The 56820-nt window shown below is 65.8% G+C and carries 54 protein-coding genes (2 of these 54 running past the window's edge); 15 read left to right on the top strand and 39 right to left on the bottom strand.

The window, feature by feature from the left end:
- The 4 genes from HWX76_RS07990 to HWX76_RS07975 form a co-directional block, all read left to right on the top strand.
- Nucleotides 1-308, top strand: the end of a protein-coding gene (locus tag HWX76_RS07990) for a hydroxymethylglutaryl-CoA lyase (protein WP_089488444.1). It extends 655 nt beyond the left edge of the window; only the last 308 of its 963 coding nucleotides appear in the window; its start codon lies off the left edge, out of view; its stop codon occupies nt 306-308.
- Nucleotides 309-335: 27 nt separating this feature from the next.
- Nucleotides 336-719: a VOC family protein gene (locus HWX76_RS07985; RefSeq protein ID WP_089488445.1), complete on the top strand. Its 384-nt coding sequence runs from the start codon at nt 336-338 to the stop codon at nt 717-719.
- 210 nt (nt 720-929) lie between these two features.
- Complete coding sequence (locus tag HWX76_RS07980; protein WP_050012660.1) at nt 930-1757, top strand: alpha/beta hydrolase; 828 nt, start codon at nt 930-932, stop codon at nt 1755-1757.
- A gap of 106 nt (nt 1758-1863) precedes the next feature.
- On the top strand, nt 1864-2757 hold the full coding sequence (locus HWX76_RS07975; RefSeq protein WP_089488446.1) for a LysR family transcriptional regulator: 894 nt from the start codon (nt 1864-1866) through the stop codon (nt 2755-2757).
- 82 nt (nt 2758-2839) lie between these two features.
- On the opposite strand, the gene HWX76_RS07970 is transcribed toward HWX76_RS07975, so the two are convergent.
- A complete protein-coding gene (locus HWX76_RS07970) occupies nt 2840-4303 on the bottom strand; it encodes an MFS transporter (protein ID WP_050012662.1) in 1464 nt (487 codons plus the stop codon).
- Nucleotides 4304-4786: 483 nt separating this feature from the next.
- Here HWX76_RS07970 and HWX76_RS07965 point away from each other — a divergent pair, with 483 nt between their 5' ends.
- The 3 genes from HWX76_RS07965 to HWX76_RS07960 all read left to right on the top strand — a co-directional run bounded on the left by HWX76_RS07965 (nt 4787) and on the right by HWX76_RS07960 (nt 5846).
- On the top strand, nt 4787-5158 hold the full coding sequence (locus HWX76_RS07965) for a GFA family protein (RefSeq protein ID WP_050012663.1): 372 nt from the start codon (nt 4787-4789) through the stop codon (nt 5156-5158).
- Nucleotides 5155-5283, top strand: a complete 129-nt coding sequence (locus HWX76_RS36925) for a hypothetical protein (protein ID WP_256122098.1) — start codon at nt 5155-5157, stop codon at nt 5281-5283. The genes HWX76_RS07965 and HWX76_RS36925 overlap by 4 nt, the downstream gene beginning before the upstream one ends.
- A 107-nt stretch (nt 5284-5390) precedes the next feature.
- Nucleotides 5391-5846 (top strand): MarR family transcriptional regulator, encoded by a 456-nt coding sequence (locus tag HWX76_RS07960; protein WP_050012664.1) that lies wholly within the window; start codon nt 5391-5393, stop codon nt 5844-5846.
- Between the two features lie 52 nt (nt 5847-5898).
- On the opposite strand, the gene HWX76_RS07955 is transcribed toward HWX76_RS07960, so the two are convergent.
- The 8 genes from HWX76_RS07955 to HWX76_RS07920 all read right to left on the bottom strand — a co-directional run bounded on the left by HWX76_RS07955 (nt 5899) and on the right by HWX76_RS07920 (nt 10516).
- Nucleotides 5899-6615, bottom strand: coding sequence for a GNAT family N-acetyltransferase (locus HWX76_RS07955; protein WP_050012665.1), 717 nt, complete (start codon nt 6613-6615; stop codon nt 5899-5901).
- A 164-nt stretch (nt 6616-6779) separates the two neighbouring features.
- The gene (locus tag HWX76_RS07950) at nt 6780-7106 is read right to left on the bottom strand and encodes a DUF4148 domain-containing protein (RefSeq protein ID WP_089488449.1); all 327 of its coding nucleotides are present in this window, start codon (nt 7104-7106) and stop codon (nt 6780-6782) included.
- Between the two features lie 72 nt (nt 7107-7178).
- Nucleotides 7179-7505, bottom strand: a complete 327-nt coding sequence (locus HWX76_RS07945) for a DUF4148 domain-containing protein (protein ID WP_089488652.1) — start codon at nt 7503-7505, stop codon at nt 7179-7181.
- 64 nt (nt 7506-7569) lie between these two features.
- The gene (locus HWX76_RS07940; protein ID WP_089488450.1) at nt 7570-7896 is read right to left on the bottom strand and encodes a DUF4148 domain-containing protein; all 327 of its coding nucleotides are present in this window, start codon (nt 7894-7896) and stop codon (nt 7570-7572) included.
- 66 nt (nt 7897-7962) lie between these two features.
- Nucleotides 7963-8382 (bottom strand): organic hydroperoxide resistance protein, encoded by a 420-nt coding sequence (locus HWX76_RS07935; protein ID WP_050012697.1) that lies wholly within the window; start codon nt 8380-8382, stop codon nt 7963-7965.
- 496 nt (nt 8383-8878) lie between these two features.
- Complete coding sequence (locus HWX76_RS07930; protein ID WP_050012670.1) at nt 8879-9430, bottom strand: shikimate kinase; 552 nt, start codon at nt 9428-9430, stop codon at nt 8879-8881.
- Nucleotides 9427-10065, bottom strand: coding sequence for a hypothetical protein (locus HWX76_RS07925; RefSeq protein ID WP_050012671.1), 639 nt, complete (start codon nt 10063-10065; stop codon nt 9427-9429). Before HWX76_RS07925 ends, HWX76_RS07930 begins: the two co-directional genes overlap by 4 nt.
- A gap of 40 nt (nt 10066-10105) precedes the next feature.
- Nucleotides 10106-10516 (bottom strand): acyl-CoA thioesterase, encoded by a 411-nt coding sequence (locus HWX76_RS07920; protein ID WP_050012672.1) that lies wholly within the window; start codon nt 10514-10516, stop codon nt 10106-10108.
- Between the two features lie 383 nt (nt 10517-10899).
- On the opposite strand from HWX76_RS07920, the gene HWX76_RS07915 reads away from it, so the two are divergent.
- Nucleotides 10900-12012, top strand: coding sequence for a 3-deoxy-7-phosphoheptulonate synthase (locus tag HWX76_RS07915; RefSeq protein WP_060733859.1), 1113 nt, complete (start codon nt 10900-10902; stop codon nt 12010-12012).
- A gap of 19 nt (nt 12013-12031) precedes the next feature.
- Here the strand turns inward: HWX76_RS07915 and HWX76_RS07910 are convergent, their stop codons facing one another.
- Together HWX76_RS07910 and HWX76_RS07905 are read right to left on the bottom strand one after the other, a co-directional pair.
- Nucleotides 12032-13399 carry a glutamate--cysteine ligase gene (locus HWX76_RS07910; protein WP_176015663.1) on the bottom strand — a complete coding sequence of 456 codons (1368 nt, stop codon included), beginning with the start codon at nt 13397-13399 and terminating at the stop codon, nt 12032-12034.
- 120 nt (nt 13400-13519) lie between these two features.
- On the bottom strand, nt 13520-14356 hold the full coding sequence (locus HWX76_RS07905) for a helix-turn-helix transcriptional regulator (protein WP_050012673.1): 837 nt from the start codon (nt 14354-14356) through the stop codon (nt 13520-13522).
- A gap of 103 nt (nt 14357-14459) precedes the next feature.
- Between HWX76_RS07905 and HWX76_RS07900 the strand changes: the two genes are divergently transcribed.
- The 5 genes from HWX76_RS07900 to HWX76_RS07880 all read left to right on the top strand — a co-directional run bounded on the left by HWX76_RS07900 (nt 14460) and on the right by HWX76_RS07880 (nt 20179).
- Nucleotides 14460-15959 (top strand): efflux transporter outer membrane subunit, encoded by a 1500-nt coding sequence (locus HWX76_RS07900; protein WP_176015662.1) that lies wholly within the window; start codon nt 14460-14462, stop codon nt 15957-15959.
- A 9-nt stretch (nt 15960-15968) separates the two neighbouring features.
- Nucleotides 15969-17333: an HlyD family efflux transporter periplasmic adaptor subunit gene (locus tag HWX76_RS07895; protein ID WP_124630375.1), complete on the top strand. Its 1365-nt coding sequence runs from the start codon at nt 15969-15971 to the stop codon at nt 17331-17333.
- A complete protein-coding gene (locus HWX76_RS07890) occupies nt 17330-18868 on the top strand; it encodes a DHA2 family efflux MFS transporter permease subunit (RefSeq protein WP_089488453.1) in 1539 nt (512 codons plus the stop codon). The genes HWX76_RS07895 and HWX76_RS07890 overlap by 4 nt, the downstream gene beginning before the upstream one ends.
- A 59-nt stretch (nt 18869-18927) precedes the next feature.
- Nucleotides 18928-19359, top strand: a complete 432-nt coding sequence (locus HWX76_RS07885; RefSeq protein ID WP_050012700.1) for a hypothetical protein — start codon at nt 18928-18930, stop codon at nt 19357-19359.
- An 85-nt stretch (nt 19360-19444) separates the two neighbouring features.
- Nucleotides 19445-20179, top strand: coding sequence for an autoinducer binding domain-containing protein (locus HWX76_RS07880; protein WP_060733858.1), 735 nt, complete (start codon nt 19445-19447; stop codon nt 20177-20179).
- On the opposite strand, the gene HWX76_RS07875 is transcribed toward HWX76_RS07880, so the two are convergent.
- The 6 genes from HWX76_RS07875 to HWX76_RS07850 are packed head-to-tail and all read right to left on the bottom strand — an operon-like array spanning nt 20102 to nt 25528.
- Nucleotides 20102-20884, bottom strand: coding sequence for a glutamine amidotransferase (locus HWX76_RS07875; protein ID WP_063772882.1), 783 nt, complete (start codon nt 20882-20884; stop codon nt 20102-20104). The two genes, HWX76_RS07880 and HWX76_RS07875, sit on opposite strands and share 78 nt — an antisense overlap.
- A gap of 20 nt (nt 20885-20904) precedes the next feature.
- Nucleotides 20905-21549: a glutathione S-transferase gene (locus HWX76_RS07870; RefSeq protein ID WP_050012677.1), complete on the bottom strand. Its 645-nt coding sequence runs from the start codon at nt 21547-21549 to the stop codon at nt 20905-20907.
- Nucleotides 21543-22781 (bottom strand): cystathionine beta-lyase, encoded by a 1239-nt coding sequence (gene metC / locus HWX76_RS07865; protein ID WP_080334194.1) that lies wholly within the window; start codon nt 22779-22781, stop codon nt 21543-21545. The genes HWX76_RS07870 and metC overlap by 7 nt, the downstream gene beginning before the upstream one ends.
- A complete protein-coding gene (locus HWX76_RS07860) occupies nt 22772-23425 on the bottom strand; it encodes a pyridoxal 5'-phosphate synthase (protein WP_050012679.1) in 654 nt (217 codons plus the stop codon). The genes metC and HWX76_RS07860 overlap by 10 nt, the downstream gene beginning before the upstream one ends.
- Before the next feature lie 8 nt (nt 23426-23433).
- On the bottom strand, nt 23434-24336 hold the full coding sequence (locus HWX76_RS07855; RefSeq protein WP_050012680.1) for a CoA ester lyase: 903 nt from the start codon (nt 24334-24336) through the stop codon (nt 23434-23436).
- A 49-nt stretch (nt 24337-24385) separates the two neighbouring features.
- Nucleotides 24386-25528, bottom strand: a complete 1143-nt coding sequence (locus HWX76_RS07850) for an acyl-CoA dehydrogenase family protein (protein WP_176015661.1) — start codon at nt 25526-25528, stop codon at nt 24386-24388.
- Between the two features lie 431 nt (nt 25529-25959).
- On the opposite strand from HWX76_RS07850, the gene HWX76_RS07840 reads away from it, so the two are divergent.
- Nucleotides 25960-26973 (top strand): hypothetical protein, encoded by a 1014-nt coding sequence (locus HWX76_RS07840; RefSeq protein WP_176015660.1) that lies wholly within the window; start codon nt 25960-25962, stop codon nt 26971-26973.
- A gap of 34 nt (nt 26974-27007) precedes the next feature.
- Here HWX76_RS07840 and HWX76_RS07835 read toward each other — a convergent pair whose 3' ends face one another.
- The 9 genes from HWX76_RS07835 to HWX76_RS07790 form a co-directional block, all read right to left on the bottom strand.
- Nucleotides 27008-27586 (bottom strand): YbhB/YbcL family Raf kinase inhibitor-like protein, encoded by a 579-nt coding sequence (locus tag HWX76_RS07835; RefSeq protein ID WP_060733857.1) that lies wholly within the window; start codon nt 27584-27586, stop codon nt 27008-27010.
- A 1227-nt stretch (nt 27587-28813) separates the two neighbouring features.
- On the bottom strand, nt 28814-29659 hold the full coding sequence (locus tag HWX76_RS07825) for a hypothetical protein (RefSeq protein WP_176015719.1): 846 nt from the start codon (nt 29657-29659) through the stop codon (nt 28814-28816).
- 541 nt (nt 29660-30200) lie between these two features.
- On the bottom strand, nt 30201-31538 hold the full coding sequence (locus HWX76_RS07820; RefSeq protein ID WP_176015658.1) for a type II secretory pathway protein: 1338 nt from the start codon (nt 31536-31538) through the stop codon (nt 30201-30203).
- Nucleotides 31535-32443 (bottom strand): zonular occludens toxin domain-containing protein, encoded by a 909-nt coding sequence (locus HWX76_RS07815; protein WP_176015657.1) that lies wholly within the window; start codon nt 32441-32443, stop codon nt 31535-31537. The genes HWX76_RS07820 and HWX76_RS07815 overlap by 4 nt, the downstream gene beginning before the upstream one ends.
- Complete coding sequence (locus tag HWX76_RS07810; protein ID WP_059608835.1) at nt 32440-32718, bottom strand: DUF2523 family protein; 279 nt, start codon at nt 32716-32718, stop codon at nt 32440-32442. The genes HWX76_RS07815 and HWX76_RS07810 overlap by 4 nt, the downstream gene beginning before the upstream one ends.
- On the bottom strand, nt 32715-34211 hold the full coding sequence (locus HWX76_RS07805; RefSeq protein WP_176015656.1) for a virulence factor TspB C-terminal domain-related protein: 1497 nt from the start codon (nt 34209-34211) through the stop codon (nt 32715-32717). Before HWX76_RS07805 ends, HWX76_RS07810 begins: the two co-directional genes overlap by 4 nt.
- 100 nt (nt 34212-34311) lie before the next feature.
- Nucleotides 34312-34650, bottom strand: a complete 339-nt coding sequence (locus tag HWX76_RS07800) for a major capsid protein (RefSeq protein ID WP_176015655.1) — start codon at nt 34648-34650, stop codon at nt 34312-34314.
- 129 nt (nt 34651-34779) lie between these two features.
- Nucleotides 34780-35028: a major capsid protein gene (locus HWX76_RS07795; RefSeq protein ID WP_230955184.1), complete on the bottom strand. Its 249-nt coding sequence runs from the start codon at nt 35026-35028 to the stop codon at nt 34780-34782.
- A gap of 352 nt (nt 35029-35380) precedes the next feature.
- On the bottom strand, nt 35381-35701 hold the full coding sequence (locus HWX76_RS07790) for a cellulose synthase (protein WP_176015654.1): 321 nt from the start codon (nt 35699-35701) through the stop codon (nt 35381-35383).
- Between the two features lie 633 nt (nt 35702-36334).
- Here HWX76_RS07790 and HWX76_RS07785 point away from each other — a divergent pair.
- Nucleotides 36335-36811 carry a helix-turn-helix transcriptional regulator gene (locus HWX76_RS07785; protein WP_176015653.1) on the top strand — a complete coding sequence of 159 codons (477 nt, stop codon included), beginning with the start codon at nt 36335-36337 and terminating at the stop codon, nt 36809-36811.
- 88 nt (nt 36812-36899) lie between these two features.
- Here HWX76_RS07785 and HWX76_RS07780 read toward each other — a convergent pair whose 3' ends face one another.
- From HWX76_RS07780 to HWX76_RS07720, 13 genes are all read right to left on the bottom strand, one after another.
- On the bottom strand, nt 36900-39620 hold the full coding sequence (locus HWX76_RS07780) for a TonB-dependent receptor (RefSeq protein WP_050015431.1): 2721 nt from the start codon (nt 39618-39620) through the stop codon (nt 36900-36902).
- Between the two features lie 718 nt (nt 39621-40338).
- Nucleotides 40339-43512, bottom strand: a complete 3174-nt coding sequence (locus HWX76_RS07775; RefSeq protein WP_050015432.1) for a multidrug efflux RND transporter permease subunit — start codon at nt 43510-43512, stop codon at nt 40339-40341.
- 46 nt (nt 43513-43558) lie between these two features.
- Nucleotides 43559-45202: a dipeptide ABC transporter ATP-binding protein gene (locus HWX76_RS07770; protein WP_050015434.1), complete on the bottom strand. Its 1644-nt coding sequence runs from the start codon at nt 45200-45202 to the stop codon at nt 43559-43561.
- Nucleotides 45199-46314, bottom strand: coding sequence for an ABC transporter permease (locus tag HWX76_RS07765; protein ID WP_050015436.1), 1116 nt, complete (start codon nt 46312-46314; stop codon nt 45199-45201). Before HWX76_RS07765 ends, HWX76_RS07770 begins: the two co-directional genes overlap by 4 nt.
- On the bottom strand, nt 46268-47320 hold the full coding sequence (locus tag HWX76_RS07760; RefSeq protein ID WP_050015437.1) for an ABC transporter permease subunit: 1053 nt from the start codon (nt 47318-47320) through the stop codon (nt 46268-46270). Before HWX76_RS07760 ends, HWX76_RS07765 begins: the two co-directional genes overlap by 47 nt.
- A gap of 13 nt (nt 47321-47333) precedes the next feature.
- A complete protein-coding gene (locus tag HWX76_RS07755; RefSeq protein ID WP_050015439.1) occupies nt 47334-49214 on the bottom strand; it encodes an extracellular solute-binding protein in 1881 nt (626 codons plus the stop codon).
- 240 nt (nt 49215-49454) lie between these two features.
- Nucleotides 49455-52280 carry a TonB-dependent receptor gene (locus HWX76_RS07750; RefSeq protein ID WP_176015652.1) on the bottom strand — a complete coding sequence of 942 codons (2826 nt, stop codon included), beginning with the start codon at nt 52278-52280 and terminating at the stop codon, nt 49455-49457.
- 353 nt (nt 52281-52633) lie between these two features.
- Complete coding sequence (locus tag HWX76_RS07745) at nt 52634-53209, bottom strand: cupin domain-containing protein (RefSeq protein WP_050015443.1); 576 nt, start codon at nt 53207-53209, stop codon at nt 52634-52636.
- 305 nt (nt 53210-53514) lie between these two features.
- Nucleotides 53515-54705, bottom strand: coding sequence for a tetratricopeptide repeat protein (locus tag HWX76_RS07740; RefSeq protein WP_176015651.1), 1191 nt, complete (start codon nt 54703-54705; stop codon nt 53515-53517).
- Nucleotides 54706-54721: 16 nt separating this feature from the next.
- Entirely contained in the window at nt 54722-55153 is a 432-nt protein-coding gene (locus HWX76_RS07735; protein WP_050015447.1) for a biopolymer transporter ExbD, read from the bottom strand.
- Nucleotides 55154-55234: 81 nt separating this feature from the next.
- Entirely contained in the window at nt 55235-55657 is a 423-nt protein-coding gene (locus HWX76_RS07730) for a biopolymer transporter ExbD (protein ID WP_069620776.1), read from the bottom strand.
- A gap of 20 nt (nt 55658-55677) precedes the next feature.
- Nucleotides 55678-56583 (bottom strand): MotA/TolQ/ExbB proton channel family protein, encoded by a 906-nt coding sequence (locus HWX76_RS07725; RefSeq protein ID WP_050015451.1) that lies wholly within the window; start codon nt 56581-56583, stop codon nt 55678-55680.
- Nucleotides 56584-56669: 86 nt separating this feature from the next.
- Nucleotides 56670-56820, bottom strand: partial view of an energy transducer TonB gene (locus HWX76_RS07720; protein ID WP_050015453.1) — the 3' end only. Its footprint extends 551 nt past the window's final position; only the last 151 of its 702 coding nucleotides appear in the window; the start codon falls outside the window, past its right edge — the gene reads right to left on this strand; its stop codon occupies nt 56670-56672.

Genomic DNA, 56820 nt, shown 5'->3' with positions numbered 1-56820 from the left:
ACACGCTCGCGGCGCTCGACGCCGGCATCGACCGCTTCGATGCGTCGCTCGGCGGGCTCGGCGGCTGCCCGTATGCGCCGGGCGCGACCGGCAACGCGTGCACCGAGGAACTCGTGCACATGCTCGAACTCGACGGCTACGATACGGGCATCGACCTCGTGGCCGTGCTCGCCGCGTCGGCGCGGCTGCCCGCGCTGATCGGGCACGACGTGCCGAGCCAGATCTTGAAGGCCGGGCGCCGCTCGGACCTTCATCCGCCCCCGCGCGCCGATACCTGCGACATGCCCGCGCAACGCGCTTTCTCGTGAACGTCAACAGAAACAGGAGCGAATCCCATGGCGCTGATCGACCACCTCGATCATCTCGTGCTGACCTGCGTCGATCCGGAGCGGACGAAGCATTTCTACACCGAGGTGTTGCAGATGCAGCTCGACACCTTCGGCGCGGGCCGGCTCGCGTTCCGTTTCGGTAACCAGAAGATCAACCTGCACGTGCGCGGCGCGGAATTCGAGCCGAAAGCGCACGTACCGGTGCCGGGCGCGCTCGATCTGTGCTTCATCGCGTCGGTCCCGCTCGACGACGTGATCGCGCACCTGCGGCGCGTCGGCTGGCCGATCGTCGAAGGGCCCGTCGAACGCACGGGCGCGACGCAGAAGATCCGCTCGGTCTACGTGCGCGATCCCGACCTGAACCTGATCGAAATCTCCGAACCGATCTGACCGGCCGCGCGAGCACCGGCACGCTGCGCGCACGCCGCCACAATCCTTCGCCGAAAGCGGACACGCAGGCGCCGCGCCCGCCGATTCGGGATAGCCGTGCGCGGCCGCGCTGCGGATAATGGCGCCACGGCGTCGGCGCGGCCGCCGCCTTCGCCGCGCACGGAACCCACCGGCCGCGCGCATCCGCAACCCGATCCAGGCACTTTCCGAATGACGATCCTCTATCGCGGCATGGACCGCACGGCGCTCGACGCCGCGTACCTGAACACGAAGGCCGTTCCCGATTTCCCCGCGTTGCTGGCGTCATGCCAGACGCGCAGCGCGGCGCTGTACGCGGCAACGCCCGGCCGGCGCGACCTGCGTTACGGCGCGCAACCCGCGCAGCGCTTCGACTGGCTGCCGTGCGGACAGCCCGACGCGCCGCTGTTCGTGTTCATTCACGGCGGCTACTGGCAGCACTGCACGAAAGAGGATTTCGCGTATGCGGCGAGCGGGCCGCTCGCGCGTGGCTACGACGTCGTGCTCGCCGAATACACGCTCGCGCCGGTCGCGACGATGACCGATATCGTCGGCGAGATCGGCGCGCTGCTCGACCATCTCGCGGCCGACCGCGACGGCCTCGGCACCGCGGGGCGGCCGATCTACCTGAGCGGCCATTCGGCGGGTGGCCACCTGACGGCCATGCATCGCGCGCATCCGGCCGTCGTGTCGGCACTCGCGATCAGCCCGCTCGTCGATCTCGAACCGATCGCGCTGTGCTGCCTGAACGACAAGCTGCAGCTCACCGCGCGCGAAGTCGACGCATACAGTCCGCTGCATCACATCGGGCCCGGCGCCCCGACCGTCATTGCGGTCGGCGACGCCGAACTGCCCGAACTCATCCGGCAAGCAGACGTCTACGCGACGGCGTGCGAAGCCGCCGGCGAGCGGATCGTCCGCACATGGCTGCGCGGCATGCAGCACTTCGCGGTGCTCGACGATCTCGCGACGCCGGACGGCGCGATGCTCGACGCCTTGCATGCAATCGCGCCGCGCTAGCCGGGCCATATCCCGCCATATCGCACGCGCACGGCCCGGCGTATGATCGGCGTCAGGCCGGCGCGCTGACGGCATACCCCGGCACGGCCTTCCAGGATTCCACGACATGGTGAACCCGCTTCATTTCGATCTGCAGTCGCTGCGCGTGTTCGCGCTCGTCGCCGAGCACGGTAGCCTGACGAAGGCGGCCGAACACGGCCAGCTCACGCTGTCCGCGGTCAGCAAGCGCATCGCCGAACTCGAAAGCGTGACCGGCAGCGCGCTGTTCGTCCGGCATGCGCGCGGCGTCGAGCTGACGCCCGCGGGCCGCGCGCTGCTCGATCATGCGGCGAAGGTGATCGAACAGGTGAACCGGATGGCGCACGAGATGAGCGACTATGTCGCCGGCGTGCGCGGCCATATCCACGTGTGGACCAATACGTCAGCGATCGTCCAGTTCCTGCCCGCCGATCTTGCCGCGTTCCTCACCGACCACCCCGGCATCAAGGTCAGTCTCGAGGAGCGGCTGAGCCACGAGATCGTCGACGCGCTCGCGTCGGGCAAGGCCGATCTCGGCGTATTCGCCGACAACGTGCCGGCGCCCGGCATCGACCGGCGGCTGTACCGGCGCGACGAACTCGTGCTGCTCGTGCCGCGCACGCACCGGTTCGCCGCGCGCGACAGCATCCGCTTCGCGGATACGCTCGACGAGGACTACGTAGGCTTGAGCGACGGCAGCTCGCTGCTCGCGCGGATGACCGACGCCGCGTTCGCGGCCGAGCGCTCGCTGAAGCTGCGGATCCAGGTATCGAATTTCGACGGTGTGAGCCGGATGATCGAGGCCGGCCTCGGCATCGGCGTGCTGCCGCGCGACGCGGTGACCGGCGAGCGCGCGGCGCGGCTCGGTGTCGTGAAGCTCGACGACGCGTGGGCAACGCGCACGCTGTGGGTCGGCGTGAAGGCCGACACGGTGCTGACGACCGACGTCGCGAAGCTGTTTGATTTCATGTCGGCGCGGTGAATGCGATGGTGCGATGGTGCGATGGTGCGATGAAACGGCGACGCACGGGCATGCGCCCGTGCGCTCCGTGCCGACTGCCGCGTCAAACCGGATTGATCTCATCCTGGCTGCGCCGCGTGGTCAGCGGCCCCAGCACGCGCAGCGTGACGGCGACGACGCCGAGCGCGGCCGAGATCACGCCGAACATCGCGCCCGCGCCGTAGTTGACGAGCACCGGCAGCAACACGAACGGCAGCGCGCCGCTGACGATGCGCGACAGCGCATAGGTGCTCCCGATCGCCGTCGAGCGTACGCGTGCCGGGAATATCTCGGCCTGATACACGTGATACGCGTTGCTGAACACGTTCGACGCGCACGTCGTCAGGAATCCGAAGCCGACGATCAGCACGGTATTGCCCGAATACGCGAAGCACAGCCCGAACACCGCGATCGACAGGATCGACACGATCACGAGCGTGCGGCGCTCGATCCAGTTGAGCAGCGGAATCGACAGCAGCGAGCCGATCGGATAGCCGATGAACGATAGCGCGATGAACAGCGTGCTGTCCGTCACGTCGAAACCGCGACTCTTCACGACCGTGCCGGCCAGCGTACCGAATCCGTAATAGCCGAAGCCCTGGAACAGGTGAAAGATCGCCAGCATCAGGTAGCGCGCGCCATACGGTTGGCGGCGCAGCAGCGCGATGCGCTCGCCGAGCCCGAGCGGCCGCTGCGGCTCGGCCGGTTCCGCGAAGTGTTCGGGCGCGCGCACGCCGGCGCTTTCCGCAAAGCGCCGCAGCGCCGCGTGCGCCTCGGCCGTGCGGCCTTGCGCGAGCAGCCAGCGCGGGCTTTCCGGCAGCCGGTGCTGGACGAACAGCACGTACACGGCGCCGAGGCTGCCGATCGCGAGAATGATGCGCCAGCCGGCGACGCCCGCCACATGCAGCGGGTTCAGCCACAGCGCGAGAAAGCCGACGAGCGGCACCGCGACATACGAAGTCGTATAGGCCCACGCGGCGAGCCGGCCGCGCTTGTCCTTCGGCAGGATTTCGGACAGGAAGCTGTCGGCAACCGGATAGATCGCGCCGACGCCGATGCCGGTCAGGAAACGGCAGGCCACGAGCATGTCGGCGTTCACCGAAAACGCGCCGACCAGCGAGAACGCGCTGTACCACCCGAGCGTGAGCAGGAACGCCTTGCGTCGGCCGATACGGTCGGCCAGGCTGCCCAGGCACATCGCGCCGACGAACATGCCGATGAACGCGGACGCCAGCAACAGCTTGAAATCGGCGCTTTGTCGACTCAGCCCGTATTCGTGCTGCAACGCCGAGCCGATCGTACTGACGAGAAAGATCTCGTACATGTCGAAGAACAACCCGATGCCGATCACCCAGACGACGAATCGATGCAACGCACCGACCGGCAGATCGTCCATGAAATCGCCGAGCGTGACGCGGCGGCCGGGGAGGGTCGCCGTGTCGACGCCGGCGCCTGCGGAGGCGGCCGGCGGGCGGGCGGACGCGGGTCCGCCCGCGTGGCCGTCGAGGTCGAGGGATTGGCTGTTCATCGTGTCTCCTGATTATCGATATGCGGTGTTGCGGGCTCTGGCCGTTCGCGACCCGCGTAACACGTCGGCCGCCCGGCGCGACGACAGGCATCGCCGGGCTCGCGCAAGCGTCTGCCATGCGGGTTGCGCCGATCGTCCGATACATGGTGGGCAAATCGGCGGCACGTGATAATTGAGGATGTCTCAAGCCTCCTTTCCTGAGCAGAAAGGGTGGGGCGCGCGCGGTGGCCAGATTCGCGCGGCAGGCCGTTGCAGCCTGCGTGGCGGGCGGGTGCATATCGAAAACGATGCGCACCCGCGCGATCCCTTGGCCCGGGAAAACCATGACGCCGATTCTAGGGATGAAACCGGAAATGCGATACCTGTCGCCGCGCGCGGTAGATTTGCAATGTCCTGTATCCGCGCCGACTACCGATACAGTGCGATACACCGCCCGCGCGCGGGTTCGCTATAAAGCAGGCATGACCTCTTCCGGAGTCCATCATGTCTGCAACCTGGTTCAAGGGGTCCTGCCATTGCGGGGCCGTCAAATTCGAAGTCACGACGGCGATTGCGCCGGCCATTCGCTGCAACTGCAGTCTGTGCCGCCGACGCGGCGCGTTGATGAGCCCGATGTTCGCCGCCGCCAATCTGAGCGTCATCGAAGGCGAGGACGCACTGACGTGCTATCGCTTCAACACGCACACCGCGCGTCACTACTTCTGCAGCGGCTGCGGCGTCTATCCGTTCCACCAGACCCGCAAGGATCCGGCCTGCTGGCGCGTCAATCTCGGTTGCCTCGACGGCGTCGATCCGTATGCGCTCGACGCGGCGGTCGCCGATGGCGCGAGCCTCTCGGTCGTGGAGGACGCATGAAACGCTGGCTGATGATCCTGCTGTTTGCCGCGGGCGGGCTCGCGACCGAAATCGCGCATCCGGTGCAGTGCACGTTGCTGTCGGTGAGCCGTCAGCAAACCGGCAAGCGCCGCAAGCCGGGCTGAGCGCGCGGCCCGTCGGCCGATCGCCCCCGATTATCATGCTTCCGATAAGATCGCATGCGATATATAATGCGATTGTCTGCGACCGTTCGTGTCGCTGGAGGAAGTCCATGAAACCGACCGAAACCCCGTCGCCTGCCGCGCCGAAGCTGTCCGAGTTCCTGTGCTTTGCGATCTACTCGGCGAACCTCGCGTTCGGCAAGGCGTACAAGCCGATCCTCGACGAGCTCGGCCTCACGTATACGCAATACATCACGATCATCGCGCTGTGGGAGCAGGACAACCAGACCGTCGGCCAACTCGGCGAGAAGCTGTTCCTCGAATCCAATACGCTGACGCCGATCCTGAAGAAGCTCGAGGCAATGGGCTATCTGGAGCGGCACCGCGATCCGTCCGACGAGCGCCAGGTGCTCGTCAGCCTGACGAAAAGCGGCCGCCGCGTGCGCGAGAAAGGGCTCGACATGAACCTGGTCGAAGCGACCGGGCTGAAGCCGGACGAGTTCGCGAAGGTGCAGAAGGCGATCGTCACGCTGCGCGGCAACCTGATCCGCTCGACCGACGCATAAAAACACTCAGGCGCGACAAGCGGCCGACGCGGGTATCGCGCCGGCCGCGCGGTCATGCGCGCGCATCGTCCAGCACCCGCAGGTGCATCTCGCGACGGACGACGAAACCGAGCGCGAGATAGCGCTCGATCGCCACCTGGTTCGTCGTGAGGACGTGCAGGAAAGGCGTTTGCGAACGCGCACCGATCGTCGCGATCAGCGACCGGATCAGCCGCGCCGCCAGCCCTTGCCGCCGAAACGCGGCATCCACGCAGACGGCGCTGATCTCGGTATATCCGTCCACCTGCATCCGCTCGCCGGCCATCGCGGCCAGCCGGCCGTCACGGCGCACGCCGATGTAGTGGCCGAGCTCGAACGTGCGCGGGCCGAACGGGCCCGGCTGCGCGGCGGCGGTCAGCGCGAGCATGTCCGGCACGTCGGCTTCGCCGAGCGGAACATGCTCCGATTCGGGGGCCGGCTCGAACGTCCGTTCGCAAGTCATCTGAAGCAACGTCGCGCGCCGGATCACCGACAATCCCGCCGGCGACTCGATTTCGTTCGGCGTAACGAGCGCCGCCGGCCCGTGTGCGGCGATCAGCGCGCGCAGTGCGTCCAACGACGCCGGGCTCGTGTCGTCGATCGCGGCGAACGGCGCGATGGCCGTCGGGAACCGCAGCGCACGGCCGTCGCCGAGCGCAAAACGGCGCTGCCTGCCCGTGAGCGCATTCCAGACGACCCGGTCGAGCACGTGCGCATCGCCTGTCGTGTTTGAGGTCATCGCGTCCGGCATCGGCGGCTCCTGGGTGGAAGATGGGGGCCGCACAGAATAATCCTGGATGGGCCGGGCAGGTAGCTCCGTCAACGCAGATCCGCGCAACATGAAAAAATCGTATGCGATTACATCGCATGCGCTTTATATGGGGGACTTCGGCGACCGAATTCGCCGTACCGCGCTCAATGTCCGAAATAGATCGAGCGCTCGGCGGTGCGCAGCGTGTTTCGGCTGCCGGACTGCGAGGCGCCGCCGGCGTCGTTGCCGTAACCGGCTGTCTTCGTGTCGGCCGCGACGGCGCCGTCGTCCCGAATCCGTTTCAGCGCCGCCTGGATATTGTCCGGGTAGTTCGGATCGTTGGGGCGATTCGGCTGGTAGCCGGCTTGCTGCAACGCGGCCAGTTCCGCACGCACCTGCGCACGGGTGACGGTGCTTTCGCTTGCAAAAACCGGCGCGGCGACGGTGGCCGACACGGCAACGAGAAGGGCGGCAATCAGTGGGGTTTTCATTTTTCACCTCGATAGAAAAGGAATTCGGGAAGCGCACCGCACGCCGGCCATCGGCGTCGTTCGCGTGTTCGTTCAATGGCCGAAGTAGATCGAGCGTTCGGCAATACGCGTCGCCGGCCGGCTGCCCGACTGCGTCGCGGCGGCGGCATCGTTGCCGTAACCGGATGCCGACGTATCGGCCGCCACCGCATCGTTCGCATGAATGCGCGTCAACGCGGCCTGCAGGTCGGCCGGGTAATGCGGATCGTTCGCGCGGCCCGGCCGATAGCCGGCTTGTTCAAGCTGGACGAGCTCGGCGCGTACTTGCGCGCGGGACACGACGCCTGCGTCGGCAAACGCCGGTGCGGCGACGGAAGCGGAAACGGCGACGAGAAGGGCAGCGATCAATGGGGTTTTCATCATTCACCTCGAAAAAATGGCATCAGGAATAAAAGGACTCGCGGTTCACGTACCGGTGGGGTACTCAGTGACCGAAGTACACGGAGCGCTCGGCCACGCTGGCGACATAGCGGCGGCCGGATTGCGTCGCGGTGTCGCCGTTGCTGCCGTAGCCGGCAGCCTGTGCGTTGGCCGCGACGGCATCGTCGGCGTGGATCTGCGTCAGCGCGGCCTGCAGATCGTTCGGGTAGGTGGCGTCGGTCGCGCGGTTCAGCGGATAGCCGACGTGTTGAAGCTGCGCGAGTTCGGCGCGCACCTGCGCACGCGTCACGGCGGACTCATTGGCAAACGCCGGAGCGGCAACGGCAGACGAAACAGCGACGAGCAGCGCAGCGATCAATTGAGTCTTCATTTTTCACCTCGATAGAAAAGGAATCGGGAATTCGAGAAGGCGGCGTTCGGCCGCCCGATGCAACGTTCAGGCGATCCGGATCTCGACGTCGATGTTGCCGCGCGTCGCCTTCGAATACGGGCAGGTCTGGTGTGCGGTGTCGACGATGCGTTGCGCGACGTCGCGTTCGAGCCCCGGCACGCTCACGTTCAACCGGGCCTGCAGGAAGTACGCGTTGCCCGCCGTGCCAAGATCGACTTCGGCGTCGACCGCGAGATCGGCCGGCAGCGTCACCTTCTCGGCACGCGCCGCAAGCTGCATCGCGCCGATGAAGCAGGCCGACCAGCCGGCCGCGAACAGCTGTTCCGGGTTGGTGCCGGTGCCGGCGCTGCCCGGCGACGACAACTGGATGTCGAGGCGGCCGTCGGAGCTGCGCGCCGCGCCGTCGCGGCCGCCGGAAGTCGTATGCGTCTTGCCCGTGTACAGCACTTTGTCGATCTTGCTCATCATTTGCTCCGTCAGTTGAGGTTTGTGTCAGATGCGATTCGATCGCATGCGACGCAGTTTCCGCCTGGCTGCCGCTTGCGTCAAGCGTATTCGATTAAATCGTATGCGATATTTTGTATTTCAATGTATCTGAAACGGCCAGCGCCTTTCCTGGCAAGGCTTTCAGGCGATTTCGCCCCCAATGAACCACGGCCGCCAGGTAGACGATGCGGTTTCGCCGCTCTGGTTCTTGGCCGATAGGGTTCGGACGCTCGGCAAGGTGATCGCCGCGCGCGAATGTCGAAACGTGGCGAGCGCTCGCGAGGGAACCGATTTTCCGGTGGTTTGACGACCTGAACCTTCTGTCGCGGAACATGCAGTTGGATAAAACAATGCATCTATCCGGATAACTTCTCTTATCACAATAGCATTGTCGATAAACCAAACTCGCCGTTTCAAAAACGCGCGGGCCACCGAACGTGCGCTCGATTCGAAGGGCAGGGAACTGAATGCGCCATCACGCCGGCGCGCTCATCCGCGCAAACAGCACCGTCAACACCTCCGCCGTTGCGCGCGAGACGTCGTGTGCGGTCGTGTCCACCAGCGCGTGCGCGCATTCGCGATACAGCGGGTCACGCATCCGGTACAGCGCGGCGAGCGTCTGCCGCGGCTCGCCCGCCTGCAGCAGCGGCCGACACCGCGCGTCGTCGCGCGTACGCCGCCACAGCACATCGGGGTCCGCATGCAGATAGATCACGCTGCCGCGTTCGCTCAGGCGTGCGCGGGTGCGCGGATTCAGAACCGCGCCTCCGCCGGTCGCCACGACCACGTTCGCGCGCTGCGTCAGCTCGTCGACGATCTGCGCTTCGAGCAGCCGAAAGCCGCCTTCGCCCACCCGGTCGAACAGCGCGGCGACCGAGCGCCCCATGCGCCGCTCGATCTCGTCGTCGCTGTCGGCGAACGACCAGCCGAGCGACGCCGCGAGCGCGCGGCCAAGCGTCGACTTGCCCGCGCCCATCATGCCGACCAGAAACGCGCGCCCGCCTGCCGTCGCTACGGCGGTGTTCATAACCGTCGCGCGAGCGGCCAGCGCGCCCGCGTCGCCAGACAGATCCGTCGCGCGCGCACTGCGTCCGACAGCGTGTCGAGCGCCGCGCCGGTCGACGCGTCATCGGCGTCGAGCAGCGCGCCGAGTATCGGCTCGTCCGGATCGCCGGCCGCGATGTGTTCGGCCGCATCCGCCGCAATGGTTCGCGGCGTGCGTTCGGGCCCCGCGTCGCGGTCGGGCCGTCGCCACCTGTCGTGCAGATCGCGCCATCGCACGACCAGCCCGGAGAGCAGCGCACCGCCCGGCACGGCCGCGTCGTCGCGTGCCATCGCCGAGCCGTCGGGCGTCGTCGTACACCGTGTGACCCAGCTCGCGAATTCGAGCAGCGACGCATCGTGCGTGACCGTCGCCGCGTCGAGCGCGACGGCCACGCCGGCGTCCCGCAGCCGGCCGAGCAGCGTCCGCACGCCGTCGTGCGCGCCACCGCACGGCTGCAGCAGCACCTCCAGCTCGTCCTCGTGGCGATACGCGAGCGCACGGTGCCGCTCGAGCGCAGCCGGCCCGAGCAAGGCCTGCGCCGCATGCCGGACGATCACGATCGCGCGATCGTCCCGCCGCTCCACGATCGCGCCGATCCGGCGCCGGGCGCGCGCCACCGCGCAGCTCACGTGTCGCCCCCGAATGGGTGCGCACGCATCACAGCGACCCCTGGAATTCGAGCACGCGCGTCTTGAATTCGTCGGGCACGGGCAGCGTCGTGTTGTTCGCGTAATCGAACATCACGTGCGTCGACACGCCCCGCGCGACGATGGTCTGGTCGTCGCGCTCCATCAGGTGTTCGAGATCGAAGCTCTTGCTGCCGAAGCGCACGATGCTCGAGCGGATGGTCAGGTTGTCGCCGAATTGCGCGGGCGCGAGGTACTCGCACTGCGTCTTCACCATGATGTGCGGCAGTTTCTCGCTGCGGGGCAGGCCGAGCAGGTCGAACATGTAGCAGAGATACGAATGCTGCAGGTAGTCGTAATAGACGGGGCTGCTCACATGCCCCATCGAATCCGTATCGCGATACTTGACGTGAATAGGGGTTTCGTAATGTCGTTTCGACATGGTGACTCTCCGCAATGACTGGGTTGATTTATATTTTCGAGCCCGAATGGCCCTCGGGCATCCGAAAATTAATCGAACGACTATCGGGCCGCCACTATCAGAACGAATAGCGACGCGCGGCGGAAAGTCGCATCAGCCTGCAGTCCCCTCTGCGAAATCACATCCCCATTTTCGAATGAAACCCAATGAATATGCGGTTCCACACGCCGCAAACGTACACGCACCGGGTTCCTCGATTATCGAATCCGACTCTTATTCTTATCATTCATAAAGTTATGAATTAGAAACTGATAAATATGTTAGTTGCGCGTAGAAAGCGCCATTCAATACAGTCGCGCTGTAGTGAAAAAATCCCGTTCATTATCGACAGGAGGGCAGTCCCCATGCATGCAAACGCCTGGACGACAAACCGCGACGCCGTGTCGCGCTTGCCGTCCCCTGCGGATCTGGCCGGCGCACTGCCGCCGGCGTGGCGCGCGTCGCGCACCGTTCACACGACCCGCCGCGCGATCGTCGACGTGCTCGACGGCGCGGACGACCGGCTCGTGGTCATCGCCGGCCCGTGCTCGATACACGATCCCGACGCCGCACGCGACTACGCGGCACGGCTCGCGCTGCAACGCGCGCGCTTCGCGGACGAGCTGGAAATCGTGATGCGCGTGTACTTCGAGAAGCCCCGCACGACGGTCGGCTGGAAGGGGCTGATCAACGATCCGCTGCTCGACGGCAGCGACCGGATCGACGTCGGGCTGCAGACGGCCCGCGCGCTGCTGTGCGACCTCAACGGCGCGGAGATGCCGGCCGCGACCGAGTTTCTCGATCCGCTGTCGCCGCGCTACCTGGCCGATCTGGTCGCCTGGGGCGCGATCGGCGCGCGCACCGTGGAGTCGCAGGTGCATCGCGAGCTGGCGTCGTCGCTGCCGATTCCGATCGGCTTCAAGAACGGCACCGACGGCAATGTCCAGGTCGCCGTCGATGCGATGCGCGCGGCGGCGCACGCGCACCGATTCCTGTCGATCGATGCCGACGGCCGGCTATGCGCGAGCGCGTCGCCCGGCAATCCGCATACGCACGTCGTGCTGCGCGGCGGGCGCGAGCCGAACTTCGACGCGGCCGCCGTGCATGCCGCCTGCGAGCGGATGACGGCCGCGCACGTCGCCCCGCGCGTGATGATCGACGTCAGTCACGGCAACAGCCGACGCCAGTACCGGAACCAGCTCGCCGTCGGCGCGGAAGTCGCCGCGCAGGTGGCGGCCGGCGATACGCGCATCGTCGGCGTGCTGATCGAGTCGCACCTGATCGAAGGGCGGCAGGATCTCGTGCCGGGCGTGCCGCTGCGCTACGGGCAGAGCATCACGGACGCGTGCCTGTCGTTCGCCGATACCGCGCAGCTGTTCGAGACGCTCGCGCACGCCGTGCGTACCCGGCGACGCGGCCATGCGCTGCCGCTCGGCGCCGAGTTCGCGCACGAGCCGCTGCTTGCCTGCTGCGCGTGAGCAGCCCGGCGCGACGCGCTCAGATGGCGGCTTCGTCATGGATCCGCGTCGCGTCGCCGGCCCACGCATCGCGATAGCGGGCCAGCCAGTGTTCGGCCTGGGTCGGCGCGCCGGCGACGATTTCGTCGAGCGGCGCGAGATACATCGATTCGTCGCGTCCGGCCGCATCGTTGCGCGCCCGCGCGCGCAGGCCGCGATGCGCGATCGCGAGCGTATCGGCCGCCACCGCGCGTAACGACCGGCCGTCGGCCGGCGTGTCGAGCCCGGTACGCGGCACGTCGCGACGCAGCGCGAGCAGCGTGCCGCGGTCGATCTCGGCAGCCAGCGTCTCGGCTTCCGACAGCGCGGCCGGATCGTACAGCAGGCCGGTCCAGAACGCGGACAGCGCGACCATCATGTCCGGCGAGCCGGCATCGGCGCCGCGCATCTCGAGATAGCGCTTCAGCCGCACCTCGGTGAACACCGTGGTCAGATGGTCCGCGAAATCGCCCAGCGTCGGCATCTCGCCTTCGAGATGCGGAATGCGCCGCCGCAGAAAATCGCGGAACGTGTGCCCGGTCGCGTCCGCATAGCGATCGCCGCGCCGTACGAAGTACATCGGCACGTTGTCGAGCAGCCAGCTCACGTAGCGCTCGAAGCCGAAGCTGCGCGACAGGAACAGCGCCGGCACGCCGCAGCGATCCGCGTCGGTATCGAGCCACGTGTCGGCGCGCGTCGACAGCAAGCCCGACGGGCGGCCGTCGCGGAACGGCGAATTCGCGAACAGCGCGGTCGCGACCGGCTGCAACGCGAGCGACACGCGCAGCTTGCGCGCCATGTCGCTTTCCGACGCGAAATCGAGGTTGACCTGCACGGTGCACGTGCGCTGCATCATGTCGAGCCCGCGCGTGCCGACGCGCGGCATGTAGCGCCGCATGATCGCGTAGCGCTGCTTCGGCATCCACGGCAGCGCGTCGCGCGACAGGTGAGGGTGAAAACCGAGCGGCACGCAGCGCAGGCCGAGCGGATCGCATGCCGCACGGGCCGCGGCGAGGTGCGCATGCAGTTCGGTGTGCGTATCGTGCAGCGTATCGAGCGGCGCACCCGACAGTTCGAGCTGGCCGGCCGGTTCGAGCGAGATCGCGGCGCCGTCGCGCTGGATCACGCCGACGGTCTGCCCGGCATCGACGATCGGCGTCCCGTCGCCGCGCAGCCGCGCCAGCACCTCGGCGATGCCGGACGGTCCTTCATAACGCGCAGCCGCGTGCGTCGCGTGGGAAACGACGAATTTCTCGTGCTCGGTACCGATCCGGAACTGCGCGGCCGGCTTGCAGCCGGCGGCCAGATGATCGGCGAGCTGCTGCTCGGAGACGATCGGCGTGTTGTCCGATCCGACGGCGTTCGACATCGACATCCTCCACAGGTCACATTGGGCGACCGACCGGCCGGTCGCACGGCGACTATAGCGACGTCGATGCGCGCGCAGTACTGGCAGGGGTGATAGGGGGCCGGGCGATGCCGCACGGCATTACGGCTGCTTGCGCTTCGCGAAGTAATGCGCGGGCGAATCGCCGAACGCGCGGCGGAACATCGCGATGAAATTGCTCGGCGTCGCATAGCCGAGCGCGTCCGCGATGTTGGCGACGCTGTCGCCGTTCGCCAGACGTTCGAGCGCATGCGTGAGCCGCGCCTGCTGCCGCCACTGCGCGAAGCTCGTGCCGGTTTCCGCGACGAACAGCCGGCTCAGCGTGCGGGCGGACAGCCCGGCCCATTCGGCCCACGCGTCGAGCGTCCGGCTGTCGTGCGGCTGCCCGAGGATCGCGTTGGCGATCCGCAGCAACCGCCGGTCGCGCGGCATCGGCAAGTGCAGCGGTTCGTGCGGCGCGCGGCGCATCTCGTCGAGCAGCACGACGCTCATGCGCGCCTGCTCGAGGTCGAGCCGGTCCTGGTCGGCCCACGACACCGCGCGCCGCACGAGCGCGCGCATCAGTTCGCTGATCGCGATCACGCACGGCTGGTCGGGCATCCGGCGGCTCGCGGCCGGTGCGATCACGACGCTCCAGCCGCTCAGCGCACCGCTGATGCTGACCTTGTGCTGCTCGCCCGGCGGAATCCAGCCCGCGCGATGCGGCGGCAGCAGCCACGAACCGTGCGGCGTGCGCACGTGCGCGAACCCGCTTTCGACGCAGAACACCTGACCGCGCAGATGGCTGTGCCAGTCGACCTCGCGCGTGCCGAGCTGGTAGGTGTTGCTGCCGTCGTCCTCGCCCCAGACGGCGATCAGCGATGGGCCGTCCGCGCGTTCGCTCGGATCGGCGTCGGCGCGTTGCGCCGCGCGGGCGGGAGAGGTGTCTCGGATGGGCATGGCCGGATTTCATTATTTTTTGTCTAAACAACATTATCAGCTTTGCCGGGGAGCGTCCAACAATGCGTGTCGTATTCAAACTCAAACGAATCCGAGGAATGCGATGCATGCAGTACTTGCTCCGCCGCCGCGCGATGCCGTCGCGCCGCGCGTCCTGTCGCGAATGGCCGTCGCCGTCGTGCTCGCCATGCTCGGCGCCTGCGCGAGCCGCGACGGGCTCACGCCCGCCGGCACGCTGCGCGGCGCCGATACGCTCGCCGCATCGCGCAGCCTCGCGCATGCGCCGGTCGCCGACTGGCCAGCCGCCGACTGGTGGGCTGCGCTGAACGATGCGCAGCTGAATGCGCTGATCGACGAAGCGCTTGCCGGCAATCCCGATCTCGCGACCGCCGATGCGCGTGCGCGCGAAGCGCAGGCGCTCGTGATCGAAGCGCAGGCCGCCCGGCTGCCGCACCTCGTCGGCCGCGCCGGCGCGAAAGGGGAACGCACGTCCGCCACGCAGTTCTCGCCGGGCGAGGGCGGCGGTGTCTTCAGCCACACGCGCGAGATCAATCTCGGCCTGAGCTGGGATCTCGATCTGTGGGGTGGCCGCCGCGCCGCGTGGGAAGCCGCGCTCGGCGAAGCACGGGCCGCGCAGATCGATGCACGGGCCGCGCGCGTGCTGCTGTCCGTCAACGTCGCGCGCGCCTACGTGAATCTCGCCTATGCGTTCGATCAGCAGGACGTCGCGCGCGCCGAATACGATCGCGCCGACGAAGCGCTGTCGCTGACGCGTCAGCGTGTCACGAAAGGCATCGACAACGTCGCGCAGCAGCGCCAGGCCGAAAGCGAAGTCGCGGCCGCGATGCGCGAGCAGGCACGCGCGGCGCAGGCGATCGACAGCGCGCGCATCGCGCTCGCGATCCTGCTCGGCGCAGGCCCCGATCGCGGCCTCGCGCTCGTGCGGCCCGCGCCGCTGCCCACCGCCGCGCTCGCGGTGCCGGCCGACCTGCCGGCCGCGCTGCTCGGCCGGCGCGCCGATCTCGTCGCCGCACGCTGGCGGGTGGAAGCCGCGAGCCGCAACGTCGCGGCCGCCCGCGCGGACTTCCTGCCCGACGTGAGTCTCACCGCGCTGATCGGTCTCGCGACGCGCGGCGGCGCATCGCTGTTCCAGGCCGCCTCGCGCACCTACAACGTCAGCCCGGCCGTGAGCCTGCCGATCTTCGACGGCGGCGAACGGCGCGGCGTGCTGCGCAAGCGCGACGCGCAATACGACGTCGCGGTCGCCGGCTACAACAAGACGCTGATCGGCGCGATCGGCGAGGTGGCCGACGATCTGCACCGGCTGCATTCGCTCGCGGCGCAGGCCGATGCGCAGCAGCGCGCGTTCGACGCCGCCACCGATGCATGGCGGCTCGCGGACGCGCGCTACCGGGCCGGCGTCGGCAGCTACCTCGACGCGCTCGTCGTGCGCCAGCAGCTGTTGATCGCGAGTCGCGAAGTCGCCGCGTTGCGCGCCCAGCGCGCGGACCAGTCGCTGCAGCTCGTCGCCGCGCTCGGCGGCGGCTTCCATGCCGAGCCGGACGACGTCGCGCTCGCCGCCACTCCTTCCCACCGTCCTTGACATCGAACCATGAGCAGCGACAACACCCTGCAGACTCCCGCGCGGCCCGCAACCGCCGATCCCGCCAGCGCCCGCCAGCCCCCGTCGGCCGACCACACCGGTGCGCCGCGCGCGCCGGGCGGGTCGGACGCCCGCACGCAACCGGCGCCGGGCGGCGCCGCACCGGCCACGCCGCCGCCCGCACGACGCAAGCACCTCGTGCGCGCGCTCGTCGCCGTGTTCGCGCTCGGCATCGTCGGCTGGGGCATCTGGTACGGGATCGTCGGCCGCTGGTACGAGTCCACCGACAACGCGTACGCGCAAGGCAACGTCGTCGAATTGACGCCGCAGGTGACGGGCACCGTCGTGTCGATCGACGCGGACGACGGCAACCTCGTTCGCGCCGGCACGCCGCTCGTCCGTCTCGACGCGAGCGACGCGCAGATCGCGCTCGCGGCCGCGCAGGCCGACCTCGCGGCCACGGTGCGCAAGGTGCGCGGCCTGTACAGCAACGAGCGCGGGCTCGCGAACAGCATCGACGGCGCGCGCGCCGACCTCGACGCACGGCGCACCGCGCTCGACAAGGCGAAAGCCGACTATCGGCGCCGCGAGGATCTCGGCCGCTCCGGCGCGATCTCGCGCGAGGAGCTCGCGCATGCGCTCGACACGCTGACGTCCGCGCAAAGCGCGTACGCCGCCGCGCAAAGCGCGCTCGCGACGTTGACCGAACAGCACCAGACGAGCAAGGCGCTCGTCGACGACACCGCGGTCGCGTCGCATCCCGACGTCCAGGCCGCGGCGTCGCGGCTGCGCGCCGCCTACCTGGCCCGTGCGCGCACCGACATCGTCGCGCCCGTCACCGGCTATGTCGCGAAGCGCACGGTGCAGGTCGGGCAGCGCGTGTCGCCGGGCGTGCCGCTGCTCGCGGTCGTGCCGCTGCGCGAGCTGTGGGTCGACGCGAACTTCACCGAAAAGCAGCTCGAACACATGCGGATCGGCCAACCGGTCGAGCTGACCGCCGACCTGTACGGCGACGCCGTGCGTTATACGGGCCGCGTGCAGAGCCTCGGCGTCGGCACCGGCAGCGCGTTCTCGCTGATGCCCGCGCAGAACGCGACCGGCAACTGGATCAAGATCGTGCAGCGCTTGCCGGTGCGCATCGAACTGACGGACCCGTCGCAACTCGACGCGCATCCGCTGCGCATCGGCCTGTCGATGCATGCGCGCGTCGACCAGCACGACCGCAGCGGTGCGATGCTGTCGCATCGCGCGCAGGATGCGCCGGTGTTCCGGACCGACGTGTACCGCGACGAGCTCGCGCGCGCCGACAGCCTGATCGCCGACGTCGTGCATGCGAACCTGCCGGCGGCCGTGCATGCGGAGCGTGTGCGATGAGCGGCCCGATGCCGGCCGCCGACGCCGGCTTTCGTCCGTCGAGCGTCGCGCTGACGACGTTCGGCCTCGCCCTCGCGGTGTTCATGCAGGTGCTCGACGGCACCGTCGCGAACGTGTCGCTGCCGACGATCGCCGGCAACTTCGGCGTCAGCACGACGCAGAGCGCATGGGTCGTCACGACGTTCTCGGTCAGCAATGCGATCGCGTTGCCGCTGACCGGGTTTCTCGTGAAGCGCGTCGGGCAGGTCCGGCTGTTCGTATGGGCGACGCTGGCGTTCACGTTCGCGTCGCTGCTGTGCGGCCTTGCGCAAAACCTGCCGCAGCTCGTCGCGTTCCGCGCGCTGCAGGGCCTCGTGGCCGGGCCGATGATCCCGACCACCCAGGCGCTGATGCTGTCGATCTACCCGCCGCAGCGGCGCGGCTTCGCGCTGTCGATGATCGCGATGGTGACCGTCGTCGCGCCGATCGCGGGCCCCGTGTTCGGCGGCTGGGTGACGGAACATTACTCGTGGCGCTGGGCGTTCCTGATCAATCTGCCGATCGGCGTGTTCGCCGCGATGTGCGTGTTCGCGCAGATGCGCGCGCGCGTCGAGACGACGGTTGCCGCGCGCGTCGACTATGTCGGTCTCGCGGCGCTCGTGGTCGGCGTCGGCGCGCTGCAAATCGTGCTCGACAAGGGCAACGAAGCCGACTGGTTCAACTCGACGTTCATCGTCGTGATGTCGGTGGTCGCCGCGTTCGGGATCGCGCTGTTCCTGATCTGGGAACTCAACGAGCCGAACCCGATCGTGAACCTGCGGCTGTTCAAGCATCGCAACTTCGCGGCCGGCACGCTGACGCTCGTGCTCGCGTACTCGGCGTTCTTCGCGGTCAACGTGATCGTGCCGCAGTGGTTGCAGCGCACGCTCGGCTATACGGCGTTCTGGGCGGGGCTGGCCGTCGCGCCGATGGGCGTGATCCCCGTGCTGATGACGCCGTTCATGGGCAAGTACGCACCGCGCTTCAACATGCGCGTGCTCGTGTGCTGCGCGTTCGCGATCCTCGGCACGTCGTCGTTCCTGCGCGCGGGCTTCGTGCCCGACGTCGACTTCACGCACATCGCGCTGATCCAGCTGCTGCAGGGCCTTGGCCTCGCGCTGTTCATCATGCCGATCAACAGCATCCTGCTGTCCGACCTGAAGCCGGACGAGATCGCCGCGGGCTCCGGCTTGTCCACGTTCCTGCGCACGCTCGGCGCGAGCTTCGCCGTGTCGATCACGTCGTTCCTGTGGGACCGGCGCGCGATCCTGCATCACGCGCAGCTCAGCGAGCACCTGAGCAAGTTCGATCCGGCCGTTCGCGCCGAACTCGCGCAACTCGGCGGCGGCGATCCGCAACGCGCGGCGACGCTGCTCGGCAACCTGGTCGACGCTCAGGCCTACCAGATTTCGTTCAACGACGTGTCGTTCGCGCTCGGCTGCGTGTATCTCGCGGTGATCGCGGTGGTGTGGCTCGCCCGCCCGCCATTCGGCCCCGGCGCCGCCGCGAAACGATGAAACGGGCGCCGCGCGGCCCGTTCCAACCCATGCTGTTCAATTCGATGGAGATTGACCCGATGCCTACCCACCACGCTGAAAACGCGCCGTCCGCACTGGCGGCGCTCGCCGTGTTCGACGTCACGGAATTTCCGCTCGTCGTCGTGCGCAACGATGCAATCGCATCCGCCGGCTACGCGCAGCGCTGGCTCGACGACATGCACGCGCTGATGCGGCACGGCGAGCCGTTTGTCATGATCTTTCCGCCGGCCCGGCCCGACGAGCAGCACGACGACCGCAAGGAACGCGGCATGTGGCTCAAGCAGAACCGCGCCGCGCTCGCCGCGGTCTGCCGCGCGCTCGTGTCGGTCGAACCGGACCCGCGCGAGCGCGAAGCGGCCATCGCCAACGCGGCCGGCATCGAAAAGGCGTTCGGGATTCCGTTCGACGTGACGGCTTCGCTCGACGACGCGAAGCAGGCCGGTCGGCGACGCTTGACGGAGGCGGTCTAGCGCGGCCCGTTCGCGCGCAACGCCTCGAACCGGTTGCGCAAGTCCGCCTGATTGCAGATTCCAACAATTAAACGGGGTGGCCTGTATGAAAGGACTGGATTGTCTGAAATGGTTGGTACCCGGCGACACGGACGCGTCATGGCAGCGGATGACCGACGCGGCCGCCGGCATGGGGTTCGACAAGGTCGTGCTGATCGTGTTGCCGTTCGCCGGCGCGTCGTTCGATCTCGCGCGCAAGTGGAGCAGCGGCGTGCCGGGCTGGACGGCGCTGTACCGGCAGCGGCAGTTCGACCGCATCGACCCGATGCTGCAGCATTGCTTCCGTTCGGCGCTGCCGCTCGTCTGGGACGGCGCGCTGTTCGGGCTGCCCGAGCAACGGCCATGCTACGAAGCGGCGGCCGCGTACGGCATGCGCAGCGGCGTCGCGCTGCCCGTGCGCGGCCCGAAGGGGGAGGTCGGCATGCTGTCGTGCGCGAGCGCGGACGATCTCGCCGCCACGTGCGAGCGCTGCGACCGGCATCTGGCGGCGCTCACGCTGTTGCGCGACATCGCCTGCGAAGCGATCGCCGGCACACGCTGCCACGCACCGCCCGACAGCGTGCCGCGCCTCAGCCGGCGGGAGGTCGAGTGCCTGCGCTGGCATGCGGCCGGCAAGACCTCCTGGGAAATCGGCCACATCCTGAACGTGACCGAGTCGTGCATCAACTTCCACTTCATGAACATCCGCCGCAAGTTCAACGTGTCACGTCGGCACGAAGCCGTGCTGCGCGCGGTCGAGTGGGGGCTGATCAGCATCTCCGACGTGACGGTGCCGACCTGACGCCGGCGTCTCGTCGAGCCAGCGGTCGAGAAACGCGCTGAGCCACGCGGCCGTCGCGCGGTCGTGCCGGCAGCCTTCGCTGGCCTGCGTCGCCAGGTCCTGCGCGCCGGGCACCGTCAGCTTGTGCGCGGCCGCCGTGCTCCAGCGCCGCATCATCGAATAGCTCACTTCCGGATGGAACTGGACACCGTACGCGCGCGGCCCGTAACGGACGGCCTGGTTCTCGAAATGCTCGCCGGTCGCGAGGATCTCGAGCCCGGCCACGCGCTCGAAGCCTTCGCGATGCCACTGGTACACGTGCGACGGCCATGAACCGAGCCGACGGCCGGCCGGCGTCGCGGCGATCGGCCAGTAGCCGATTTCCGCGCGCCCGTCGCGATGCGTATTCACGCGCCCCCCCAGATGGCGAATCATCATCTGCGCGCCGAGGCAGACGCCGAGAAACGGCGCCGCCTCGCGCAGCGGCACACCGATCCAGTCGATCTCGTCGCGGATCCAGCGATCGCCGTCGTTGGCGCTCATCGGCCCGCCGAACACCACGGCGCCCGCATGGTCGGCGAGCGTCGCCGGCAACGGATCGCCGAGCGGCGGGCGGCGGATGTCGAGTGGATGGCCGCGGGCGGCGAGCAGCCGGCCGATCCGGCCGGGGCTCGACTGTTCGCGATGCATCACGATCAGGATCGGACGAAGGGCTAAGTGCGTCATGTCGGGTGTTCGGTAGAAGGTCAGCCCGGCTGGCCGCGCAACGCGTCGAACGACACCATCACCTGTTCGCGATAGGCGGGCCGTCGGCACAGGCGGGCGTACCAGGCCTCGACGTGCGGCAACGGCGGCCGCTCGACGTCGAGCGAGAAATAGCGGAACAGCGTCGCACCGGCCGGAATGTCGGCCAGGCCCGGCGACGCGCCACCGAGAAACGGCTGGGTCGACAGCAGCCGGTCGAGCAGCCGGTAATGCGTCGCGCTGCGCGCGGCCTTGTCGAGCACGATCGCCTCGTCGCGCCGCTCCGGCGGCGTTCGCACGAGCGCCCAGAACAAGCCGGTCATCACGTCGGGCTCGAGCGCGGTCTGCGACCAGTCCATCCAGCGCTCCGCGCGCGAGCGGGCGAACGTGTCGCGGCACCAGAACGGATTGTTCGGCACGCGCGCGGCAAGATAGCGCAGGATCGTGTGCGACTCCCACACGACGTCGCCGTCCCAGTCGATCACCGGAATTCGGCAGGTCGGATTCAGCGCCGCGAACGCGGGCGTCTGCAGCGAGCCATGCTCGCCGCCGACCGCAATATGCCGGTACGGCAGGCCGAGCTCGCCGATGAGCCACAACACCTTCTGCACGTTGAACGACGTGCGGCGGCCCCAGACGGTCAGCATCGCGCGGCATCCTCGCAAGCGGCGATCGACGCGCATGCCGCATAGCGGTCGAGGCCCGCCGCAAGATCGGCGATCAGGTCGTCCGCATCCTCGAGCCCGATGTGCAGGCGCACGCCGCGGCTACCGGACGGCCAGCGCGCCGCGAGGCCATGCGCGTCCAGCTCGAACGGCAGCGCGAGGCTCTCGTAGCCGCCCCACGAATAGCCGAGCCCGAACAGCGTCAGGTGATCGAGAAACGCGTCGATCGCATGCGCGGGCGCGGGCTGCAGCACGATCGAGAACAGCCCCGACGCGCCGCGGAAATCGCGGCGCCACAGCGCGTGGCCGTCGTCGCCCGGCAATGCCGGATACAGCACCCGCTGCACCTCGGGACGCCGCTCGAGCCAGCTCGCGACGGCGAGCGCGTTGCGCTGGTGCTGCCGCAGCCGCACGCCGAGCGTGCGCAATCCGCGCAGCGCGAGATAGACGTCGTCGGGGCCCGCGCACAGTCCGAGATCGCCGTGCAGTTGCTTCAGCGCGGGCCACGCGCGCGCGTTGGCCGACACCGTGCCGAGCATCGCATCCGAGTGCCCGACCAGATACTTGGTGCCGGCCTGGATCGACACGTCGATCCCGAACGCATGCGGCTGAAAGAACAGCGGCGTGGCCCAGCTATTGTCCGCGATGACCTGCGCGCCGTGCGCGTGCGCGAGCCGCACGAGGGCAGGGATGTCGTGCATGTCGAACGTGTAGGAGCCGGGCACCTCGACGTACAGTGCGCGCGTGTTCGGACGAAACGCGGCCGCGACGGGCGTGCTGCCGTCGTACCACGTCGTCTCGACGCCGAGCCGCGCCAGCACGCCTTCGCATGCGTGACGCACCGGGCCGTAGACCGATGCGGTCATCAGCAGATGGTCGCCGGGTGTCAGGCACGACAGCAGCGCGAGCGTGCACGCGGACAGGCCCGACGGGCACAGCACCGCGCCGGCGCCGCCTTCGAGGCTCGTCACCGCGCGCTCGAGCGCGTCCGTCGTCGGCGTGCCGCGACGGCCGTAGATATACGGCTGCGTGCGGTTCAGCAGATCCGACACCGTCGGGCTGAGCACGGTCGACGCATGGTAGACGGGCGGATTGACGAAGCCGTGCCATGCGGCGCTGTCGCGGCCGGCGTGCGCGAGCCGCGTGTCGTCGTGCAGGCGGTCATGCATGCCGTCGCGCGGCAGCGACGGCGGTTCGTCACGCTTCACGGCCATAGCGCGCACCGCTCCCAGCGCTCGCCGGCGCGGCGATACGCCTGCCGCGCGAAACGGCGCGAACTGTCGGCCCGCCAGAACTCGACGTCGTCCGGCGCCAGCGTATACAGGTGCCAGTCGTCCGACACGAGCGCCGGATCGGCGGCCAGCCGTTCGAGCTGCGCGTCGATCGCACGCGCCAGGTCGGCCGGATCGTCGAGCCGTTCGCTTTGCCGTCCGGCCAGGATGCTCGCGCGCGACCGCTCGGGGCGGCTCGCGAAATCGGCATGGCCTTCGGCGTCCGGCAAGCGCTCGACCGGGCCGCTCAGCCGGATCTGGCTCGCGATCGCGGGCCAGTAGAACGTCAGCGCCGCGAACGGCAGGTTCGCGAGCTGGCGCCCCTTCGGACTGCGTGCGTTCGCCGCGAAATGCCAGCCGCGCGCGTCGAGGTTCAGCAGCACGACGGAACGTGCATCGGGCCGTCCGTCCGGGCGGACCGTCGACAGCGTCGTCACCTGCGGTTCGAGCGCGCCCGCGGTCACGGCCTCGTCGAGCCAGCGTTCGAACTGCGCGTGCGGCGTATCGGCCCAGTGGTCGGCCGGCACGTGCGGCGCGGCATGCGCGAGGGTTTTCAGCGCCTTCAGGCGCGTGGCGATCGTATCCATGGCGACACTCATGCGATGCCGAATTGCGTCGCGCGGGCGATCAGCCGATGCGCGGCGAGATAGTCGGGGACTTCCGCGAGGAAGCCGTCGACGACGGCGGCGGCTACACGACGGCCGCCGGAGGTACGCCGCGCGTGATCGAACGCGTCGATCACGCGGCGGGCGAGAGCGACTTCATCGGCCGTCGGCGTCAGCACGCGATTGACGGCCGGCACGAACTGCGCGTTGACGATCGCTTTCGCCTGGTAGCCGAGGTCGCGCGACACGCGCATGTCGAGCTCCGCGCCTTCGTTGTCGGCATAGCTGTACGGGCAGTCGATCGCGGTCACGCCGACCGCCGCGCATTCGACGCGAAAACGCGAGCGCACGTAGTCGAGCTCGCGGCCCGCACGGGTGCGCTCGGCACCCATGTCGGCCACCATGTCCTCGGTCGCGACGAGCACGGCCGACACGCGCGGGCTCGAGCGTGCGATCGCCATCGTGTTCACGAGGCCGAGCGTCGTCTCGACGTTCGGCACCAGTTCGGTCGAGCCCGGCGCGATGTCGTATTCCCGCTCGAAACGCGTGACGGCTTCGTCGAGCGCGACGACCTGCTCGGGCGTCGCGACGTACGACATCATCACGATGTCCGGGCGGCCGCGCATCGCGGCGCGCAGGTCGTCGATGCCGCCCGCGTCGAGCGGATTCACGCGTACGGACGCCAGCACGCCGGCGTCGCGCCAACCGGCGAGCACCCGCTCGCTCAGTTCGCGCGCGGCCGGGCGCCGGTCGGGAGGCGTAAAGGTTTCGAGTTCCTGGATCAGCACATCCGCGCCGCTCGCGGTGCCGTCAACGAGCGCATCGTGATCGGCGCCGGCGAGAAACAGCCAGGAGCGGCGCAGGCGGGAAGGGCGTCGGTTCGTCGGTGTCATGCGTGGTTTCCTGTAGGGCGCGGGGTGCGCGTGGCGATGGCGCGAGCACTCAGCCGGCGCGCATCATCTGGTTGAAGATGTTCTTGCGATGCATTTCCTCGGTGCCGCCGACGCTCATGAAGCCCAGCGCGTCCGCCGCGAACGCGGCCACGGGCCCGGCCTGATAGCCGAGGCTGCCGTACAGCCGCACGAGACCGATCGCGCCGTCGACGAGATCCTGCGCGCCGACCAGCTTCGCGATCGAGCACGTCATCAACGCCTGCGGGTGATCCGTCAGCAACTGCGCGAGCGCGCCACGCGCGAGCCACGTGCCGCGCTCGATGCCGATCTGCAGGTCGACGAGGCGGCGCTGCACGTACTGGTGGGCATCGATCGTGCTGTCGAAGCTGCGTCGCTCGCGGCAATAGCCGATCGCATCGCGCAGATAGGGCGTCGTCACCTGCGCCGCGACGAGGCCGTAATAGAGACGGCCGAGCGAGATGATGTCGATCAGGTTGCCGAGCCCGGCACCCGGTTCGCCGAGCAACTGGCCGCGCGTGATCGGACAGTCGTCGAAATGCAGCGCGCCGGTGGGCAGGTCTTCGAGGCCGAGCTTGCGGTCGGGCGGGGACACCGTCATGCCCGGCTGATCGCGATCGACGATGACGAGCGCGGTGTTGCGCCGGCCCGGCGTTTCGATGCGCGTGACGACGAGGATGAAGCGCGCGAGCGGCGCATGCGCGATATTGAATTTGCTGCCGGTCAGCCGGTAGCCGTCGCCGTGCTCGGCGAGCGTCGTCGCGATGCTGCGCACGTCGGTGCCGGTGCCGGGCTCGGCAATCGCGGTCGCGCTCAGTTCGCCACGCAGGATCGCGCCGAAATAGCGGTCCTGCTGCGCCGCCGTGCCATGGCGCTCGAGTGCGCGCACCATGCCGGCCTGCGCGATCACCGACAGCAGCAGCGCCGGGCGGCGGATCGACGACGCAAGCCCTTCGAGCGCCGCGGAAAAATGCCACCAGCCGTGACCGTCGCCGCCATACGTGTCGGGCACGATCATGTCCCACAGTCCTTCGTGCCCAAGCCGCGTCCAGCCGGCCTCGTCGAATTCGGCCGGCGTGCGGCCGTCCTGCTCCACGGCCGCGGCGATCTCCGCGCCGATATCGCGAAAGCGCGCACGTGTCGCGTGCTGTTCCTGTGTCCAGTCGAATGGCATCTGTCGTGTCTCCGGTCGAAGCGGCGCGGCCGTCGACGGCGCGCCAGCGATGACGACAAGGTTAAGGGGGCAGGGACAGCGCAGGTACTGGCAGTAGTGGTAGTTGCAGGGTGAATGAGCGGTTTGGCGGGATCGGGAGAGGGCGACACGAGCCTGATCTATGTAGACAAAAACGGGGCGTCGCGTTGCGGCGGGGATCAACGACATGTCGCATTTCAGCCGCACGTTCTGCGAACGGTTTGCGACATCGTCGCGCGGCTCGCGGGAACGACGGGCGAGCAGGCGAGCGGTTGCATCGTCGATGGCTTCGTCGTCGATGCGCCTGCCCGATGTCGGCATGCGATGCACGTCAGCCGTCTGACCGGACGCCGCCTATAATCGCTATCAACTTCTCCACGAAATCGCGGTGACCAAGGTGAGGGGGTGTCCAAATGGGACCGTGCCGTCGCATCCGTTCGCGCTTCGTCCTCGCAAGCTCGATCGCTGGTCTGACAATACTGGCGTGCCCGGTACACGCGCACGCCGAGGACGGTCCTTCGAGCTCGCCGAGCGGGCCCAAATCATCGGAGAGAACGCTCAACGCCTATGCGGTGTATGGCGACGGACGCGCGACCGAAGGCGGCGACATGCATTGGCGTGCGTACGAAGTCGGCTTCGGCGACGTCTTGAATGACTACCTCTCCGTCTATCTTGCCTATTTGAACGAGGGGCATCCGCTGGATCACCACCGTGACGGTTTCGCCGCGTTGGGTTCGTTTCGTTGGCCGCTCGGCAGTCGTATGGCACTCGAATTTTCGGCGGGCCCGTATTTCAGCATGGACACGACACATGTCGACGACCAGCCACGCAATGAAAAGCGCTGGGGCGTGCGTGCGTCGGCAGCGGTGCGGTATTACGTCGTTCCCAACCGCTTCTTCCTCAAGCTGCAGTACAACCACGTCCAGATGATTGGCGGATTCAATTCCGACGCGGTGCTCTTCGGTATCGGCTCGGATTTCGGCGGCGCTCCTGGCCCGGTGTTTTCGGACGGCAAGACGCAGGTCGGCGTTTGGGCCGGGACGTCGCAGACGAACCGCCCTCGAGTGCCGATCGAAAAAGGATACATGGTCGAAGTCAAGCGGCCGCTCGGCAATGCGTGGGCCTATTCGGCGAGCTTCATCTATGAAGGCAACAATGGCGTGGCCGGCCGACGAGGCGTGGCCGCGCAATTCTGGTACGTCGCGCCGGTCACGAGCAAATGGACGCTTTCGGCCGGCGTCGGTCCGTATCTCTCGCGGGATCGGAACGACGTTTCCGGCACGACACGACTCAATGCGTTGCTCAGCGCGCAAGTGGCCTATCGGATCACGGACGAGTGGGCGGCGAGCTTGCGCTTCAATCGTGTCGCAACCGGCAACGACAAGGACCAGGACATGTTCATGGTCGGCGTGGCGCGCAATTTCTAGTGATGGTGGAATGTCATTGGCGTAATGACAACCATCAATCGTGAGTCAATGCGCGACGATATCGGGCGACGTATTTCGCCTGAGCGATGACTTTCCCGTGCATCTGATAGGCGACGAGTGCAGGACTCGCCGCCGGCGCCACGTCAATTTTTTCCACGTCCAAGGCCGACGCCGTCACGACATATCGATGCGACGCCCCCGGAGGCGGGCAGGGCCCACCGTATCCGGATTCGCCAAAGTCCGTCAACGTCTCGACAGCGCCCGCCGGCAGGAATTTCGGATTGCCGGAAGCGCCTTTTTCGATCGACGACTCCGAAGGTGGAATATTGACGATCTCCCAGTGGGTCCAGCCGAGCCCGCCGGTCGGCGCATCGGGGTCGAAAATTGTGACGACGATGCTCTTCGTGCCGCGCGGAACGTGAGTCCACGAAATTCGCGGCGAAACGTTCTGACCGCGACAGCCAAAGCCTCCGTACACGTGTTCGTTCGTAAAATGCCCGTGACTGAGGTCATCGACCATGATGGTGAACGGCGCCGCGCTGGCGATCGCCGGGATGACCGCTAGTGCCGCTGAAGTGCATAGAATCGCGGAAAATAAAATCCTCGATCGCATGATGTGCTCCGTTGAAGGGTAAGCGTTCAGTACAACGGTAACAACGGTATCGTGTAGCGATTCGTCCCGGAAGCCAGATTCGCGAACCACGGTGTTGCCTTCGCTGCAACGTCGTTGGCAGGACGTTCAGTCGATTCGATCGTCGCTCGTGCCGGCGAGGTCGAATCCGGCTGGCTGCATGGTCGGCTCCCGGGCTTACTCAACGAGCCGTCCAGCATGCCAGCAGTCAAAAACACGACATCTGTAAATAGCCAGAACACGACATTAGGATATGGCCGCTACAACAAAAAATGTTGATAATGTTGATTATGTCAAATTGGATGAGAAGGCTACGCCGCTGGCTGAACGCAGCCTATGCAACATGTATCCCGACACTGCCTCGCCCGGCAACACGCTAGAAAGTCCAAAACTTCACGCTTCGAGACGCCTGCCACGAGCAGGCGTTTTTTTTGAACCGCGATTTGACGATACACGCGCCGACGACGTGCGTCATGCAGCCCTCGACGCGTGTTGCGAATATGCCAGTACAAATTCCGTATCTCGCCGACCACCACCGCCAACTGAGCCCCAGACAACGGCTCACGTTCCCACAATTCCAATTGAACCATAGCTAGGCGACACGCCTCGCGCTACCCGTCGCCAACGCCACCAGCGACTCGAAATCGCGTCGCAAAACGGCCGCGTCCGTACCAACACTCCGATATCGCACCACACGCAAACCAGCAGCAGCCGCAATATCGTCCTTAACCGAGTCACGACGACGTGCGCTCCCCGACGCATGCGACTTGTCATCCAACTCGATTACGTACAGTACGTCCCCGTCCGCGCGACATACCACGAAATCGAAAATCTTTCGGTCGAACGAATTCCGCGCCGAGCGGTTCGCCCCCTCAACATCAATAAGCGCAGCCATAGCCACCTGCGAATGAATCACCGCATCAGGAAGCGCCGCCCGTAACGCGCCAAAAAACTGAAATTCCCGAGCCGTCATGAGCCGACGGCGAACGTAACGCACAGAACCGCCGCGTCTAGGGGCGCTGGCACCTTTCTTAGCGCCACCAGTCATTAGAAGAATCGCAACCAGACCGACAGCTAAAATCGGAAGCAATCCGTGCATACCCACCCCGACAAAAAACACGAATGTCCGCTATTTAAGCAAACACTGACTACAATCTGTTGCAATCTGTTACGTTGGCTTCGAATACATTACCGACGCATTCAAAATCATTACGTCCCGTTGCCCGTCGCCATCCAGAAAACACCTATTCCCTGATTCCAGTAAAACTGCGCCCCATCGCACGAGGAGCCGGCCGACAGCACCGCGCGATGCGCCTCGACAATGGCATCCTTCGCGCCAAACTCCGGTCCCAGATGCGCGTACGGCTCGACCTCGGGCACCACAATGCCCCGGCTCGTCCAATACCGTTTCTTGTTGAACGTCGATGCGTCGGCATCCTTGCCGATGTATTTCGCGATATACGTCGCGATCCGATGGCGCATCGCACGCCCCTTGCCGCCCATCCGGCGCACCAGCGCACGCCATTTCTTGTTGCCGGTGCTGTCATTGACCGCACCATCGGTGCCCGCCTTGCTGACGACCGACAGCCAGATCGAACGCAGCAGTTTCCAGTTTTGCCGGCCGCTCACCGCCACATGGATATGCCACGCACCGCGCTGCTGTCGCTCGAGCACCGCCACGTAGTGGAAATCATGGATACGATTCAGCCGGCGCCGAAACTCGTCCCACCACTTTGCCCACACCTCGACTCGAGTCTCGTTCTCACGCGTTGAGAGCGTCAGCATGCGGTCGGCGCCGATCGCCTTGCACCTCAACCGCACCATGCGCTTTGATCGCTCGACAGACGTTTGCAACGACTTCGACGCCCTCGCCGTAACCTGCTCATCAGTCTCACCGTCAGCTTTTTCGCGCTCGCCCCTTGCTGCCCTGGGACGTAACCTGATCTCTTGAAAGTGTCGCCGGATGCGCGCAGCAAAAGACACGACCTCTTGCTGGCCATCGGCAAAGCGCCGCGTGCGGACGATGTACTCGTCACTGAACGGCGAAAACTGCATCAAGCCATCGCCGTACTCGCGCCCAACATCGACTACAATATCGTTGCTCACGTTGGATAGCCCTTTATCCGATGTTTGCCACCGCCCGGGATCGTTGCCGCGATCGCCGGGTTTTTCTTTTACTGCCGCCTGTCTCCGCCTTGCTGCCAGCGCCCTGCTGTAGGCCGTTTCCGTTAAGTGTTAGAGGTACAAGTTTAGGCGCGCTGCGCGCGCCGGCCTTCGCGGCCTGCGGCTCGCGGGAGGCCCGCGCGCGCCCCGCCAGCATGTTCCCCTACACAACCATCGGCCGGCTCGCGAGAGCGCCCTACGCCGGCCCCTATAGCGCGGTAGACGCCCCGGAAAATCGGCTTAGCAATGAGGGGTGCCCCGGCATTGACGCACCGCCTACGTTCACGGCCTGCGCCGATACCCGCTACTCGGTCCCGCGAGGGGCCTTGAGAGGCCGCAGCCGCCCCGACTTCGCACAACCGCCGAGGCGGTACGTCGCTTCGAACACGGCGGGACACTCCTAACGCTAGACGCCCCGCCCGCACGCCGGCACTTACACCTTTTGCACTTGCAGCACGAGCACAACTTCGGTTCGTCCCTTCGAACGCGTATGCCCGTGCAGGAACGACGGCAACCAACGCTGACCGCTATGCGTCTCGCTGTCTTGATCCTGAATCAGCCCGCCGAGAACGATCACCTCGCCATCCTTGAGCGCCGCGACGGTTTGCAGTGACCTAGTGCTTTTCGTCGGCGAGCCGTTCACGCCCGTCGTCGTCGCCGCAAAGCTGGAAATTTCTTCATCGATGCTCAACTGGATCGTGTCTTGAAGCACGGTCGGCGTCACGTTGAAGATAACGCCGGCATCCTGGTATTCGATGGACTGCACAGGCGTGCCGCTCGTCCCTTGGTAACTGATGCTCGACACCGTCGGCACCCGTTGTCCGACATTGAGCTTGACCTGCTGCCCCGACACGCACCGCACGTTCGGCGACGACACCTCATGAAAGCGGGAATCGGTACTGAGTGCGGATATCGCGAAACCCAGCCGGCCGGCGCCAAATTGCAGGGCCGTTGTGTCGATGGCCGTCGAGCCACCACCGACTTGCACCCCCACGCCGAGCAGCCGGGAGACGATGCTAAAACCCGTATTCCCCCCGTCCGTATCGTCAACCTCATACGCCCATCCCCGTACGACGACCTCGCCCACCACCGTATCCAGTTCGGGCAACAGCGCCTTGACTTGCTTCACGTCGCTTGGCGCACCGACGAAAACGAGCTGATCACCGGCCGCTGCCATCGGCCCGTCATTACTCGGCATGGCCGCGCTCGGCACAGCCGCGGGAACGCCGGACGCCGAAGCGGGTACAGCCGCGGCGACCGACTGCACCGGCGGTACTTGCGCGACACTCGCAAGCCGACTCCCGAAAAGCGGCTGCACGAGTTTCAGCAGGTAGCCCGCGCTGCGATGGCGCGGCGTATAGACGAAGGTCTCGCGTTGAGCCGGACTCGCGTCACGCTTCTTCCCGACGAAATCCACGCCGTTACGCGTCACCACTTCGAAGCCTTGCGAATCGAGGAACGCCTTGAAGAAATCGTGCAAATCGCCCTTGCTGCTATCGAACTGAAACGACACGAGCCGGGTATCTTCGAGCACGTCCGACGAAATCACGTGCGGCACCTTGAGCGCGTCGCCATATACGAGATCGACCACTTGACCGACGTTCACGAATCGCAGGTCGAACGCTCCATTGCGAACCGGCGGCAGCGGCTTCAACGCGACCGCAGACATAGGCGCAGACGCGAGCGACGGCGGCAACGGAGGCAAACCCGGCACGTCCGCCCAAACCGCACCGCAAACCATCAACAGCGCAACACCTAACGCACGCATCATTTCTCTGCTCCCCGTAGCTTGCCCGACCACATCCCGACGCGTTGCCCGTCAACGGTCCCGACCGTCGCCAACCCTTCGCCCACGAAACGCGCGGAATCCTCGACCCGCAGCGCACCGCGTTCATTCGCGAGGACTACGAACGCGCGGCTACCCAACGCATAGCGGCCGACGACTCGCCAACTTTCCGAGGCACTATCCGATGCTGACGAAACGCTCGGTATCCCTGCGGCGGCCAAAGGTGCCGGGGCGGTGGCCGATACTTGACCGCCCGATTTATTCGTCGCACCGAAGCCGCTATGAATCGACTTCAAACCGGCGTATGCCGCGACGACCGCGACGACAGCAGCAATCGGAATCAGAAACAGCGACTTTGGAATGACCGCCTTTGGTTTGGTATGGACCTCGGCGCTTGTGTATAGCCTGAACACCTCGCGCGGATATGCCCACACCGTCTTTACCGCGTCCTTAAGGCTCGCGACGTTATGGCAATGGTCCCACTCGTAGAGCATCGCCCGATTGAGCCCGAACAGCTTGCGCACGTGCACATGCCGGCCGACCAGATCGCGCACGGTCTTATTGATTCGCTGTGGGTGTTGCGTGATCAGGATGAAATCGACGCCCATATGGCGATGCACATGCAGCTTTTCGATATCCTCGCCCGGCTTCACGCTCACGGACGTAGGCGGCCAAATCCGCTGAGCCTCATCGACGACGATCAGGTCCTGCGCCTGCGCGTGCTCGAACCACTTGCGCAACCACGGCTCATCGACCATGACATGATCGAGCGCCAAGTCTTTGATGCCATCGACCATGAGCCGCCGACCGGCCTTAACCTCGCGCGACATTTCGAACACGGCCCGCAACGACTTGCCGCTACCGGGCACCCCCGTTATGAGCGTAATCATTTCAGGAAGAACCGTTTAGCAGCCGACAGGCCGAACATCGTCACGCGCGCTGTAAAGGCCCCGACGATGTACGAGACGCCTTGAAAAACGCCGCCGAGCGCCAGCACATTCGCCATGTCGCTCGGCAGCCCACCGACGCCGCTCGTAATCCATCCGATGGCCTGATTCAACGCCACATCGGTTCCAGCGACGGTCAAGACGCCGACGCCGAGCGCAATCAACGCCTGAATCAGCATCGGCCCGACCAAAGACATTAACCACGCGGCAATCGTCATGATCGAAGCCCCGCAACAAAAATCCCCGCCGCGACGATCCCGCACATCGCCACGATAAATGGCCTAACGCGGACCATGAAATCGCACTCGGGTTGATACTGGATCACCAGTCGGCTCCCGAATACATCAACGCTGACAGGTGCGGGGCAGACCGGATTCGACGGGCCACCCACCGAGACCGGCGACAATGAAACGGATGCGCTGCTCGACGGCAACGTCGGCGCCGACGCAGAGCCCAACTGCTGACACGCAACAATTGATGGGTTCAATCGGCACAGGTCCGACGTGTCGGACGATCCGCCGGACGTACCACCACCTGTACCCGTTCCCGTTCCCGTTCCCGTTCCCGTTCCTGTTCCCGGATCCGTTCCGCTACCGGTACCTGTTCCCGTGCCGGTACCGGTACCCGTTCCAGTGCCTGTTCCCGTGCCCGTACCTGTCCCAGTGCCGGTACCCGTCGACGGACTCGGAATCACGTACGGATTACCACCGCCGGAAGGTGCCGCAACCGGTGCAGCCGCACCGCCCACTGTCGGCCATGCCGAAGGATTCGACTGCTGAACCGCGCCCGCATCCGATGACGTAACCGGGTTATTAACCGGATACGGAATGCCCTGATAGCCGGACTGTTGCGATGCATCCTGCCAAAGCGCATCAACAACGTCCGCGAGAACCTCGGGGTTCAGCGGTTGACTCAATTCGTCGCTCGACAAGCCGCTAATAGCCTGAGGTAACGACTCCTTTACCGGGGCCGGCGTCGTTGACTTCGGCGGCACGTAGGCCGTACAACCGCCGGTCTTATCGAGCATCCCGCTTGCACATGCCCCGCCGCCATACGTGCCATTTCTGTTTGCGATAAAGCCATCCAGCGTATAGCTGAAACCATCTGACGCTCGATCGATTTCAACTGTGCATGTTACTGAATTACTACTTGAACCGGCGGAACAACTCACCACGTGCTCAGACTTCCCGTCTGAAGCGATGATCCCGCTGTTGTACTGCGAAAACGACTGCACAGCGGCCTCGCCAGACGAACCGCACCACCCGGTGTAGCACCACAAGGCAACGCCCGGATTCAACGGCGGATAAGGACTTGAAACCGTTGCCCCCGATCCGTGCGCAAGCGTTACCGTCCCGTCCTTATTGAATTGCCACGTCGTCAACGTATCGTTACCCAACGATGTAGGGGTCGCCATTAGTCCCGCCCCTACAACCGCCTGTAGCCCTACCAACAGCCAGGACGCCCCCGCCGCTGCGGCCGCCTCAGCTTGCGCGGCAGCCGACATTGCCTTTTCCGTCGCCACAACGATCTCATCCAACGCCGTGCCGGTGTAGCCGAGTTGCCCCGCCTTGTTCGCAATCAACTGCGCAATCGCACGCGGCACCGACGTTGAATCCGGCGACACCTGCGCATAAGCCACGTCGTGCGGCATCGTCGCAAAGATGCCGTACAGCAGAACAGCACACGACGCAACGAAGTGAGAAAACCGCATAACGCCCCCGCGTATCGCTTCAGAGAAAGAGAATCAAGCCGACCGACCAGCACGTCCCCACGATGAGCGCCACTTCGAACCAGAAGCCGATATGCATCGCTTACCCCTCGGACGATGAATTGATCCAATTACGCACCACGCGAAACCCGTACGCCACCGCCAGCACGCCAAGGACCGCAGCGCCAATCGCCGAGCCGACCGCAACGCCGCCGTCATCGGTCGTATCGTTCGCGTTCAAGGCGACCAATTGCGTACTCATCTGCAGAACCAGTGCATTGCCGTTCGCGTCGGTGCCGCACGATACCGACTGACCCGCAGCACTCACATACGTGACACCCGCCAAGCCTTGCGGGCCGCAGACAACAATGTTTGCCGCCAACGCCGAGGACTGAGCACGCGCGCCGGTAGCGGCGAGCGCAACGACGAGCACGGCCAGCACGCGCCACGCACCGCACCACCGCCGCACACCGAAACCCGCCCTCATCGATCCGCCCATGCTCACGCCCTCGCCAACAAAAAGGGCGACGCCCTGGACACCAGAACGCCGCCCCAACACCACCGCTCCCGATCAGCGACCCACGAACGAGCGCACCATCTTGATACCCCATGCCACCGCGACGACGCCCAACACCGCGCCACCAACGGAAACCACAGCGGGCACGACCGAGTTGATCGAGTTGACGATCGGCGTAACGTCGAACGACGAACCCGTCGTGCCGCCGCTCGACTGCGCAAACGCGCCCACCGAAGCGACCGCAGCCACCACGCCGACAGCCGCACGCTTCGAACCAGCCATCACTTTCTTGATTTGAAACATTGCTTTCTCCCTGATTCAGCCCACCGATTAGGAACCGTCCGATTGGGCCAGCTTCGAACGATTCAACTTCTTCGGCGGATCGCGCCGACCGATGACGGCCGACGCGTACCCGACACCCTTGCAGACGAGATACACACACAGAAGCACGTTCAACAACGCCAACTGCAATGCGATCCGATCCAACGCATCTATCGGAAGACTCTCCATTCACCACACTCCACACAGCCCGCCGAGCATCGCAAGGCTCGACGCCGCCAACCCGTGATCGCCTGCCGACAGCGCGTCAAGCAACCGAGCGCGCCATAGGTACACCCATGTGCACGCCGAGCAGCCGCATCGAGCCACCACGGCCTTACGCCGTCGCTCCCACGCCCACGCCCGCGCCCGGCTTGGGCTTCGCAACAGGCATGCCGAACGGCACCAGCGACGTGATACGCGGCTCAAGCCGGCCCTCCATCGACTGGAAGAACCCAAAATCCGCCAAGTACTCACCCGGCTCCACGGCCTTGAGGTGATCCGGCAAGTTGATCGTGCCAACGAGCAGTTGCTTTTGACCATCGACGTCCTGTTCCAAGACGCATTGCGCCGAATGAATCGCCCACGGCCGGCCCGTCTTTTGGGACACGCCGTCGCGCTTGATGATTTGCAGAATGGACAACTTTTGCTTGTTCATACCTATCTCCATTAGGATCACTAATCACACGAAATAAGCCCATGTCGGGCGACAAAATGCGCTCTCAGCGCTCAACGACTCTCAGATCACTACAGGCACCACAGCCGCCAGCACGGTCAACGCCGCACCAGCCGCAAATCTCGTCCGCGACCTCTACCGGGACCGCCCGCATATCGCGACGCCGCACGTCGATCGGCATCCGGCGCGGCGGCACCGACGTACGACCGTCGAACAGATCAGGCGTGACGTAATCGGTCGGGCTCTTTGCCACGGCTCACACTCGGAAGGGATTGAACGTCGCGCCGACTTCCACGGGCACGAGCGTTAGGAAATCCGGTTGACGGCCCTGCCGACACAACTCGGCACGGGCTTTCTGACGCGCGCTCTCGCCATCACGAGCGCGGACTTCGATCGTCGCGACACGCGTATGCGCGTGCGGCGTATAGGCATGGACTCGATATGCAGCCACGGAGACCCCCGTCCGTTAACTTACAAAACCCCGACCAACGGGGTTTACCTTTCCCACCAGACTGCTAGACTGCGGTCTTGACTGATACGGCAAAAATTTGCCGGTTCGTCTAAATCTGAGTGGGATTATTTGTGCGAACTGGCAAAACTGTCAAGGGGATATTTATGACGATTAGCGAATTACTCGACGCAGCCAAGCGAAAGCAAGGCTCACTCGGCGCTGTCGCCGACCAACTTGGCATCGAGCAGTCACGCCTTTCGAACTGGCGGAAAGGGACACGCCGACCAGACCCAGCCCAAATCATGCGGCTGGCTGAAATGGCGGGATTACCGCCGTTCGAGACACTCGCCGAAGTTGAGCAAGAGATCGACGAGAAGAACGCATCGGTATGGGCACGAGCCTTGGGAAACCTACGCGCGGCCGGGGTAGCCGCGACCGTGACCCTTGGACTGGCGATCTATTCGACGACGCCTAACGAGGCAGACGCCGCTGTCACAAATTTTGTGACACCTACCCCCACGCAACCCGCGCCAGCGGAAGGAAATGCGGTCGGGGCGGTGTTGATTATGTCAAATAACAAAGATCGACTGCACGAGGTGCTGCTGGCCGAGCGCCTTCGCATTCAAACCCTCCACCTCTGATCCTCGTAGGAGTCGATGTGCTCATTCTTCGTCGTCCCGGCGCGGGCCGCGCGCCGGGACCGGTTGCCGCCTGGCGGCCTCCTCGCCGTCAGAACCGGTACGTCGCCCCGATCTGGAAGAAGCGGCCGAGATCCGTGTAGAGCGACTGGTCATAGCCAGTGATGTCGGGCACGGCTTGCCACTCGACGTCGAACGGCGGTTTCTTGTCGAAGAGGTTCGTGATGCCGCCGTAAATCGTCCAATGCTTGAAGCCGCGATAGTTGAACATCAGGTTGAACTGGCTGTACGACGCCACCGATCCCGTACCGCCGTCGCCGAATTCCGCGGCCACGGCGTTCGTATATGGCCCGGTGTATTGCCAGGTCAGCGTGGTAGTCAGCTGCCGGTAGTCCCAGCTCAGGCTCGTATTGCCCTTCCAGCGCGGGTTGCTCGCGCCGAACGGCTGCAGCAGCGCAAGGTTGTTGCCGGCGAAGTCCTGCGGTGCGGTTCCGGGGCTGTGCAGCTTGAAGTGCCACACATAAGTCCAGTCGCCTGCGAGCGTGAACGTGCCGTACTTGGTGCGCAGCGCTTTGCGGAAGTTGAGATCGAAGCCATCGGTATCGAGCGCACCGAGGTTCACGAAATGCTGAACGAGGTAACGCACCGACCCGTCAGCGTTGCGCACGACGCGCGAGGGATCGTTGGCGACGAGCACCGCGTTCGGATCGTCCGTGCCGATGACGCCGTCGATGCGGACCTTGTAGAACGCCGCGCCGATATCGGTCATCGCATCGGGTGAAAGCTGGAAGCCGATGTTGTAGTTCTTCGTGTGCTCCGGCTGAAGATTCGGATTGCCCGCGACTTGCTCCGTCGTGAAGTGCTTGGTCGGCACACCGCTCGGATCGTTCGGATCGACGAGGTTCTGGTGAGAGAGATAGACGGCCTGCGAGTTTTCGACGAGGGTCGGCGCGCGGAAGCCGCGACTGTACGATGCATACGTCGTCAGCATTTGCACCGGCTGGAAACGCAGCGCAAAGCTCGGCGAAAACGCCCCACCGAAGTCGCTGTAGTGATCGTAGCGGCCCGCCTGCGTGAACGTCAGATTGCGCAGGATCGGAATGTCGACCTGGTAGAACGCGGCGGCGACGTTGCGCGAACCCTCCACCGTCTGCACGTTCGCCGGTGCGGATACGCCCTGCGACGCGAGCGTCTGGGGGTTGATCGTCGACGATTCGTGGCGGAACTCGGTGCCCAGGCCCAGGCCGACCGGGCCCCCGGGCAGCGTGAAGAGATTCGACGTCGAGGCCTTGGCCGTCACGCTGTCGACCTTCGAGATGGCCTGCTGATCGTCGTCCGTGAAAACGCCGTTCAGGCCGTTTGGCGTGGAGGCCGGGTTCGAGAAGTTATAGGTGCCGTTCGCGAGCATGTTCTCGAGGCCCGCGGCGTTGATCCGGTTGCGATACGTCGTATCGACGGTGCTCTGCGAGTGGCCGTAATCGGCCGACCAGTCCCACGCGCCGAATCTGCCCGCGTCGAGCGAGCCTTTGACGCCCGTGTTCGCCATCCAGAACGTCGATACCGTGTCCGCCCTCACGACGTTGCCCGGGAAAGTCAAGTTGATCGCCGTCGGCACGCCGAACGGGTTATAAGGATTGCTCACCGGTACGGTGCGCGGCAGCGGCGAAACGGACCCGGTCGAAGGGTTGTAGACGTTCGTCGTGCTCGAGATCGACGCCGGTCCCTGCAACTGGACGGTTTCATCGCGGCTTACCCAGAAGCCCGCATAGGCCTGCGTGTTGTCGTCGATCTTGAAGGTGGCGCGCACCTTCGCGTTCAGGCGCGTCGTGGACGGAACGAGCGACGTCGACGCGGCCGGGTTATACGTGCAATTGGTCGCGCTCGTCTTGCTGCCGGGCGGGCACGGCGAAAGCGGCACCTTGGAGCCGTCCGCCAGCGACCAGTACGATTGCTGGTTCGGCCCGAGCGGCGCTGCCAGTCCGCCGGGATATTGCGTGAAGTCTTGCGCCGACGTCATGTCTCGATCGCCGAGCGTCGAACCCGAATCGCGGTAATAGCTGGCGGCCGCGGTGACGTTGAAGCGATCCGAATTCAGGTCGCCGAAGCCGGCCAGTACGCTGAAGTTGCCCTGCCCGTCGCCCGGATGCTGCGCCTTGCCGAGTTGGCCGTCGATCTGCAGGCCCTGAAAGTTCTTCTTCGTAATGATGTTGACGACGCCCGCGATCGCGTCCGAGCCGTAGACGGATACCGCGCCGGTCTTGACGATCTCGACGCGCTCCACCATGTTCAGCGGGATCGCGTTGACATCGAAGAACGTGTCGGTGAAGTTCACCGACTGCGCATAGTTCGCGACGCGCTGGCCATCGACGAGCACGAGCGTGTATTTCTCGCTGAGCCCGCGCAACGCCATGCCGGCGCCGCCGGGTGCCGAGCTGTTCATCGTCGTCTGGCCCCAGCTGCTTGCGGAATTGGCCGAGGTCGAACGCAGGAAATCGGCGACCGTCGTGTATCCGCTTTGCTGGATTTCCTTCGCGGTGATGACCTGCACTTCGGTGTGGCCGACCTTATCCGATGTGCGGATCAGCGAGCCCGTCACTTCGAACTTGTCGAGCTTTTTCACGGTCTGCCCGCCCGCAGCGGCGCCGGACGCCGGCGCGGGCGCGGCGGCGGCCGTGCTGCCGGTTTGCTCGGCGGCGACGCTCCCGTCGACAGGCGTTGTCTGCGCGTAAGCGGAGGTACCCAAAGCCGCCGTCAACGCGACTTCAGCCCATGCGATGCTGCGTATTGCCGATCCCAAAGCCGTTGGTTTCATAACACCCCTTTCCCTTTGTCGTCGCAAGGCCTGACCTTTTTGTATGCACGGAGACTCGCCGGCCTTTAAATAGCGTTGCCCCGCGTTCCTGATTCGTCATCTGACGATCACAACCATTCCGTCCACCTTCCCATTTCTTTCAAAATTATTTCCTCCGCTTATGAGTGGAATGAATTTGAAATACAAGAAGCTGAATTTCTATAGAATTAGGAAGCCTAATTACATGGATCGGTATTTCCGCGTATCGAAAGGCTGCATACGCGCTACGCCCTGGAACATTCTCACCATGGCGCTTCGTCAATCAGTGCGTACGGGTTGCCAGGAAGGCAGTCTCCCGTTGAAAGGCTTCTTTACGTATTCACTTTGAAAGCATTAATTCACGGAACATGAATTACCGTTTACTACCAAGTTTTACATTGGACGCGAACATAGCAGGACAGAATCGACGCGTCAAAAAATATTTGATGCCACATAACTTTGTTTAGGTGCAATAGATGCACTCGGTTGGTGCCGAATAAAAATCGATATGGTTCATCAGCCGCTACCGTTGTCTTGTCTTCCTTGTTCGGCTGCTTTTTCACCCGTTCGCGCATGCGCCGCAATGGAGCATGCGGCCGGTACTCGCCAGTCCGAACTTTTTTGTTTACCAGAGGGAAGACGCGAATCCTTGGCATGGAAACAGTCCGAACGCGTGGTCGATGAATCCCCATCACTACCATCAATCGATCTCCAGATTCCCGGCCGTTTCCACGCGCGGCGCCTCGCGCTTCGTCACCGCTGCATGCCGCCCGCGCCGGCCTATGGACACGACTACCCGAAACGCCACCGGCGCGAACACCAGCCCGAATATCGTCGCCGCCAGCACGCCCCCGAACGCGCCGGTCCCGATCGAACGCCGGCTTTCCGCACCCGCGCCGGTCGCCAGCACCAACGGCACGACGCCGAGCAGGAACGCCATCGACGTCATCACGATCGGCCGAAACCGCACGGCCGCGGCCTCCACCACAGCCTGCCGCAGCGGCACGCCGCGCCCGACGAGTTCGCGTGCGAACTGCACGATCAGAATCGCATTCTTCGCCGACAATCCGATCACCGTAATCATCCCGACCTTGAAGTACACGTCGTTCGGCATCCCGCGAGCGAACGCCGCCGCCAACGCGCCCACGATGCCGAGCGGCACGATCGTCAGCACCGACAGCGGAATCGTCCAGCTTTCATACAAGGCGGCGAGCGCCATGAACACCGCGAGCACCGACAACCCGACCAGCAGCGGCGTCTGCCGCTCGGCAATCCGCTCCTCGCGCGCCGCGGCGACCCAGTCGTAACCGATCCCGGCCGGCAGCATGGCGGCCAGCCGCTCCATCTCCGCCATCGCCGCACCCGAACTGGTGTGGGTCGCCGCCCGGCCGCTGACGTCGAGCGACGGATAGCCGTCGTAGCGATTCAGCATCACGGGCCCGACCGTCCAGTGCGGCGCGGCGATGGCCGACAGCGGCACCATGTCCCCCGTCCGGTTCGGTACCGTCAGCGCCATCAGTTGCGCGTCGGTCGCACGCGCGGCCGGGTCGGCCTCGACGATCACGCGGCGCATCCGGCCCGACGCCGGAAAATCGTTGATGTAGTTCGAGCCGAACGTGCCGCCGAGCAGCCCCGCGATGCGCTCGAACGGCACGCCGAGCGCATATGCTTTCGCGCGATCGACGTCGAGCTCGATGCGCGGCGCGTCCGGCAAGTCCTCGAAATGCACGGACGCGAGCGCCGGGTCCGCCTTTGCACGCGCGGCCAACTGCTCGCGGGCGGCCTTCAGCGCGTCGAGCCCGACCCCGCCGCGATCCTCGAGACGGAACGTGAAGCCGTCCGCGTGACCGATGCCGGGCACCGACGGCGGCAGCGTCGCCTGTACGTCGCCGTCGAGAATCGCGTCGAAACGCCGGTTGAGGCGATCGCGCAACGTCATCGCATCGACGTCGCGCTGCGCCCAGTCCTTCAGGTCGACGAATGCCATCCCGACGTTCTGCCCGCTGCCCGCGAAACTCCAGCCGATCACGCTCGTCACGTTCGCGACGGCCGGCTCCGCGCGCAGGATCGCCTCGACGCGCTGGACGACCGCGAGCGTGCGCGCCTGCGTGGCACCGGCCGGCAACTGGATCATCACCTGCAGCTGCCCCTGGTCCTCGGTCGGCAGGAAGCCGCCCGGCATCGTCCAGTACAGCAGCCCGCACACGGCCAAGAGTGCGACATAGATGCCGACGACCGCACCCGTGCGGCGTACCGCCGACACGGTGACGCGCCGATAGCTGGCCTCGGCGCGCGCGAACGCGACGCCGAAGCGGTCGGCCACGCGCGCGCCGAGGCTGCGGCGCGGCACGCCCCCGCCCCCGCCTTCGTGACGGACGACCGGTTTCAGCAAATTCGCGCACAGCGCCGGCGTGAGCGACAGCGCCATGAACGACGACACGAGCATCGACGCGATCATCGACACCGCGAACTGCCGGTAGATGCCGCCGACGCTGCCCGGGAAGAACGCCATCGGCACGAACACGGCGGTCAGCACCGCGGTCACGCCGACGATCGCCCCGCCGATCCGCTTCATCGCGTGCCGCGTCGCATCGCGCGGCGACACGCCCGCCTCCATCACCCGGTGCACGCTCTCGACGACGACGATCGCATCGTCCACGAGAATGCCGATCGCCAGCACGAGGCCGAACATCGTGAACACGTTGATCGACAGCCGGAACACCCACATCGCGACGAACGCGCCCATCAGCGTGACCGGAATCACGACGGTCGGCACGAGCGTGTAGCGCAGCTCGCGCAGGAACAGCCACATCACGCAGAACACCAGCACGACGGCCTCGACGAGCGTCAGCACGACTTCCCGGATGGCGATCTTCACGAAATGCGCGCCGTCGAACGGAATCTCGACCGCGACGCCCGGCGGCAGCGTCTTCGACAGCTCGGCAAGCCGGGCGCGGATCGCGTTCGACGTTTCGAGCGCGTTGCCGCGCGGGCCGAGCTGGATGCCGACGGTGGCCGCCGGACGGCCGTTCAGCCGCGAATAGAACGAATAGTCGTCGCGGCCGATTTCGATGCGGGCGACATCGGCGACGCGCACGACCGAACCATCCTGCTTCGACTTCAGCACGATCCGGCCGAACTCCTCCGGCGACGTCAGCTGTCCCTTGACGACGATCGTCGCGGTGAGCTGCTGGCCGCGCACGAACGGCGCATCGCCGATCGCGCCGGCCGTCACCGTCGCGTTCTGCACGCCGATCGCCGCGATCACGTCGTCGGCGCCGAGGTCGTATTCGCGCAACTTGCTGGGATCGAGCCAGACCCGCAGCGCCTCGTCGGCGTCCCACAACTGGGCCGCGCCGACCCCGGGCGCGCGCTTCAGCTCGCGCAGCACGTAACGGTTCAGATAGTCGCCGAGCTGGGCGGAGTCGCGCGTGCCGTCGGTCGACGTCAGCGTGACGAGCATCAGGAACGTGTTGGCCGCCTTGAACACGCCGATGCCCTGCTGCACGACCTGCTGCGGCAGCCGCGGCTCGACCTGCTTCAGCCGGTTGTTGACGTCGACGAGCGCGATGTCCGGATCGGTGCCGGGCGCGAACGTCACGTCGATCTCGAGATTGCCGTGACCGTCGCTGCTCGTCTCGTAGTACTGCAGCCCGTCGGCACCGTCGAGGCTTTCCTCGATGATGCTGCCGACGTCGGCGTCGACCGTCTCGGTCGACGCGCCCGGATAGGTCGCGGTGATCACGACGCGCGGCGGCGCAAGGCGCGGATACTGCGCGATCGGCAATTGCGGAATGGCGAGCACGCCCGCGACGACGATCGCGAGCGCGACGATCCACGCGAACACCGGGCGGTCGATGAAGAACGATGGCATCGGCGTGCGTCAGCGAACGGTGCAGGCGCGCCGCGCCCGCTTCACGTCACTCATCCGCGCCCCCTTCCCGCTGCAGCGGACCCGGTTCCGGTGCGAGCATCGACGACGCGAGCAGCGCCTGCGTATACGGGTGGGACGGCGCGTGCAACACGTCGAGCGTATCGCCCTCCTCGACCACGCGCCCCGCCTTCATCACGATGACCCGATGGGCCATCGCGCGCATCACCGCGAGATCGTGCGTGATGAACAGGTAGCTCAGTTGATACTTCTTTTGCAGGTTCGTCAGCAGATTCAGCACCTGCTTCTGGATCGACACGTCGAGCGCGCTCGTCGGCTCGTCCAGCACCAGCAGCTCCGGCTCGACGGCCAGCGCGCGCGCAATCGCGATGCGCTGACGCTGGCCGCCGGAAAATTCGTGCGGATAGCGAAGCATCGCGTCGGCCGGCAGGCCGACCTCCTGCAGCAAGGCAGCGACCCGCGTGCGCCGCGTGGCGCCGGCCACCTCCGGCCGGTGCACGGCAAGCCCCTCGCCGACGATCTGCTCGACCGTCATGCGCGGCGACAGCGAGCCGAACGGATCCTGGAACACGACCTGCATGCGGCCGTACAGCGCGCGCCGGCCGCGTGTCGTGCGCAGCGACGCCAGCGGCATGCCGTCGATCTCGATGCCGCCCGACGCCGGCCGCTGCAGGCCGAGCACGGCCGCCGCCAGCGTCGATTTCCCCGACCCGGATTCGCCGACGATCCCGAGCGTCTCGCCGCGCCGCAGGCTCAGCTTCACGTCGTGCACGGCCCGGAACGCCGTCTTGCCGAACACCGCGCGCCAGCCCTTCGTCGCGATGCGGTAATCGACGGCGAGTTGCCGCACGTCGAGGATCGTCTGCGCACCGGCCGCGACCGGTTCGACCGCACGTTGCGGCGCGCTGTCGAGCAGCCGGCGCGTGTACGCGTGTTGCGGCGCGGCGAACAGCGCGCCGGTCGTGTTCGTTTCGACGAGCACGCCCTGCTCCATCACGGCCACGCGCTGCGCGAAGCGCCGCACGAGATTCAGGTCGTGCGTGATCAGCAGCACGGCCATCCCGCGCGCGGCGGCCTCCTGTTCCTGTAGTTCGATCAGCAGGTCGACGATCTGCTGGCGCACCGTCACGTCGAGCGCCGTCGTCGGCTCGTCCGCGAGCAACAGCCGCGGCCGGCACGCGAGCGCCATCGCGATCATCGCGCGTTGCCGCTGGCCGCCCGACAACTGGTGCGGAAAACTGTCGATGCGCCGCTCCGGCTCCGGAATCCCGGTGCGCCGCAGCAGCGCGATGCCGCGCTCGCGCGCGTCGCCCGGCCGCAGTCCCTCGTGCAGCCGCAGGCTCTCGGCGATCTGCTTGCCGATCGTATACAGCGGATTGAGCGCCGTCATCGGCTCCTGGAACACCATCGCGATATCGGCGCCGCGGATGCCGCGCATCTGCTGCTCGGTCTTCGCGAGCAGATCCTCGCCGTCGAACAGCATCTGTCCCGACAGCGTCGCCTGCTGCGCGAGCCGCAGGATCGACAGCGCCGTCACGCTCTTGCCCGAGCCCGACTCGCCGACGAGCGCCACGCGCTCGCCGCGCCCGACCGCGAGGCTCAGGTCCTGCACGGCGGCTTTCGCGCCGAAGTGCGCGGAAAACCGTCGAATGTCCAGCAAAGGAGTCGTCATCGTTGCTCCCCGCCGAAGGCCGAGCCGCGCGCGCGCGTGTCGAGCGCATTGCGCAGCGCGTCGCCCATGAACGTGAGCAGCAGCAGCGTGACGACCAGCGCCGAGAACGCGGAGATCGAGATCCACCACGCGTCGAGGTAGTTCTTGCCTTCCTGCAGTAGTTCGCCGAGGCTCGGCGTCGGCGGCTGCACGCCGAGGCCGAGGAAGTCGAGGCTCGTCAGCGACAGGATCGCCGCACTCATCCGGAACGGCAGGAACGTGATCACCGGCGTCAGGCTGTTCGGCAGCACGTGCCGCCACATGATCTGCCAGTTCGACAGTCCCATCGTGCGTGCGGCCTTCACGTAGTCGAGCGCGCGGTTGCGCAGGAACTCCGCGCGCACGTAGTCGGACAGCACGAGCCAGCCGAACATCGACAGCAGGACGAACAGCAGCCACAGCGACGGCTCGAAGATCGACGCGAAGATGATCAGCAGGTACAGGTCGGGCAGCGCGCTCCAGATCTCGATCAGGCGCTGCCCGACGAGATCGGTGCGCCCGCCGTAGAAGCCCTGCAGCGCGCCCGTCAGCACGCCGATCGCGACGCCCGAAACCGTCAGCGCGAACGCCATCAGCACCGACAGCCGAAATCCGTACAGCAGCCGCGCGAGCACGTCGCGGCCGAACTGGTCGGTGCCGAGCCAGTTGCTCGCGGACGGCGGCGCCGGATACGGCCGCGACGCGAAATAGTCGATCGTGTCGTAGCGGTAGCGGTTCGGCGGGTAGATCGCGAAGTTGTCGTGCGACTCGATCTTCGCGCGGATGTATGGATCGAGATAGTTGGTCTTCGCCGGGAAATCGCCGCCGAACTGCGTCTCCGGATAGTCCTTCACGATCGGGAAATAGAAATGCCCGTCGTAGCGCACCACCAGCGGCCGGTCGTTCGACAGTCCTTCGGCCAGCAGGCTGAGCGCGAACAGCGTGGCAAAGATCACGAGGCTCCAGTAGCCGAGCCGCTGCGCGCGAAACCGCCGCCACGTGCGTCGCCATGGCGACGGCGACGCCGCGCATGCGACGGCGGCCGGATCAGTGGTCCAGGCGGTTGAACTGGATACGGGGGTCGACGAGGACATAGCAGACGTCAGCAATGAGTTTGGTCAGAAGGCCGATGAGCGTGAACAGGAACAGCGAACCGAGCACCACCGGATAGTCGCGGCGAATCACCGAGTCGTACGAGAGCTGCCCCATCCCGTCGAGCGAGAACAGCGTCTCGATCAGCAGGTTGCCGTTCAGGAAGGCGCCGACGAACGCGGCCGGCAACCCGGTGAGCAGCGGGATCGCCGCATTGCGCAGTACGTGCTTCCACAGCACGTCGCGCTCCGGCGCGCCCTTCGCGCGTGCGGTCAGCACGTATTGCCGGCCGATTTCATCGAGGAACGTGTTCTTCGTGAGAATCGTGACGATCGCGAAATTGCCGACCACCGACGCCGTCACCGGCAACGCGATATGCCACAGATAGTCGAGAGCCTTGCCGATCAGCGTCAGCTCGTCGAAGTCGTCCGAGGTCAGGCCGCGCATCGGAAACACCTGCCAGAACGTGCCGCCGCCGAACAGCATCAGCAGCAGCACGCCGAGCACGAAGCCCGGAATCGCGTAGCCGGCGAGCACGAGCACGCTCGTTACCGTGTCGAAACGCGAGCCGTTGCGCACGGCCTTCGCGATGCCGAGCGGCACCGACACGAAGTACGTGAGGATCACCGTCCACAAGCCCAGCGTGATCGACACCGGCAGCTTCGAGCGGATCACGGCCCATACGCTGCGGTGCGCGAAATAGGACTGCCCGAGGTCGAACGTCGCATAGCTTTTCAGCATCAGCGCGTAGCGTTCGAGCGGCGGTTTGTCGAAGCCGAACTGCTTGCGGATCTGCGCGATCTGCTGCGGATCGACGCCCTGGCTGCCGTGGTAGCCGCCCCCGCCTCCGCCCGCCTCGCCTCCACGCGCGCTGCCGTGGCGCAATTGCGTGAGCACCTGCTCGACCGGGCCGCCCGGCACGAATTGCGTAACCGCGAACGTGATCGTCACGACGCCGATCAGCGTCGGGATCATCAGCAGCAGGCGCCTCAATATGTATGCAAGCATCGTCGCTCCCTCGTCAGGCCGCGGCGGCGGGTTGTGGCCGTGCTACCGGCTTCTTCACGTACCAGTAGTCGATGATCCAGTCCTCGTACTGATAGGAAGCCGGCACGACCGGCGGATGGCCGAGCGTCGTCTTGTACGCGATCCGCGCGTTCGGCATGTAGTACTGCGGAACGAGCACGTACAGGTTGATCAGCACGCGGTCGAGCGCGTGCGTGGCCGTCTCGAGATCGTCGAGCGTATTGGCCGCAAGCGCCGCGCGGATCAGCGCATCGACGGCCTTCGACTTCACGCCCGGATAGTTCTCCGAGCCCGGCTGCGATGCGGCCTCGCTGCCGAAACGACGCGTCAGTTCCGCGCCCGGGATCGTCACGGGCGAGTAGATATACGTCGTCATGTCGTACTCGAAATTGTCGAGCCGCTTCTGGTAGAGCGCGCTGTCGATCTCGTGCAGGTACGCATGGATGCCGAGCGTCGCGAGCGCCTGCGTGTACGGCAGGATCAGGCGATCCATGCCGGGCTGGTCGTCGATGATCTCGATCGACATCGGCGTGCCGTTCGCGTCGCGCAGCGCGCCGTCCCGGTAGTGCCAGCCAGCCTGAGCGAGCAGGTCGCGCGCTTGCTTGAGGTTCGCGCGCAGCGAGCCCGGCGGCAACGTCGACGGCTGCTTGACCATCGGGCCGAACACCTCCGGCGGCAGCGTCGAGCGGTACGGTTCGAGCAGCGCGAGTTCCTTCGCGCTCGGCATGCCCGACGCGGCGAACGGGCTCGCGTCCCAGAAGCTGTTGGTGCGGCGGTACTGCCCGTAGAACATCATCCGGCTCATCCAGTCGAAGTCGAATGCCAGCGCAAGCGCGTGCCGCACGCGCACGTCCTGGAACATCGGTTTGCGCAGGTTCATCAGGAAGCCCTGCATCTGCGCGGGGCCGTCCGGGAACTCGCCCCTCTTCAGCATGCCGTTGCCGAAATTCTTGCCGACGTACTTGCGCGCCCACTGCGTCGAGCTGTACTCCATTCGCGCATCGACATCGCCGGCCTTGAACGCCTCGAGCGCCGTGTACTGGTCGAGATACAGCTTGAACGACACGCGTGCGAAACGGAACATCCCGCGCCGCGACGGCAGGTTCGCGGCCCAGTAGTGCGGGTTGCGCACGTACGCGATCTGCTTGTCGTTCCTGCGCTGCTCGATCAGGTACGCGCCGCTCGCGATCGGCGGCTCGTTCGCGATCTGGTCGAACGGCGGCCGCGTACCGTCCGCGTGTTGCCCCCACTTCGGCGAGAACACCGGCAGGTCGCCCGCGATCAGCGCGGCGTCGCGCTCCGCGTGCCTGAACTCGAAGCGGATCGTGTGGCCGTCGACGACCACTGCGCGCCGGATGATCGAGAACTGCGCGTTGTACAGCGGCGACGCCTGCGGGCTCGTCAGCGTATCGAACGAATACTTGACGTCGGCCGCGGTGATCGGGTCGCCGTTCGAGAAGCGCGCGGCCGGGTTGATGTGGAACGTGGCCGACTGCCCGTCGGGCGCCACCTCGACGTCGTCGGCAATCAACGCGTATTCGGACGCGAGTTCGTCCCAGCTGCGCTGCATCAGCGTGTCGAACATCAGGTTCTTGATGTCCGGTGCGGGCGAGCCGCGCACGAGGAACGGGTTCAGCGAGTCGTAGCTCTGCGCTTCGTCGTAGTTTTCGAAGTTGAGCGCGCCGGTGTCCGGCGCCTGTGGGTCCGCATAATCGAAATGCGCAAAGTCCGGCGGGTATTTCGGCTGGTCGTATTGCGCGATCGCCGACACCGCGAGCGCCGCACGTGGCATGGCGCTACCCGACACGAGCAGCACGGCGCATGCGAACAGCGCCGCGCGCGGCACGCCTGCCCATCGCCATTTCAACAGTTTCATGGTCGGTCTGTCCGAAAGCGTGCGGGCGCGAGGCCTGCGCGCGGTAGATTCCTGTGCAGGTTGCCGCGTGCCACCTGCATCCCACTGGTTGTTCGTGCTGAAAACGATCCTGCGAACTGCATCGCCGCACGTCCCGGTTGCAGGCCGTCGTGGCGCCAGGCGAAAAAGGGCCGCTCCAAAAAATGGGGAGGTGGACGTGGAGCGGCCGGTCTAAAGCCTATCGGTGCATCGCAATCGCCATCAGAACTTGTAGGTCGCGCCAACCTGCGCGAATCGACCGACATACGTGTACAGCGACGTGTCGTAGCCCGTCTGGTAGCTCGCGTTCATATAAACCGGGTCGAACGGCGGCGCACGATTGAAGATGTTGTCGATGCCCGCATAGATCGTCCAATGCTTGAAGCCGGTGTAGCTGACCATCAGATTGAACTGGCTGTACGAAGCCACGCTGTCCTGCATGTTCGGATATTGGCCCGGCGACAGGATGGCCTGGCTGTACGGTCCCGTGAACATCCACGTCAACGTCGCGTTCCATTGGTTGTGGTAGTTCCAGTTCAGACTCGTGTTGCCCTTCCAGCGCGGGAAGCTGCCGCCGAACGGCTCGTTCAGCGAACCGTTGTTGCCCGCGAAGTCGGTCGTCTCGCCGCCCACCGGCATCTTGAAGTGCCACACGTAGGCCCAGTCACCCGACAGCGTGAACGTACCGATCTTGGTCGACACCGACTGGCGGAAGGTGGTCTCGAAGCCGTCCGTATCGAGCGACGAGAGGTTCATATACGGCAGCAGCACATACGCGATCGAGCCGTTCGGGTTACGGATCACCTTCGACGGATCGTTCTGGTCGACCACCGTCTGGATGTCTTCCGTGCCAATCACGTTGTCGATGTGGATCTTGTACCAGTCGAAGCCGAAATCGGTATTGCGGGTGGGCGACAGCTGGAAGCCGATGTTGTAGTTCTTGGTCCGCTCCGGCTGCAGCTTGCTGTTACCGGTCTGCACTTCCTCGACGAGGTTGTATGCGTTCGGGTTGTTAGGATCGTTCGCGTCGACCGCGCCCTGCGCGCCGTAGGTCCTCGACGAGGTGTTTTCGATCAGCGTCGGTGCGCGGAAGCCACGGTTGTACGAACCGTACATCGTCAGCTCGCGGATCGGCTGGAAGCGCAACGCGAAGCGCGGCGAGAACGCGCCACCGAAGTCGCTGTAGTGGTCGTAGCGCCCCGACTGGCTGAACGTCAGGTTCTTCAGGATAGGAATGTCGATCTGGTAGTAGACCGCCGCGACGTTGCGCTCCCCGTTGACCGACTGCAGCGACGGCTGGATGAGCGTGCCATTCGCGTAGTCCGCGCCCGTACCGATGTACTGGCTCTGGTGCGTGAATTGCGTACCGAGACCCAGGCCGACGTTACCCGTGGGCAACGTGAACAGGTTCGGCGTCGACAGCGTCGCGTCGACAGCATCGAGCTTCGTGATGGCCTGTGTCGACGTGCTTCCGTACAGTCCGTTCAACCCGTTCGGTGTCGACGATGGATTGGCGAAGTCGAACACGCCGTTCTGGACGATATTTTCCAGTGCGGCCGCGTTGATCAGGTTCGAATAGTTGTTCGACACCGTGTCCTGCGAATGCGTGTAGGACGCCGTCCAGTCCCAATCCCCCACGCGTGGCGTGCTGAACGAGCCTTTCACGCCCGTCGCGGCACGCCAGAAGTTGGAACTCGTATGCACGGCCTGCGCGGCCGGGAATGCGTAGACCAGTTTGGCCGGCACGCCAAACGGGTTATACGGGTTGCTGCCCGGCACAAGGTTCGAAATCGGCGCGAGACCGCCCGTTGCCGGATCATAGGTCTGCGTGCTGTTGCCGAGGCGGCCGACGAAGTTGTTCGTGACCGTCGTATTGTTGCTTTCCCAGAGATCGGCGAACGCCTGCATCGCGTCGTTGATCTTGAAGTCGGCGTGCACCTTCGCGCTCAGGCGTTCAGTCCACGGCGACAGCGACGATGCGTACGCGGTGTTGTTTGCGCAGACCGTGCCGGGACCGTTGACCTGCGCGACGGAGGTGCCCGGCACGGCCTGGCCTCCGTTCGGACACGGGCTCAGCGGCACCTTCGCGCCGGTGGTCGGATTGCGCCAGTAGGAGACGCTCTGGTTCGACAAGCCGCCCGGGAAATTGGAGAAGTTCTGGTTCTGCGTCGTGTCGCGATCGGCGATCGAGATGCCGTTCGACTTGTAGTAGCTGGCCGCCGCCGTCACGTTGAAGCGGTCGGCGTTCAGGTCACCGAAGCCGCCGAGGATGCTGAACTTCGTCGTGCCCTGGCCGCCTTCACCGTTCGTCGCGCCACCGTAGCTGCCCCCCAATTCAAGACCCTGAAAGTTTTTCTTCGTGATGATGTTGACCACGCCCGCGATTGCGTCGGAACCATACTGAGACACCGCGCCTGTCTTGACAATTTCGATACGGTCGATGATGTTGAGCGGCAGCGTGTTCAGGTCGAAGAATTGATCGCTGCCGTTCACTGCGAACGCATACGGCGACACCCGCATGCCGTCGATCAGCACCAGCGTGTATTTCTCGCTGAGGCCGCGCAGCGCGATACCTGCGCCGCCCGGCGCGAAGCTGTTCGTCGAGCCCTCGCTCCAGCTGCTTGCCGAGTTGGCCGAGGTGCTGCGCAGGTAGTCAGCGACGCTGGTCTGGCCGCTGTTCTCGATGTCCTTGCTCGTGACGGTCTGAACCTGGTTGAAGCCGACCTTGTCGGCCTGCCGGATCAGCGAACCGGTCACTTCGAACCGCTTGATCTGCGCTACCTTGCCCTGTCCGTTCGCGCCGGACGTGGCAGGCGTCGCCTCGGCTGCCGCACCGGACGCCGAGGCGCCCGTGGCAGCGACAGCGCTCGTCGCACCGTCCGCCTGTGCAACGGTCATCGGTGCGCCGTTCGCGACCGCATCCGCGATCGATGCGGCGCCCGGCGCCGGCTGGCTCTGGGCGAACGCCGGCGGCACCAGCGCGGCCGTCAGCGCCAGTTCCGCCCAGACTATCCTCTTGATGGCCAACGCCAAAACTCTCTGCTTCATCTTGTTCCCTCTCGCTCGTAGTAAGACCCCGCCTGCTGCGTGCCGGAACCTTGTGAATTCCTTGCGCGTCCTGGGTGCCCGTCTAACGGAACCCGCGATAGCCACTCTTCCGACTGCCGTGACTCGAACGGATCGGCCTCAGGGCACCCGTGCCACTCGGCATCACCATCTCGTTATATTTCGATTCGTGATACTTACTACATGTCCTGAGCGCGCTTCCTGCCACTTCCGATTCGAGGGATGGCGAGCCCAGCCCCGCCGTCGACGAAAATGCTCGCGCGCCATACTGCGTGCTGCCTTCCATCGATCGGGTACTTCTCCTGCATCGCGGCGTGCAGCACCTGCCGCCTCCGCTAGAACAGCCGTGGCGTACCGACCCAGACGATCACCGCCTCTTCGTCGGCCGTGTTGTGCCACGCATGCGGCAGCGTCGACTCGTAGTGCGCGGTGTCGCCCGCGCTCAACACGAACGTGCAATCCTCCAGCGTGAGCACGACCCTTCCGCGCATCACGTAGAGAAACTCCTCCCCGGCATGCGTCGTCACTTCAGACGGCGACTGCCCCGCCGGTATCCTGACGAGAATCGCGTCGAGCTTGCGACCGTCCACGAGATTCGTCAGCCGCGCAAAGGAGCTCGCCGAGTTCGCGAACTGGAAATACTGCAATGCGTCGCCGCGGCACACCGAGCGCGCCTCGGTCGGCGTGTCGATGAAGTACTGCATCGTCACACCGAGCGCCTTAGCGATTCGGACCAGCGACGTGATCGACGGCGTCGCGCGTCCGCGCTCGACCTGCGACAGGAATGGCTTCGAGATCCCTGCCGTCGTGGCCGCTTCGTCGAGCGTGAGTTTCAGCCGCTGCCGAAGCGCGCGGATCTTGTTGCCGAGCGAAACCGCAACGAGCACCGATTCATCGGGAGGCAAGACCATGGAAGAACGGAACCTCTCAATCGAAATCGGTTTGATGTCGGCAGGCCTTTCCCGGTGCCATGAGACTGCCGCCGCGGCGCGAAACTCCGGTCCCCTTCGCCGCCGGGCGCACGTCGCACGTGCCGCGAAACGGGATTCCCGCTTCGTGGCCGTGCGATTCACGCTCATTTCATTCGGTTTACTAATTAACAAGACTGCCCCTTTTCTTCACCTAGACAGACTTCCCCGCCTTCAGGTCGCCGCGGTACCACGTGTATGCGGCACGGCGCCCATCCCGCATCGCGCGCCTGCTTCCCCCTCCGTCGTTACCGCGACGCGACGGCCGTCCAGAGCTTCGCCAGATCCCCTGATCCGTCGTTACCCTTCACCGTGCGCAGTACCTGAACCGCGTGCGCCTTCTCGCCCGCCACGTAGTACGCCTCGCCAAGCCGCAGCCGCGCCGCATCGGGATGCTCGAGCCCGCCCTTCGCGATCGCCTGCTCCATCATCGACAGCCCCTGCGCCGCGTGGCCCGCGAACACCAGATTCATGCCGACGTCGATCGGGGCCACCGGATTGGCAGCGTCCGCGCCCGACTGCGCGCGCCTGGCGGCCAGCGCCTGCAGCCGTTTCTCGCGGTCCGCCTGCGCATCCTTGCCCAGCACGCCGGATGCGAAACCCTGGTCGATCACCTGCCGGCCTTCGGCCGGCGTGCCCGCCACCAGCGCGAGCTGCGTCATCTCCATATAGGCGTCGGCCGTCGTCAGCGAGCCCGTCGCCCTGCGCAGCCGGTAGATGTCGAGGTCGAGCGACGACAGGTAACCGGGGCTGCCGCGAATCGCCGAGACCATTTCCTCCCAGTACGCGGGGCTCGGATGATAAGCCACCAGTATGGCGAGCGCGCTGCGATACGCGCCGGCATCCTTGCTCTTTTGCGCGCAGGTCGCGAGCATCTGCAACTGCCCTTCGTCGGGCGCGCGGCCGGCCTTCACCTGTGCGTCCGCGCTTGCCTTCAACTGGCTCACGACCTGGCCGCAATCGTTCGACAGGTAATACGATTGCGTGAGCAGCGTATGCATTTCCGGATCCGTGCCGCCCGCCTTCAGGTAGCGCTGCGCGATTCGGATCGCCTGCGGATAGTTCTTCTGCTGGAAGTAGATCCCCGCGAGCGCCGCCGTCGTCCGCTGCTCGTCCTCGCCCGACAGGCGCCCCGAATTCAGCACGGTTTCGTACGCCTGCGCGGCCACGCCCGTATCGCCGGCCGCCATCGCCGCTGCGCCGCGCGTCGCTTCAACCATATAGGTTTCATACGGCGTGCGGTTGGGCACGGCGGCCGCCTGCGCGATCTTGCCGAGCGCGTCGCGATACTTGTGCGCGCGATACAGGTCCTGTGCCGCCGCCAACGGCTTCGCCACATCGGGCCGCAACGCGTCGGCCGCCCACGCCGGCCGGCCAAGCAAGCAGGCCGCACCGAGCGCCGTCAGCGCCATCATCCGTTTCCATCGTCGCTGGTTCATCGGTCGACCTGTCCCGTCATTGCATGAACTGCTCGTTTCCGATCAGGCCGATCTTCGTCGCGCCCACGCGCTGCGCGGACGCCAGTACGGCCGCCACGTCCTTGTACGGCGCCAGCTTGTTCGGCCGCAGATGGATCTCCGCCTGCACGGGCTCGTGCGCGACCTGCGTCAGCTTCGCCTCGAGTACCGCTCGGTCCGGCACCGGCGCACCGTTCCACGTCGTCGTGCCGTCGAAGTCGATGTCGATCTGCACGACTTCCGGCTGTGTGGCGGGCGGCGGCGGATTGCCCACCGGCAGGTCCATCTTCACCGAATGCATCTGGATCGGGATCGTGATGATCAGCATGATCAGCAGCACCAGCATCACGTCGATCAGCGGCGTGGTGTTGATGTCGACCATCACGTCCGGCTCGCTGCCGCCCCCGCCCGAAGGCACGTTCATTCCCATCGTCTGCTCCTGTCGATGCCTGCTCCGATCCGCTGCGTCGCCGTCGATCGGCAGCGGTGCGTATGCCGTTTCCAGGCAACGTTAGCCACCACGCGCCGGCGGTTCCGTAATGAACGACACCTTCGCGATACCCGCGCGCTCGCACATCGTGATGACCCGGCCGATGAACTCGTAGCGCGTGTTCTGGTCGCCGCGCACGTGCACGCTCGGCTGCGGCTGCTGCTGCGACACCCCCTTCAGCTTCGCGAGCAACGCCGACGCGTCCACCCGTTGCTCGCCCCAGAAGAAATCGCCGTCGCGGTTCACCGCGATCTCGACGCTCTTCGGCGTGGTCTGCAGCGGCTGCACGACCTCTTTCGGCAACTGCAGCTGGATCGTGTGCGTGACGACCGGAATCGTGATCAGGAAGATGATCAGCAACACCAGCATCACGTCGACGAGCGGCGTCGTGTTGATGTTCGCGATCACCTCGTCGCTTTCGTCCTGCCCGACGTTCATGCCCATCGCGCGCCTCCGTCAGCCGGTCAGTTCACGAGCGACGCGGCGGCCGACGGCACGCGAGCGGGACGCTTGCTGCCGGCCAGCAGCACGGTATGCAGCTGGGCGCCGAAGTTGCGCACCCGCTCCATCACCGACTTGTTGCGCCGGACCAGGAAGTTGTAGCCGAGTACGGCAGGCACCGCGACCGCGAGGCCGATCGCCGTCATGATGAGCGCCTCGCCCACCGGGCCGGCGACCTTGTCGATCGACGCCTGCCCCGCGATGCCGATCGCCGTCAGCGCGTGATAGATCCCCCAGACCGTGCCGAACAGCCCGACGAACGGCGCGGTCGAGCCGACCGTCGCGAGGAACGCGAGCCCGTCCTGCATGCGGTTCGACACGTTCGTGATCGAGCGTTCGACGGACACGTCGATCCACGTGTTGCGGTCCACTGCTTCGAGCAGCGCCTCGTCGTGATGCTCGCCCGCCTCGATCGCCGTTTCGGCGATGAAGCGGAACGGCGACGCCTCGTCGAGCAGCTTCGCGCCCTCGGCCAGCGACGGTGCGCTCCAGAGCTGCGCGTCGGCGAGTTTCGCGCGGCGGTTAGCCCGCAACTGCTCGACGAACTTCGTGATCATGATGTACCAGCTCCCCATCGACATGATCACGAGCAGGATCAGCACGAAGCGCGCGACGAAGTCGCCGTTCCTCCAGAGCGCGCCGAGCCCGTACGGATTCTCGACCGCTTCGGTCGCGGCCGGCGCCGGCGGCGGGGCCGACTCGGCGGCGGCGGGCGCCTGCGTCGACGCCGCGGCCTGTGTCGACGCGTCGGATGTCGCCGTGGCTCCGCTCGCTTGCGCGTAAGCGAGTTGCGGCGCAACGAGCCCGTCGATCGCAGCGACGGACATCAACAGGCTTGCCGCCAGCGCGGCCAGAGAACGTTTCGTCATACCCCACTCCAATTCTTTCGTTGAACTTACGATTTGAGTTCAAGCCGGTTTTCCCCGGTCCGGCTCCCGCCGGACCGCCCACTGCATCAATTCAGATTGAACGAGAACGGCACCTGGACCCGCACCGCCTGGCCTTGCGCCACGCATTTGAAGCGCTTCACGGTGTTGTAGGCCGCACGATCGAGCACCGGGTCGGCCGACTGGGCCACGCGTTCGTTCGTGATGTTCCCTTCCGCA

This window comes from Burkholderia sp. BCC0398 (genome assembly GCF_902833245.1).
In the GTDB taxonomy this organism is placed as follows: domain Bacteria; phylum Pseudomonadota; class Gammaproteobacteria; order Burkholderiales; family Burkholderiaceae; genus Burkholderia; species Burkholderia sola.
This window is presented reverse-complemented; position numbering and strand designations above follow the sequence as displayed.

Excerpts from the sequence above, each read along its gene's own strand:
- HWX76_RS07985 (WP_089488445.1), top strand. The coding sequence starts at position 336 with ATGGCGCTGATCGACCACCTCGATCATCTCGTGCTGACCTGCGTCGAT.
- HWX76_RS07980 (WP_050012660.1), top strand. The coding sequence starts at position 930 with ATGACGATCCTCTATCGCGGCATGGACCGCACGGCGCTCGACGCCGCG.
- HWX76_RS07975 (WP_089488446.1), top strand. The coding sequence starts at position 1,864 with ATGGTGAACCCGCTTCATTTCGATCTGCAGTCGCTGCGCGTGTTCGCG.
- HWX76_RS07970 (WP_050012662.1), bottom strand. The coding sequence starts at position 4,303 with ATGAACAGCCAATCCCTCGACCTCGACGGCCACGCGGGCGGACCCGCG.
- HWX76_RS07965 (WP_050012663.1), top strand. The coding sequence starts at position 4,787 with ATGTCTGCAACCTGGTTCAAGGGGTCCTGCCATTGCGGGGCCGTCAAA.
- HWX76_RS36925 (WP_256122098.1), top strand. The coding sequence starts at position 5,155 with ATGAAACGCTGGCTGATGATCCTGCTGTTTGCCGCGGGCGGGCTCGCG.
- HWX76_RS07960 (WP_050012664.1), top strand. The coding sequence starts at position 5,391 with ATGAAACCGACCGAAACCCCGTCGCCTGCCGCGCCGAAGCTGTCCGAG.
- HWX76_RS07955 (WP_050012665.1), bottom strand. The coding sequence starts at position 6,615 with ATGCCGGACGCGATGACCTCAAACACGACAGGCGATGCGCACGTGCTC.
- HWX76_RS07950 (WP_089488449.1), bottom strand. The coding sequence starts at position 7,106 with ATGAAAACCCCACTGATTGCCGCCCTTCTCGTTGCCGTGTCGGCCACC.
- HWX76_RS07945 (WP_089488652.1), bottom strand. The coding sequence starts at position 7,505 with ATGAAAACCCCATTGATCGCTGCCCTTCTCGTCGCCGTTTCCGCTTCC.
- HWX76_RS07940 (WP_089488450.1), bottom strand. The coding sequence starts at position 7,896 with ATGAAGACTCAATTGATCGCTGCGCTGCTCGTCGCTGTTTCGTCTGCC.
- HWX76_RS07935 (WP_050012697.1), bottom strand. The coding sequence starts at position 8,382 with ATGAGCAAGATCGACAAAGTGCTGTACACGGGCAAGACGCATACGACT.
- HWX76_RS07930 (WP_050012670.1), bottom strand. The coding sequence starts at position 9,430 with ATGAACACCGCCGTAGCGACGGCAGGCGGGCGCGCGTTTCTGGTCGGC.
- HWX76_RS07920 (WP_050012672.1), bottom strand. The coding sequence starts at position 10,516 with ATGTCGAAACGACATTACGAAACCCCTATTCACGTCAAGTATCGCGAT.
- HWX76_RS07915 (WP_060733859.1), top strand. The coding sequence starts at position 10,900 with ATGCATGCAAACGCCTGGACGACAAACCGCGACGCCGTGTCGCGCTTG.
- HWX76_RS07910 (WP_176015663.1), bottom strand. The coding sequence starts at position 13,399 with ATGTCGAACGCCGTCGGATCGGACAACACGCCGATCGTCTCCGAGCAG.
- HWX76_RS07905 (WP_050012673.1), bottom strand. The coding sequence starts at position 14,356 with ATGCCCATCCGAGACACCTCTCCCGCCCGCGCGGCGCAACGCGCCGAC.
- HWX76_RS07900 (WP_176015662.1), top strand. The coding sequence starts at position 14,460 with ATGCATGCAGTACTTGCTCCGCCGCCGCGCGATGCCGTCGCGCCGCGC.
- HWX76_RS07895 (WP_124630375.1), top strand. The coding sequence starts at position 15,969 with ATGAGCAGCGACAACACCCTGCAGACTCCCGCGCGGCCCGCAACCGCC.
- HWX76_RS07890 (WP_089488453.1), top strand. The coding sequence starts at position 17,330 with ATGAGCGGCCCGATGCCGGCCGCCGACGCCGGCTTTCGTCCGTCGAGC.
- HWX76_RS07885 (WP_050012700.1), top strand. The coding sequence starts at position 18,928 with ATGCCTACCCACCACGCTGAAAACGCGCCGTCCGCACTGGCGGCGCTC.
- HWX76_RS07880 (WP_060733858.1), top strand. The coding sequence starts at position 19,445 with ATGAAAGGACTGGATTGTCTGAAATGGTTGGTACCCGGCGACACGGAC.
- HWX76_RS07875 (WP_063772882.1), bottom strand. The coding sequence starts at position 20,884 with ATGACGCACTTAGCCCTTCGTCCGATCCTGATCGTGATGCATCGCGAA.
- HWX76_RS07870 (WP_050012677.1), bottom strand. The coding sequence starts at position 21,549 with ATGCTGACCGTCTGGGGCCGCCGCACGTCGTTCAACGTGCAGAAGGTG.
- metC (WP_080334194.1), bottom strand. The coding sequence starts at position 22,781 with ATGGCCGTGAAGCGTGACGAACCGCCGTCGCTGCCGCGCGACGGCATG.
- HWX76_RS07860 (WP_050012679.1), bottom strand. The coding sequence starts at position 23,425 with ATGGATACGATCGCCACGCGCCTGAAGGCGCTGAAAACCCTCGCGCAT.
- HWX76_RS07855 (WP_050012680.1), bottom strand. The coding sequence starts at position 24,336 with ATGACACCGACGAACCGACGCCCTTCCCGCCTGCGCCGCTCCTGGCTG.
- HWX76_RS07850 (WP_176015661.1), bottom strand. The coding sequence starts at position 25,528 with ATGCCATTCGACTGGACACAGGAACAGCACGCGACACGTGCGCGCTTT.
- HWX76_RS07840 (WP_176015660.1), top strand. The coding sequence starts at position 25,960 with ATGGGACCGTGCCGTCGCATCCGTTCGCGCTTCGTCCTCGCAAGCTCG.
- HWX76_RS07835 (WP_060733857.1), bottom strand. The coding sequence starts at position 27,586 with ATGCGATCGAGGATTTTATTTTCCGCGATTCTATGCACTTCAGCGGCA.
- HWX76_RS07825 (WP_176015719.1), bottom strand. The coding sequence starts at position 29,659 with ATGCAGTTTTCGCCGTTCAGTGACGAGTACATCGTCCGCACGCGGCGC.
- HWX76_RS07820 (WP_176015658.1), bottom strand. The coding sequence starts at position 31,538 with ATGATGCGTGCGTTAGGTGTTGCGCTGTTGATGGTTTGCGGTGCGGTT.
- HWX76_RS07815 (WP_176015657.1), bottom strand. The coding sequence starts at position 32,443 with ATGATTACGCTCATAACGGGGGTGCCCGGTAGCGGCAAGTCGTTGCGG.
- HWX76_RS07810 (WP_059608835.1), bottom strand. The coding sequence starts at position 32,718 with ATGACGATTGCCGCGTGGTTAATGTCTTTGGTCGGGCCGATGCTGATT.
- HWX76_RS07805 (WP_176015656.1), bottom strand. The coding sequence starts at position 34,211 with ATGCGGTTTTCTCACTTCGTTGCGTCGTGTGCTGTTCTGCTGTACGGC.
- HWX76_RS07795 (WP_230955184.1), bottom strand. The coding sequence starts at position 35,028 with ATGTTTCAAATCAAGAAAGTGATGGCTGGTTCGAAGCGTGCGGCTGTC.
- HWX76_RS07790 (WP_176015654.1), bottom strand. The coding sequence starts at position 35,701 with ATGAACAAGCAAAAGTTGTCCATTCTGCAAATCATCAAGCGCGACGGC.
- HWX76_RS07785 (WP_176015653.1), top strand. The coding sequence starts at position 36,335 with ATGACGATTAGCGAATTACTCGACGCAGCCAAGCGAAAGCAAGGCTCA.
- HWX76_RS07780 (WP_050015431.1), bottom strand. The coding sequence starts at position 39,620 with ATGAAACCAACGGCTTTGGGATCGGCAATACGCAGCATCGCATGGGCT.
- HWX76_RS07775 (WP_050015432.1), bottom strand. The coding sequence starts at position 43,512 with ATGCCATCGTTCTTCATCGACCGCCCGGTGTTCGCGTGGATCGTCGCG.
- HWX76_RS07770 (WP_050015434.1), bottom strand. The coding sequence starts at position 45,202 with ATGACGACTCCTTTGCTGGACATTCGACGGTTTTCCGCGCACTTCGGC.
- HWX76_RS07765 (WP_050015436.1), bottom strand. The coding sequence starts at position 46,314 with ATGTCCTCGTCGACCCCCGTATCCAGTTCAACCGCCTGGACCACTGAT.
- HWX76_RS07760 (WP_050015437.1), bottom strand. The coding sequence starts at position 47,320 with ATGCTTGCATACATATTGAGGCGCCTGCTGCTGATGATCCCGACGCTG.
- HWX76_RS07755 (WP_050015439.1), bottom strand. The coding sequence starts at position 49,214 with ATGAAACTGTTGAAATGGCGATGGGCAGGCGTGCCGCGCGCGGCGCTG.
- HWX76_RS07750 (WP_176015652.1), bottom strand. The coding sequence starts at position 52,280 with ATGAAGCAGAGAGTTTTGGCGTTGGCCATCAAGAGGATAGTCTGGGCG.
- HWX76_RS07745 (WP_050015443.1), bottom strand. The coding sequence starts at position 53,209 with ATGGTCTTGCCTCCCGATGAATCGGTGCTCGTTGCGGTTTCGCTCGGC.
- HWX76_RS07740 (WP_176015651.1), bottom strand. The coding sequence starts at position 54,705 with ATGAACCAGCGACGATGGAAACGGATGATGGCGCTGACGGCGCTCGGT.
- HWX76_RS07735 (WP_050015447.1), bottom strand. The coding sequence starts at position 55,153 with ATGGGAATGAACGTGCCTTCGGGCGGGGGCGGCAGCGAGCCGGACGTG.
- HWX76_RS07730 (WP_069620776.1), bottom strand. The coding sequence starts at position 55,657 with ATGGGCATGAACGTCGGGCAGGACGAAAGCGACGAGGTGATCGCGAAC.
- HWX76_RS07725 (WP_050015451.1), bottom strand. The coding sequence starts at position 56,583 with ATGACGAAACGTTCTCTGGCCGCGCTGGCGGCAAGCCTGTTGATGTCC.